A 56,257-nucleotide genomic window follows, 5' to 3' on the forward strand; every position below is an offset into this window, starting at 1 on the left:
GCGCCGTACAGCTCGCGGAGCAGTCCGGCGTCCGTCTTCTCCGCGGCGGAGGTGCCGAGCACGCGGTACGGCTCGGGGTCGGGCAGCAGGGGGGCCGCTTCCGTACGCGGCTTCCAGGCCGGCGGGGGCGCCGGGTGGTAGGCGCGGCCGGGCTGCTCGATGACCGTCATGACGTCCACCTCCTTGTGGGCGTGGCTGAGCCTCATGCACTCCCTACCGATTGTTCGGTTGACGGCACATTTTGGCTACAGGGAACCCCAGCCTGTGGACAAACGGTTCTGCACAGCTTCCAATACCAGCAGGTCGTCCAGACAGGGGAGGCGGTACGGCATGGTGGAAGAACAGTTGGCAGACGACACCCCCGACCTGCCCGCGCCCGTCCCCGCGGTGCCCGCGCCGCGCCCGCCGGCCCGCCGCCTGGACTCCGTCGACCGCGAGATCGTCCGCATCCTGCGCGCCGACGGCCGCGCCTCCGTACGCTCCGTGGCCGAGCAGGTCCACGTCTCCCGAGCCAACGCCTACGCCCGGATCAACCGCCTCATCGACGACGGCGTGATCCGCGGCTTCGCCGCCCGTATCGACCAGGAGCGGGCGGGGCAGGGGACGTCCGCGTACATCACGCTGAAGATCGTCCAGAACACCTGGCGCACCGCCCGCCGCCAGCTCGAACAACTGCCGGGCGCGGCGCACATCGCGCTCGTCGGCGGGGACTTCGACGTGCTGCTGCTGGTGCACACGGAGGACAACCGCGCGCTGCGCGACCTGGTGCTGACCCGGATCCAGTCGATCCCCGAGGTGCTGTCGACGCGCACGCTGCTGGTCTTCGAGGAGACGGACGTGCAGAACGACCTGCTGAGCTGAGCGCGCGCCCGGGGCCGCGCCGGGCGCCCTGCCGCCGTGGGCCGTCGGGCGTCCGCCGTCAGGTGCGCAGGCCCGCGAAGGCCAGCGTCACCACGGCCGCCGAGACCTCGGCGTCGTCGTGGGCGTTCCCCGCGCGCGGGCGGTACCACTCCGCGATCGAGTTGATCATGCCGAAGAGCAGCCGCGTCGCCAGCCGGACGTCCACGTCCGCGCGCAGGTCGCCGTCCGCCACCGCCTCCTTGAGCAGCGCCGCCACCCGGGCATCGAACTCGCGCCGGCGCGCCATCGCCCAGCGCTCCGTCTCGGTGTTGCCGCGCACGCGCAGCAGCAGCGTCACGTACGGCAGCTCCGACATCAGCACCGCGGTCGTGCCCCGGGCGACGGCCTCCAGCCGGTCCACGGCCCGGCCGGTGCGCGCGGCGGGCTCGTCGAGGACGCCGAAGAGGCCGTCGAGGGCCCGGCTGACCGCGCGGTGCAGCAGCTCTTCCTTGCCGCGCACGTGGTGGTATATCGAGGACTTGGAGATGCCCGCGGCGCGCGAGAGGTGTTCCATCGAGGTGCCGTCGTAGCCCCGCTCCAGGAAGACCTCGACGGCCACGGCGAGCAGCGTCTCGGGGGTGTACGTGTCCCGTTTCGCGCCGCTCCGCGCGCCTGTCCGCCTGCTCTCGGCCACTTATCCACAGCCTCTCTTGCCCCGACCGATCATTCGGTTACTCTAGCCGCGAAGCCCGATTTCCGCCCAGCTCGACGAGGAGTTGGTTCCGCATGCCCGCCCCCCTCACTCCCGACTCGCTCGCCGAGAAGCACCGCCCGATCCTGGACCAGGCGCTGGACGCGATCCGCACCCGCGCCTTCTGGTCGCCGCACCCCGAGCACCCGAAGGCGTACGGCGAGAGCGCCCCCGCGGACGGCCAGGCGGCCTTCGAGGCGCTCCGCGGCACCCGCGTCGACCTCGGCCAGCCCGGCACGGACGGCTGGGCGGGGGACGAGGTCTCGCCGTTCGGGCTGGAGCTGGGGATCACGTATCCGCACGCGGACCCGGACGTGCTGCTGCCCGCGATGCGGGCGGCGACGGGGGCGTGGCGGGAGGCGGGTCCCGAGCTGCGCGCGCTGGTGTGCCTGGAGATCCTCGCCCGGATCAGCGCCCGCACCCACGAGTTCGCGCACGCGGTGATGCACACGTCGGGCCAGGCGTTCATGATGGCGTTCCAGGCCGGCGGGCCGCATGCGCAGGACCGCGGCCTGGAGGCCGTCGCGTACGCGTATGGGGAGCAGAGCCGCACGCCGCTGGTCGCCGAGTGGTCCAAGCCGCAGGGCAAGCGGGACCCGCTGCACCTGCGCAAGACGTTCACGGCCGTGCCGCGCGGCGTCGCGCTGCTCGTCGGGTGCAACACGTTCCCGACGTGGAACGGCTATCCCGGCCTCTTCGCCTCCCTGGCGACGGGGAACGCGGTGCTGGTCAAGCCGCACCCGCGGGCCGTGCTGCCGCTGGCGCTGACGGTGCAGGTCACCCGCGAGGTGCTGACGGAGGCCGGCTTCGACCCGAACCTGGTGTGCCTGACCGCCGAGCGGGACGGCGAGGGCGTGGCCAAGTCGCTGGCGCTGCGCCCCGAGATCCGGATCGTGGACTACACCGGCTCGTCCGCCTTCGGCGAGTGGCTGGAGGAGAACGCCCGCCAGGCGCAGGTCTACACGGAGAAGGCCGGGGTCAACACGGTCGTGGTCGACTCCACCGACGACTACCGCGGCATGCTCGCCAACCTCGCCTTCTCCCTCTCGCTCTACAGCGGCCAGATGTGCACCACCCCGCAGAACCTGCTGATCCCCCGCGACGGCATCGACACCGACCAGGGCCGCAAGTCGTACGACGAGGTGGTCGCAGGACTCGCCGCCGCGGTCGACAAGCTCCTCGGGGACGACGAGCGGGCGGCGGCGCTGCTCGGCGCGATCGTCAACCCGGGGGTCCAGGAGCGGCTGGCGGCGGCCCCGGGGCTCGGCGAAGTCGCCCTGGCCACCCGGGCGGTGGTCCACCCGGAGTTCCCCGGCGCGACGGTGCGTACACCGGTGATCGTCAAGCTCGACGGCGCCAAGCCCGAGGCCGAGGCGGCGTACCTGGAGGAGTGCTTCGGCCCGGTGTCGTTCGCCGTCGCGGTCGACTCGACGGGGGACGCGGTGGAGCTGCTGCGGCGCACCATCCGCGAGAAGGGCGCCATGACGGTCGGGGCGTACACGACGTCGACCGAGGTGGAGCGGCAGATCGAGGACGCGTGCCTGGAGGAGCCGGCGCAGTTGTCCTTCAACCTCACCGGCGGGGTCTTCGTGAACCAGACCGCGGCCTTCTCCGACTTCCACGGCTCCGGCGGCAACCCGGCGGCGAACGCGGCACTGACGGACGGCGCCTTCGTGGCGAACCGCTTCCGGATGGTGGAGGTCCGCCGCCCCGGGTAGCACTCCGGGCTAGCGCGCGCCCGGGGCCCCGGGGCCGGCGTCCAGGGACCAGTGGTAGAGGGTCATGGCGACGCTGGTGGCCAGGTTGTAGCTGGAGACCTGGGGGTGCATCGGGAGCGAGACGAGCCGGTCCGCGCGGTTGCGCAGGGCCGGGGAGATGCCGTGCCGTTCGGAGCCGAAGGCGAGGAGCACGCCGGCCGGCAGCCGCAGGGTGCGCAGGTCGTCGCCCTCGGGGTCGAGGGCGTAGAGCGGGCCGGGGGCGGCGTCGGGGAGGTCGCCGAGCGGGAGGCGGGCGACGGCGGTGGCGTAGTGCAGCCCGGCGGCGCCGCGGACGGCGTTGGGGTGCCAGGGGTCGGCGTCGCCGGTGGTGACGACGCCGGTGGCGCCCATGCCGGCGGCGAGGCGGACGACGGCGCCGACGTTGCCGAGGTTGCGCGGGTTGTCGAGGACGACGACCGGCGCGGAGCGGGGCGCGTACAGCGCGGCGCGGACGGCGGCCGGTTCCGGCCGGTCGGCCAGGGCGGCGACGCCGGTGGGGTGCCGCCGGGGCACCAGCTCGCGCAGTTCCCGGTCGGGCACCTCGGCGAGCAGGGCGTTGAGGCGGCCGGCGAGGTCGGGGGCCAGTTCGGCGGCGAGCGCGCGGGCGTCGGCGCGGGAGGCGGTGACGGCGAGCCGGACCCGGGCGCCGAAGCGCAGGGCGTGCTTGAGGGCGTGGAAGCCGTCGAGCAGTACGGCACGGTCGTCCGCGGCGGCCTCACGCCACTCCCGTACGACGTCCGCGCTCATGCGCCGAGCCTACGCGTCGCGGGCGGCGCCCCGTCCGCGTACCCCTGCGCCTCTCAGGCCCCGCGGACGTCCGCGGGTGCCTCCGGGGAGGCCGCCGGGGCCGGGACCGCGGGGGCCGGGCCCTCGGCCGCCGGCTGCCGCGGCGGGTGCCCGTCCGGCGGGGCGGTGCCCGGCAGCCTGCCGAGGAGCAGGTTCTTCAGCCCCGTGACCTTGGCGCCCGCCCACACCAGGAAGATCGTCGGGAGGAACACCAGGTCCGCCGAGATCATCGCCGCGGAGAAGAACGGCAGCCCCATGATCACGGCGATCGACGCGTGGTCGATGATCATGACGGTCAGCAGTACGTTCTTCAGCCGCCTGTTGAAGAGGGTGAACGGGAAGGCGACCTGCACGATGACCGTGCCGTAGCCGATCAGCATGATCACGGCCCCGTGGCTCGCCATCATGTCCGCGAGCCCCGGCCAGGGCGTGAAGTAGTCCAGCTTGAGCGGGTAGTAGACGGCGGTGCCGTCCTGCCAGCGGGTGCCCTGGACCTTGTACCAGCCGGCGGTCGCGTAGATGAAGCAGACCTGGGCCATGATCACGAGCAGCCCGGCGTTGTGGGCGAGGTTCGCCAGCACGTCGCAGACCGTCCGCGGCTCGGCGGACCCGGCGCGCTGCGCCGCCCACCGCACCGCGTGCGCGACCCACAGACCCCAGAAGATCAGCGCCCAGCCCCAGCTCAGTTGCCCCAGCAGGGTGGCGGCGGCCAGCGCGGTGCCGGTCACCGCCCACAGCACCGTCCCGACCCGGTCCCGCGCCGGAGTGCCCGTACCGGGGGCCGCCTGCCGCCGGGCCCGCCGCGCGTCGAGCGACCAGACCTGGCCGCAGCGCGTGACCACCAGGTACGTGGCCATGAGGTGGATGACGTTGTCGCCGCCGTCGCCCATGAAGATGCTGCGGTTCTGCAGCGACAGCACGCCGATCATGAACAGCACGGACGCCGTCCGCGTCCGCCACCCCAGCAGCATCATCACGCTGCCGGCGATGGCCAGCAGGTAGACGATCTCGAACCAGAACTCGCTGCGCGACCACATCAGCAGCGTGAACGCGTCGGTCTGGCTGATCAGCCGCTTGCCGAGGTCGTAGCTCCACGGCCCGTCGGGGCCGTACAGCTCGTGCCGGTGCGGCAGTTCGCGCAGCAGGAAGCAGAGCCAGGTGAACGCGAAGCCGATGCGCACGACGGCCGTCTGGTACGGGCCGAGCGCCCGTGTCGTGACGTGGCCGAGGCCGCGGGTGAGGGCGTCCTCGAAGCGCCGGCGCAGTTCGTGCGCAGAGGGGACCTTCGGGGGCGCGGGCGGTTCGCCGGGCGCGGGGGGCGCAGTCGACACGGGAGGCGCAGCAGACGAGGGAGGCGCAGGAGACGCGGGAGATGAGGGAGACATGGTGGGCGGGGGAGGCTCCGGTGGCGTGGGGGGTGTGTGCGGTGCCGAGGTCACTGGGCGCTCTCCTCCCACACCTCACGGTCGCTCTCCATCAGGTCCTCCGCCGTGACGATCCACCAGGGCAGTTCCCGGTGGACCGGCGCGGTGTCCCACTCCTCACTGCTCCACGGCGGCGGCGCGATCCGCCGGCTGGTCTGCCGGAGCTGGATCTTCTCGACCCGGCCCTCGTTCAGCACGGGGCCCAGGCGCCGCATCACGATGCGCTTGACGTAGTCCTCGGCGAGGTCGGCCCGGTCGGAGATGGCGCGGTTGTCCTCGTCGTGGGTGTCGATCCAGTAGTCCCAGCCGCGGCGCAGTTCGTTCTGCACGGTGTGGCTGGGGGCCGGGTTGCCCTCGATGTTCTCGTGGTCCATGGCGGTGAGGTCGACCCAGCCGGTCTCCTCGGAGCCGCCGTCGGGCATCAGCAACTGGGCGCGTACCTCGACGTGGATGTTGGTCTGCAGCGGGTTGGGCGCGAAGAGCCGCCAGTTCTGCTCGAACTCGGGGAAGACGATGCGGTCTATCGTCTCGTCGTGCTTCTTGCTGAGCGTGTTGGCCGGGGCGACGTGCAGGAAGCCCGCGCCGAGATGCACGGTGACGACGCCGACCAGCACGGCGATGGCCAGCGCGACGATGATCCGCGAGAGCGGCGACAGCCCGGCGATGACGGGCACCGGCCGCGGCGCCGCCGCCGGTCCGTCCTCCGCCGGCGCCGCCGGCGCCGCTGCTTCCGCCCCCGTGACGCCCCCGCCGCCGGGTATGCCGGCGCGGCTTTCGTCCGGCTGGCGCGATTCCATAACCCCCGGGCTCCCGTCTCCTCCGGTCCTTAGGACCGGCACGCTACCCACCCCGACCGCCTCCGCGCAGCGTGCGGGGGCAGAAACCGACCTTGACAGGGTAAGGCCGGGCAAGGAGCATGGAACCGAACGATCGGTCGGTAGGGAGGGCACGGGAGCCGAGATGCCGGAGACGATCACCGAAAGAGGCCGCGGGTCAGGAGCCGAGCCGGGTTCCCGACCCCGTAAGGACACGGGGCCGGCGGACGCCGCGCCGCAGGCCACCGCCGCGTTCGAGGCGAAGATCGCCGCGGACGAGCGCATCGAGCCGCGCGACTGGATGCCCGATGCCTACCGCGCGACGCTCGTCCGCCAGATCGCCCAGCACGCGCACTCCGAGATCATCGGCATGCAGCCCGAGGCGAACTGGCTGACACGCGCCCCCTCCCTGCGCCGCAAGGCGATCCTGCTCGCCAAGGTGCAGGACGAGGCGGGCCACGGCCTGTATCTCTACAGCGCCGCCGAGACCCTGGGCACCGGCCGGGACGAGCTGCTGGACAAGCTGCACGCCGGCCGCCAGAAGTACTCCTCGATCTTCAACTACCCCACGCTCACCTGGGCCGACGTCGGCGCCATCGGCTGGCTCGTGGACGGCGCCGCGATCATCAACCAGGTGCCGCTGTGCCGCTGCTCCTACGGCCCGTACGCGCGCGCGATGGTCCGCATCTGCAAGGAGGAGTCCTTCCACCAGCGCCAGGGGTACGAGCTGCTGCACACCCTCGCGCACGGCACCCCCGAGCAGCACGCGATGGCGCAGGACGCCGTCGACCGCTGGTGGTGGCCGTCGCTGATGATGTTCGGCCCGCCCGACGACGAGTCGGCGCACTCGGCGCAGTCCATGGCCTGGAAGATCAAGCGCCACTCGAACGACGAGCTGCGCCAGCGCTTCGTCGACATCTGCGTGCCGCAGGCCGAGATCCTGGGCCTGACGCTCCCGGACCCGGACCTGCGGTGGAACGAGGAGCGGGGACAGCACGACTTCGGCGCCATCGACTGGACGGAGTTCAAGGAAGTCCTCCGGGGGAACGGGCCGTGCAACGAGCAGCGGATAGGCAGCAGGCGGCAGGCGCACGAGGACGGCGCGTGGGTGCGTGACGCCGCCGCGGCGTACGCCGCGAAGCGGGCGCGCGCCGCGGAGTCCGCGGAGGCGGCGGCATGACCGCGCCGGCCGCCGGCGGCGGTGCGGAGCCGGGCGCGGGCCCGGGTCGTACGGGCGCGGAGGCGGGCCCCGGGTCCGGCGGTGCGGAGGCGCCGGCAGGGGACTGGCCGCTGTGGGAGGTGTTCGTACGCAGCAGGCGCGGCCTGTCACACGTGCACGCCGGCTCGCTGCACGCCCCGGACGCCGCCATGGCCCTGCGCAACGCGCGCGATCTCTACACCCGCCGCCAGGAGGGCGTCTCGGTGTGGGTCGTGCCGTCCGCTGCGGTCACGGCCTCCTCGCCCGACGAGAAGGACCCGTTCTTCGCCCCCGCCGCGGACAAGCCGTACCGGCACCCCACGTTCTACGAGCTGCCGGAGGGGGTGCGGAACCTGTGAGCACCGCCCAGGACCCGGCCACCGCCGACCCGGCGGCCCCCGACCCGGCTCCCCTCGACCCCGCTGCCGCCGCGGGTGCGCTGGCGCTGGGGGACGACGCGCTCGTGCTGTCCCACCGGCTCGCGGAGTGGACCGGCCACGCGCCGGTCCTGGAGGAGGAGGTCGCCCTCGCGAACATCGCGCTCGACCTGCTCGGCCAGGCGCGCACGCTGCTCTCCCTCGTCGGCGACGAAGACGAGCTGGCCTTCCTCCGCGAGGAACGCGCCTTCCGCAACGTGCAGTTGGTCGAGCTGCCGAACGGCGACTTCGCGCACACGATCGCCCGCCAGTTGTACTTCTCCGTCTACCAGGAGCTGCTCTACGGGCAGGTGGCCGCCGCCGGTGAGCCGTCGCCCCTGGCGCCGCTCGCGGCGAAGGCGGTCAAGGAGGTCGCGTACCACCGCGACCACGCCGAGCAGTGGACCCTGCGCCTCGGCGACGGCACGGCGACCTCGCACGCCCGGATGCGCGCGGGCCTCGACGCGCTCTGGCGGTACACGGGCGAGCTGTTCCGGCCCGTCGAGGGCCTGGCGGTGGACTGGGCCGGGCTGGAGTCGGCGTGGCTGGCCACCGTCGGCGGCGTGCTGGAGCGCGCCACGCTCGCGCTGCCCGAGGGCCCGCGCGGCACCGGCTGGTCGGCCGGGGCCGGGCGCGAGGGCGTGCACACGGAACCGTTCGGCCGGATGCTCGCGGAGATGCAGCACCTGCACCGCAGCCACCCGGGGGCGTCATGGTGACGGACACCCCGCTGGAGGAGCGGCTGCGCGAGCTGGCCGGCAGCGTGCCGGACCCGGAGCTGCCGATGCTGACGCTCGCGGAGCTGGGCGTGGTCCGCGGGGTGCGCAGGACGGGGACGGCGGCGGTGGAGGTCGAGCTGACGCCGACGTACACGGGCTGCCCGGCCGTGGAGTCCATGGCCGAGGACATCGAGCGGGTGCTGCGCGAGCGCGGCGGGATGGCGGAGGTACGGGTACGGCGGGTGCTGGCGCCGCCGTGGACGACGGACGACATCACGCCGGAAGGCCGCCGCAAGCTCGCCGAGTCGGGCATCGCCCCACCCCGTACGACGCGCCCCACCGGCCCGGTCCCGGTCACCCTGACCACCCGCGGCGGCCCCGCGCCACCCGAGACCACGGCCGCGGCCGCCGACCGCTCCGGCAGTGCGTCCCCCTCGGCACCCGGCCACGCCGGCACCGCACAGGCAGAGACCCCCACCCCGGCCCGCCTCGCCGCGCCCGCCGCAGGCGACCTCGCGCCCGCAGCAGGCGAGCCCGTGCGGTGTCCTCGCTGCGGCTCCGCCGAGACCGAGTTGCTGTCGCCGTTCTCCTCCACCGCCTGCAAGGCGCTCCGCCGCTGCACCGCCTGCCTGGAGCCCTTCGACCACTTCAAGGAGCTGACGTGACCTCCGCCGCCGCACCCCGGGGGCACGCCGTCTTCCACGACCTCAAGGTCGCCGACATCCGCCGTCTCACGGACGACGCCGTCGCCGTGACCTTCGCCGTGCCGCCCGAGCTGCGCGCCGCGTACGGCTTCCGGGCCGGGCAGCACGTCGCCCTGCGGATCCCCACCGGCACCGAGGGCGGGACCAGCGACCGGCGGACGTACTCGATCTGCTCCCCCGAGGACTCCGGGCCCGCCGAGCTGACCGTCGGCGTCCGCGAGGTGGCGGACGGCGCCTGCTCGCCGTACGTCAACCGGCGGCTCGCGCCGGGGGAGACCATGCCCGTGCTCACCCCCGCGGGCCGCTTCGGGCTGCGCGGCGCCCCGGTCCCCGGCGGGCGCTACGGGGCGGTGGTCGGCGGCAGCGGCATCACGCCCGTGCTCTCGATCGCCGCGACCCTCCTGGGCCGCGACCCGCGGGCCCGCTTCTGCCTCGTCCGCAGCGACCGCTCGGCCGACTCGGCGATGTTCCTGGAGGAGGTCGCCGACCTCAAGGACCGCTATCCCGACCGGCTCCAGGTCGTGCAGTCGCTCAGCCGCGAGGAGCAGCAGGCCGGGCTGCCCGCCGGGCGGCTCGACGCGGCGCGGCTGGCGGAGCTGCTGCCCGCGCTGCTGCCGGTGGCGGACGTCGCGGGCTGGTTCCTGTGCGGGCCCTTCGGGCTGATCCAGCAGGCGGAGCGCGGGCTGCGCGGCCTCGGCGTGCCCCGCCGCCGGATCCACGAGGAGATCTTCCACGTCGACGACGCCCCGGCCCCCGAGCCCGCCGGCGCCGCCCCCGAGCACAGCACGCTGACCGCCACTCTCGCGGGCCGCTCCGGCAGTTGGCCGCTGCGGCCGGGCGAGAAGCTGCTCGACGCGGTGCTACGGGCCCGCCCGGACGCCCCGTACGCCTGCAAGGGCGGCGTCTGCGGTACGTGCCGGGCGTTCCTGGTCCGCGGCGAGGTCAGGATGGACCGCAGCTACGCGCTGGAGCCCGACGAGCTGGCCGCCGGCTACGTGCTGGCCTGCCAGTCGCACCCGGTGACCGAGCAGGTGGAGCTGGACTTCGACCGCTGACCGGGGACGGGCCGCGGCCGTAGCCGCGACCGCGGCCGCGGGCCGTGTCAGAGCACGTGCCCCGCGGCGCCCTTGTCGTCCACGACCGGCCGCCCGGCGGCGGCCCACGCCTCCATGCCCCCGGCGACGTTGACGGCGTCCATCCCCTGCTGCACGAGGTACATCGCCACCTGCGCCGAGCGCCCGCCGGAGCGGCAGATCACGTTGATCCGGCCGTCCTGCGGCGCCGCCTCGGTCACCTCGCCGTAGCGCGCGGCGAACTGGCTCATCGGGACATGCAGGGCGCCCTCGGCGTGACCGGCCTGCCACTCGTCGTCCTCGCGGACGTCCAGGAGGAAGGCGGCCTCCGTCAGCTCGTCGATGCCGACCGTGGGTACGTGACCAAAGCTCATGCCCCGACGCTACCGGACCGCCGCCCGGTGCCCCCGCGCTCCCCGCGTCGCCGCCCGTCCCGGCCCCGGCTCCGTCCCGCCCCGGCTCAGCCGTGCGCCAGCTCCGCGAGCGCCGCTTCCTTCTCCGACACCCGCGCCAGCAGCTCCTCGGCGATCTCCTCCAGCAGCCGGTCAGGGTCGTCGGGGGCCAGCTTCAGCATCTGCCCGATCGCGCCCTCCTCCAACTGCTTCGCGACCGACACCAGCAGCTCCTTGCGCTGCGACAGCCACTCCAGCCGCGCGTACAGCTCCTCCGCCCGGCTGCGGCGGGGCTCCTCGGGCGCGGGCCCGGCCTGCCACTCCGCCTTGAGCGCGGTCAGCGCCTCGACGTCCCCGGAGGCGTACGCGATGTTCACCCGGGCGATGAAAGCGCTGCGCCGGTCCGACTCGTGCTCGTCCTGGGCGAGGTCGGGGTGCGCCATGCGGGCCAGCTCGCGGTAGAGCCGGCGGGCCTCCTCGCTGGGCCGCACCCGCGGCGGCGGCGACACCGGCCGGCCGGTGAGCATGTCGGCGGCCTCCGGCGAGAGACCGTCGGAGTCGAGCCAGCCGCCGAACAGTTCCTCGACGCCGGGCATCGGCATCACCAGCGCCCGCGCCTCGTCGGCCCGGCGCTTGTCCTCCGGGTCGCCGGTCCGCTCGGCCCTGGCCTCGGCGATGAGGGCGTCCAGCTCGTCGAGGCGGCTGTACATGGGGCCGAGCCGCTGGTGGTGCAGCCGGGAGAAGTTGTCGACCTCGATACGGAACGTCTCGACGGCCACCTCGAACTCGATGAGGGCCTGCTCCGCGGCCCGTACGGCGCGCTCCAGCCGCTCGGCGCCGGTCTCCGCGCCGCCGTCCGCGTCCTTGGCGTGCTCGCCGCCGCTTCCTGTGCCGTCGGCGCGCGCGTGCTCGTCGTCGGGGGGCGTCTGCTCGTCGGGCTCCGCGGGTTCCGTCACGCCGCCAGCGTACGGGGTGGGCCTCCGGGCGGGACGGCCGGTTCCGCCAGGTGTGGCCCGCCGCATACGGCCCCGCACCGCCTCCGCCGCGGTCGGGCCCGGAAACGGCGAGACCGGCGACGGCTGTGCCGTCGCCGGTCCGCTGATCGGGCAGGGCGGGAGGGCCGCGGGCCCGGGGGTCCGCGGAACCACCGCCTCAAGAGCCGTCACCGGCTCGGACGTTGACTCAGACGTTGACGCCGAAGTCCTGCGCGATGCCGCGCAGCCCCGAGGCGTAGCCCTGGCCCACGGCGCGGAACTTCCACTCGGCCCCGTTGCGGTACAGCTCGCCGAAGACCATGGCGGTCTCGGTCGAGGCGTCCTCGCTGAGGTCGTAGCGGGCGATCTCGTTGTTGTCGGCCTGGTTGACGACGCGGATGAACGCGTTGCGCACCTGGCCGAAGCTCTGCTGGCGGCTCTCGGCCTCGTAGATCGACACCGGGAAGCTGATCTTCTCGATCTCGGCGGGCACGCCCGCGAGGTTCACCTTCACCTGCTCGTCGTCACCCTCGCCCTCACCGGTGAGGTTGTCACCGGTGTGCTCGACGGAGCCGTCGGGGCTCTTGAGGTTGTTGAAGAAGATGAAGTGCTGGTCCGAGAGGACCTTCCCGTCGGCGCCGAGCAGCAGCGCGCTGGCGTCGAGGTCGAAGTCCGAGCCGGTGGTGGTACGCACGTCCCAGCCGAGACCGACGATGACGGCGGTGAGACCCGGCGCCTCCTTCGTCAGCGAGACGTTTCCACCCTTAGCGAGGCTGACACCCATGACTTACCCTGCCCCAATCCGGCGCGGGCCGCGCCGCTTGACGAACATTGCTGGGCCCGGCTGACCGTGGCACCCATCGGTGCAACGAGCACCCCGGGACCCCGGTTCCCGCCAGCGTACGGCGACGAATCGGACCTCGTGCCCTCGGGTCTACCACCTTCGCCGATCGCCCCGGAACCCCCCGGGCGGCGCGTTACGCCGTCCGGGCGTTTCACGTGAAACCAGACCCGGGCCGCCCCGCGGCGGCCCGACGCTCCCCTCAACCGTTTCACACATCGCCGACCGGCGCCGTCCTGCCGGAAAAGAGTGCATACGCGTCCGGGCTCCCCGGCCGGCCGCACCCGCGATAAGCGCGGGGTGCCGGGCGCACAACGAAACGACGGAAGGCTCCCCGCACCGGTGACTTGCGTCACCCGGGCCAGGCACCTTCCGTCGATGCTTCTGTGTGCGCGAGGGGGGAGTTGAACCCCCACGTCCTTTCGGACACTGGAACCTGAATCCAGCGCGTCTGCCTATTCCGCCACCCGCGCAAAGGGTGTGCCGTACGCGACTGAAGGCCGCCCCGGCGTCGTGCTGACGTCAGGAAGACTAGCACGCGGTCCGGGCCCGAATCACATCCGATTTGCCCGCACCGAGGCCGCTCGAGGCCGCTGGTGCGGGACACTGGGAGGAGCCGCCCGTACCATCCCAGGGGACGCCTGGGCGGACGGTGGTGGAGCAGGGCGGGACGACCGGCCGGGCCGGTCGTCCCGACAGGTGCGAGACAGATGTGAGAGAGGACACCGCGTACCGGCGGCGGGGACCGGGAACCAGTCCATTCCCCCGCGCGTGGATACGATCAGCGTGCAGTTTCGAGCAGCATGTTCGAGGGCCCGGCGGGAAGGCCCGTAGGAGAGGAGGTGCCCCGTGGGAGTACTCAAGCGCTTCGAGCAGCGTCTCGAGGGTCTCGTCAACGGCACCTTCGCCAAGGTGTTCAAGTCCGAGGTGCAGCCGGTGGAGATCGCCGGCGCCCTGCAGCGCGAGTGCGACAACAACGCCACGATCTGGAACCGTGAGCGCACCGTCGTGCCCAACGACTTCATCGTGGAGCTGAGCGCCCCCGACTACGACCGGCTCGCTCCCTACTCCGGCCAGCTCGGCGAGGAGCTGGCCGCGATGGTCCGCGACTACGCCCAGCAGCAGCGCTACACCTTCATGGGCCCGATAAAGGTGCACCTGGAGAAGGCGGAGGACCTCGACACCGGCCTCTACCGGATCCGCAGCCGCACCCTGGCCGGCAGCCACTCCCAGGCGCCCGCACGGGGCCGCCCCGGCGGTGCGCCCACCGCGCCGCCCGGACCCGCCGGCCCCGGCACCTACGGCTCCCAGCCGAGCGACTACGCCGCCTACGGCCGCCCGCCGCAGCACCAGCCGCCGCCCATGCCCGCGGGCCCGCCGCCGGGACCGCCCGGCGGAGCCCCCGCCGGAGCACCGCCCGGCGGCGCGCGCCGGCTGCGCCACTGGCTGGAGATCAACGGCGTACGCCACCAGATGACCAGGCAGTCGCTGGTCCTGGGGCGCAGCACGGAAGCCGACGTGCGGATCGACGACCCCGGCGTCTCCCGCCGGCACGCCGAGATCCGTACCTTCGACGGCGGCGCGATGGTGCAGGATCTCGGGTCCACGAACGGCATCGTGGTGGACGACCAGCACACCCAGCGCGCTACGCTCCGCGACGGCTCACGCATCCGCGTGGGCAACACCACCGTCCTCTACCGGCAAGAAGGGTGAAGCGGGGCCGATGTCAGAGCTGACCCTGACGGTCATGCGGCTGGGTTTCCTCGCCGTACTGTGGCTGTTCGTCATCGTCGCCGTACAGGTCATCCGCAGCGACCTGTTCGGCACCCGGGTCACCCGGCGGGCGGCGGCCGCCCAGGACCGGCCGCCACCGCGGCCGCAGGCGCCGCCGCAGGACGCCAGGGGCGGACGCGGCGGGCGCCGGGGGCAGCGCGGGGCCCCGACCAAACTCGTGGTCACCGAGGGGTCGCTCACCGGCACCACCGTCACCCTGCAGGGGCAGACCATCACCCTGGGACGGGCCCACGATTCGACAATCGTGCTGGACGACGACTACGCCTCCTCGCGGCATGCCAGGATCTATCCGGACCGTGACGGGCGCTGGATCGTGGAGGACCTCGGGTCCACCAACGGCACCTACCTCGACCGGTCCCGGCTCACCTCGCCGGTGCCGATCCCGCCCGGCGCACCGATCCGGATCGGCAAGACCGTCATCGAGCTGCGGAAGTAGAAGACCATGACCGGAGGGCGGGCACCATGCGGATGTACCCGGAGCCGACCGGCGAGGTGCGCATGAGCCTCTCTCTGCGCTTCGCCGCCGGGTCGCACGAGGGCATGATCCGTGATCACAACGAGGACTCCGGCTACGCCGGTCCCCGGCTGCTCGCCATCGCCGACGGCATGGGCGGCCAGGCCGCCGGCGAGGTGGCCAGCTCCGAGGTCATCTCCGTCATGGTCGCCCTGGACGAGGACGTCCCGGGCTCCGACCTGCTCACCGCCCTCGGTACGACCGTGGAGCACGCCAACGACCGGCTGCGCCGCATGGTCGAGGAGGACCCGCGCCTGGAGGGCATGGGCACCACGCTCACGGCCCTGCTCTGGACGGGCCAGCGGCTGGGCCTCGTGCACGTCGGCGACTCCCGCGCGTACCTGCTGCGCGACGGTGCGCTGACACAGATCACCAAGGACCACACCTGGGTGCAGCGGCTCGTCGACGAGAACCGCATCACCGAGGAGGAGGCGACCACCCACCCGCAGCGCTCGCTGCTCATGCGCGCGCTCGGCAGCGGCGACCAGGTCGAGCCCGACCTGTCCATCCGCGAGGTGCGCGCCGGCGACCGCTACCTGGTCTGCTCCGACGGCCTGTCGTCCGTGGTCAGCCACGAGACGATGGAGAACACCCTCGCCGGCTACGCCGGGCCGCAGGAGACGGTGCAGGAGCTGATCGAGCTGGCGCTGCGCGGCGGCGGCCCGGACAACATCACCGTCATCATCGCCGACGTCCTGGACGCCGCCGACGACGACACCATGGCCGGCCGGCTCAACGACGCCCCCCTGGTCGTCGGCGCCGTCGCCGAGAACCAGCACCAGATCGACACCGCCGGCATGCAGACCCCGGCCGCCCGCGCCGCGGGCCTCGGCCGGCCCACGCCGCCGCAGGCCGGCGGCTTCGGCCCGGCGGGCGACGCCGGCGACCCGTACGGGCTGTCGTACAACGACGAGGACTTCGTCAAGGCCCCGCCCCGCTTCAAGTGGCTCAAGCGCGGGCTGCTGCTCGCCGTGGTCCTCGGCGGGCTGGGGTTCGGCGGCTACAAGGCGTACGACTGGACCCAGTCCCAGTACTACGTGGGCACGAAGGACGACCACGTCGCCGTGTACCAGGGCATCGACCAGAAGCTCGCCTGGATGAGCCTGTCCTCCGTCCACCAGGACCACCCGGACATCGAGCTCAAGTACCTCCCCACGTACCAGCAGAAGCGCGTCGAGGACAACATCGCCGAGGAGAGCCTCGGCGACGCCCAGGCGAAGGTGGCCGACCTCCAGGAGCAGGCCGCCGTCTGCCGTACGGTCGCGGAGGCCAAGGCCGCCGACTCCCGCGCGCAGGAGGACGAGCGGCGGCAGCAGGAGCAGGAGAAGCAGAACCCCGACAAGCAGGGCGACGCAGCGGACAAGGCCGGCGACAAGGCGGGGGACGAGAAGGCCGAGTCGCCGGCACCCGGAGCCTCGTTGACCGAGGAAGAGCAGAAACTGGCGAGGCAGTGCCCGAACCAATAACCCGTTGGGGGGCGGACCGCACATGAGCAGCAGCCACACCAGCACCATCAGTTCGGTGGCTGCGCCCAGTCGGCGCAACACAGAGCTGGCGATGCTCGTCTTCGCCGTACTGATCCCGGTCTTCGCGTACATCAACGTGGGCCTGGCGAAGGAGGACACCGTCCCCGCCGGCGTCCTCGGCTACGCGGCGGGCCTCGGCTGCCTGGCCGCCGTCGCGCACCTGGTGGTACGGAAGTTCGCCCCGTACTCCGATCCGCTGCTGCTGCCGATCGCCACCCTTCTCAACGGCCTCGGCCTGGTGCTGATCTGGCGCCTCGACCAGGAGCCTTCGCTCACCACGCCCGCCCTCGGCGGCCCGATGGCCCCCGGCCAGCTCATGTGGTCCGCGGTCGGCGTCGGGCTCTTCGTCGTCGTGCTGCTCTTCCTCAAGGACCACCGGGTCCTGCAGCGTTACACGTACATCTCCATGGCCGCGGCGCTGGTCCTGCTCATCATGCCGATGGTGCCCGGCCTGGGCGCGAACGTGAACGGCGCCCGCATCTGGATCCGCATCCCGGGCCTCGGCTCGCTGCAGCCCGGTGAGTTCGCGAAGATCGTCATCGCGGTCTTCTTCGCCGGCTACCTGATGGTCAAGCGGGACGCGCTGGCGCTGGCCAGCCGCCGCTTCATGGGGCTGTACCTGCCGCGCGGCCGCGACCTCGGCCCGATCCTGGTGATCTGGGGCCTCAGCCTCATGATCCTGGTCTTCGAGACCGACCTCGGCACCTCGCTGCTCTTCTTCGGTCTGTTCGTGATCATGCTCTACGTGGCCACGGAGCGCACGAGCTGGATCGTCTTCGGCCTGCTGCTGTCCGCACTCGGCGCGGTCAGCGTGGCCTCCTTCAACAGCCACATCGGCGACCGCGTCGACAACTGGCTGAACCCGCTGGCGCGCAGCCCCGTCAACGACGGGGTGACCGAGACCGCGCAGGCGATGTACTCCTTCGGCTCCGGCGGCCTCTTCGGCTCCGGCCTCGGCCAGGGCTTCTCGCGCCTCATCGGCGGCATCGCCACCAAGAGCGACTACATCCTCGCCACCGTCGGCGAGGAGCTGGGCCTGACCGGCCTGATGGCGATCGTCGTCCTCTACGGGCTCCTCATCGAGCGCGGCATGCGCACGGCCCTCGCGGCCCGCGACCCGTTCGGCAAGCTGCTCGCGGTCGGCCTCTCCGGCGCGTTCGCGCTGCAGTGCTTCGTGGTCGCCGGCGGCGTCACCGCGCTCATCCCGCTGACCGGCATGACGATGCCGTTTCTCGCCCAGGGTGGCTCCTCGGTCATCGCCAACTGGGCACTGGTCGCGATCCTGCTGCGCATCAGCGACACCGCGCGCAGGCCGGCACCGGCGCCCGCACCTTCGCCCGACGCCGAGATGACCCAGGTGGTACGCACATGAACAAGCCGCTCCGCCGCGTCGCCGTCTTCTGCGGCCTGCTGGTGATAGCCCTGCTCGTCCGGGTCAACTGGATCCAGTTCGTCGAGGCCGACGAGCTGCGCAACCACGAGGACAACCGGCGCGTGGCCATCGAGCGCTACGCCCACCCCCGGGGCAACATCATCGTCGGCGACAAGGCGATCACCGGCTCGGCCGAGACCTCGGGCAGCGACTTCAAGTACAAGCGCACCTACAAGGACGGCCCCCTGTGGGCCCCCGTCACCGGCTACGCGTCCCAGGCGTTCGGCGCCAACCAGTTGGAGGCGCTGAACGACGGCATCCTCACCGGCAACGACGACCGGCTGTTCTTCAACCGCACGATCGACATGATCACCGGCAAGGACAAGAAGGGCGGCAACGTCGTCACCACCCTCGACGCGAACGTGCAGAAGGCCGCGTTCGAGGGTCTGGGCGACCGCAAGGGCGCCGTCGCCGCCATCGACCCGGAGACCGGCGCGATCCTCGGCCTGGCCAGCAGTCCCAGCTACGACCCCTCCTCCTTCGCGGGCAACTCCAACAAGGACTCGGACAACTGGGTCGCGCTGAACAAGGACAAGGACAAGCCGATGCTCAACCGGGCGCTGCGCGAGACGTACCCGCCCGGTTCGACGTACAAGGTCGTCACCGCCGCGGCGGCGCTGGAGAGCGGCGAGTACGACATGGACGAGCCGACCGGCGCCCCCGAGACGTACAAGCTGCCGCTGTCGACCAACACCCTGGGCAACGAGGTCAAGGGCGTGTGCAAGGACGCCACCCTGCGCGAGGCGCTGCAGTGGTCCTGCAACTCGGTCTACGCGATGATCAGCGACAAGGTCGGCAACGAGGGCATGATCGAGATGTCCGAGAAGTTCGGTTTCGGCAACTCCGAGCTGGACACCCCGGTCCGCGCCGCCGAGAGCATCTACCCGGAGATGGACCGCCCGCAGAACGCCATGGGCGGCATCGGCCAGGCGTCCAACCGCGCGACGCCGCTGCAGATGGCGATGGTCGCCTCGGCCGTCGCCAACGACGGCGAGCTGATGAAGCCGTACATGGTCGAGAAGCTGGTCGCGCCGAACCTCAACGACATCGAGGTGACGCAGCCGCAGACGCTGAGCGAGCCGCTGTCCGGCGAGAACGCGCAGAAGATGCAGCAGATGATGGAGACCGTCGTCAACGAGGGCACGGGCTCCAACGCCAAGATCGACGGGGCCACCGTCGGCGGCAAGACGGGTACCGCGCAGCACGGCATCGACAACCGCGACCTGCCGTACGCCTGGTTCATCTCGTACGCCAAGGACCCCGACAGCGACAAGCAGATCGCCGTCGCCGTCGTCGTCGAGGACGCGAGCGCGAACCGCGACGACATCTCCGGTGGCGGCGTCGCGGCGCCGATCGCCAAGAGCGTCATGGAAGCCGGTCTCGGGCGGTAGCGGACCGCGCGCAAGCGGGACGCAGGCGGGGAACGAAAGGGTGAGAGGTGGAGCGGCGGGGGATGTCACCCGGGGGGAGTGCCGGGAAAAGTGACCGCATGAGGGGAACCGCGGAGCAGGTGCGCGGCGTCACCCGATAGCGGTCGGATACCGGTCGGATATCGGCTGACGGTCTGGCCCGAACGGTGTCATCCGCGCCCGGTACGGTATGCCGAGCAGCACGAGCCGGACACCCCGTGCCGAGGCTCCACTTCGGTACGGGAGCAGGAACGGAAGAGGGCTGGGAGAAGCTATGGAAGAGCCGCGTCGCCTCGGCGGGCGGTACGAGCTGGGCCAGGTGCTCGGCCGCGGCGGGATGGCCGAGGTGTACCTCGCCCACGACACCCGCCTCGGCCGTACGGTCGCGGTCAAGACGCTGCGTGCCGACATGGCCCGCGACCCCTCGTTCCAGGCCCGCTTCCGCCGCGAGGCCCAGTCCGCCGCCTCCCTGAACCACCCCGCCATCGTCGCCGTGTACGACACCGGCGAGGACTACATCGACAGCGTCTCCATCCCGTACATCGTGATGGAGTACGTCGACGGCTCCACGCTGCGCGAGCTGCTGCACTCCGGGCGCAAGCTGCTGCCCGAGCGCACGCTGGAGATGTGCACCGGCATCCTCCAGGCCCTGGAGTACTCGCACCGCAGCGGCATCGTCCACCGCGACATCAAGCCGGCGAACGTCATGCTGACGCGCACCGGCCAGGTCAAGGTCATGGACTTCGGCATCGCCCGGGCGATGGGCGACTCCGGCATGACGATGACGCAGACCGCGGCGGTCATCGGCACCGCGCAGTACCTCTCCCCCGAGCAGGCCAAGGGCGAGCAGGTCGACGCCCGCTCCGACCTGTACTCGACGGGCTGCCTGCTGTACGAGCTGCTGACCGGCCGGCCGCCGTTCGTCGGCGACTCCCCGGTGGCGGTGGCGTACCAGCACGTACGCGAGGAGGCGCCGCCGCCGAGCACGTTCGACCCCGAGGTCACGCCCGAGATGGACGCCATCGTGATGAAGGCGCTCGTCAAGGACCCGGACTACCGGTACCAGAGCGCCGACGAGATGCGCGCCGACATCGACGCCGCGCTGGAGGGCCTGCCCGTCGCGGCGGCCGCCGCGATGGGCGCCGTCGGCTACGGCGGCGACAACCCGACCACCGCCATGACCCCGCAGAACGGCTACGGCACCTCGATGCTGCCGCCCGCCCGGGACGACGACGGCGGCATGGGCTACGACGACCGCGGCCAGGGCCGCCGCCGGCAGCAGAAGCGCAGCGGCGCGACGTCGACGGTGCTGCTGATCCTCGCCGGCATCCTGGTGCTCGTGGGCGCCATCTTCATCGGCAAGTCCATCTTCGGCGACCAGGGGGCGGACCCGGTCAAGGTGCCGGACGTCGTCGGCGAGAAGTTCGCGGACGCCCAGAACTCCATGAGCAACGTCAAGCTCACCCTGACCAAGTCCGGCGAGGAGCGCTGCGACCAGCCCAAGGGCACGGTGTGCAGCACCGACCCGGCGGCCGGCGAGGACGTCGACCGCGGCTCGACGGTCACGGCGGTCGTCTCCAAGGGCTCGAGCGCCCAGCAGGTCACCGTCCCGGACGTGACGGGCATCGACGCCGACGAGGCCGAGGACACCCTGCGAGAGGCGGGCTTCGACGTCGAGCAGGAGGAGCAGGAGTCCAGCGAGCCGGAGGGGCAGGTCCTGAACCAGGACCCCGAGGGCGAGACCAAGGCCAAGAAGGGCTCCCTCGTCACGCTCACCGTCGCGATCGAGCCGGAGGAGACGGAGCCGGCGACGATCAACATCCCGCGGGTCATCGACCTGTCGTACGAGGACGCGAAGTCGACCCTGGAGGGCCAGGGCTTCGTCGTCGCGCGCACCGACCAGCAGACGGCCGACGCCGCCCCGGAGACGGTCGTCGCGCAGAGCCCGGAGGGCGGCACGGCGGCCACGGAGGGCGACACGGTCACGGTGACGGTCGCCATCGAGCCGGACGAGCCGGAGACGCTGACGGTGCCGACGGACCTGGTCAACAAGACCGTCGGGGAGGCGAAGGCCCAGTTGGAGGGCATGGGCCTGGTCGTCGGCTTCATCCCCGGCGTCCCCTCGGACGACGCCGCGGTCATCGTGACCCACGACCCGCCGCCGGGGACCGAGGTGGAGCCCGGCAGCACTGTGAACCTGGTCACGCGGCCGGGCGAGCAGGACTAGGGGGCTCGGAGCCGGCTCCCGGCCGGCCCCCGGCCGCTAGATCAGCGCGATGCGAGCGCCCCCGCCGAGCGGGTAGGCTGGGGGCCGCTTCGGGGCCTTAGCTCAGTTGGTAGAGCGCTGTCTTTGCATGGCAGATGTCAGGAGTTCGACTCTCCTAGGCTCCACGGACCTGCACAGCAGACCGGACGCATGCGGACGCCCCCCGGAAGGGATCTTCCGGGGGGCGTTCGTCCTTCGCCGTCAGAGGTCGTCCTCGCGTTCGTAGTACGCGCGGCCGGTGTCCGTGGGCTCACCCGCCTCCGAGCGGGCCGTGCCGCCGCCCTCGGCATCCATGTCCGCCGCCGCCTGGCGGGCCTGGGCGTCCAAGTCCCGGCCGGCGTCGGCGCGGTCGATGCGGGTCTCGCGGTCCATGTACTCGGTGTCGTCGACGATCCGGGTGGTGGAGGCGTCGCCGCCGGGTTCCGTGGCCTCCGGGGGTTCGACCATCCAGTCCGGGTTGACCTGGCGGTCCCACCAGCGCCAGGCGACGACCGCCGCGGCGCCGAGGGCGCCGACGACGGCGGTGCGCTTGACCGTACGGCCGACGACCGCGCGGCGGTGCCGCCTGCGCGCCAGCCGGTCGATCTCCGCCGGGCTCACCTCGCCGCGCAGCGCCGACAGCGCCGCGGTGCCGCGGGCGGCTGCCTGCCTGGTCGCCGGGCCCGCGGCGGCCTTCGTCGCGACCGCCGCGGCCTTCGTCGCCGCCGCGGCGCCCAGGACGCGCGGGGCGGCGTACGCCGCCGCCTCGCGTGCCCGGCGGGCCACGTCGGAGGCGGTCCTGTCCAGCTCGCCGGGCACCGCCTCGCGCACCTTCCGTACCTGGGGCTCCAGGTGGGCGCCGTAGGCCACCTGGGCGTTCGCGGCCATGTCGGAGACCATCGGGCGGAAGCGCTCCAGCGCCTCGTGCGCCATGTGGGCGCACTGGTCCCTGGCGGTGGCGGCGTACGGCGCCACCGCCTCGGCCGCCTGCTGCACGCTCTGCTTCGCCGTGTCAGTGGCCGTGCGCGCACCGTTCTTGCGGGTCACGGATCTCTCCTTCGTACGGGACGGGTGGCACTGTGCGCCTGTTCACCTGCGTACAGATCATGCCCGGATTCAACCGTTTAAGCATGTTATGTCACGCCGGTCACTTGGCAGGAGGCTGGGGATCGCCCGGGCGGGCGTGCGAGGATCGGGGGACGCAAATGAATCCGTAAGGAAGGCACATCGTGGCCGAGCAGCTCTACGCCACCCTGAAGACGAACCACGGCGACATCGAGGTGAAGCTCCTGCCGAACCACGCGCCGAAGACGGTGCAGAACTTCGTCGGGCTCGCCACCGGCGAGCGCGAGTGGACCCACCCGGCGACGGGCAAGGTCTCCACCGAGCGTCTGTACGACGGCACCGTGTTCCACCGCGTCATCAGCGGCTTCATGATCCAGGGCGGTGACCCGCTGGGCAACGGCACCGGCGGCCCCGGCTACGAGTTCGGTGACGAGTTCCACCCGGACCTGGCCTTCGACCGCCCGTACCTGCTGGCGATGGCGAACGCCGGGCCCGGCACCAACGGCTCGCAGTTCTTCATCACCGTGGCGCCCACCGCCTGGCTGACCGGCAAGCACACCATCTTCGGTGAGGTCGCCGACGAGGCCGGCAAGAAGGTCGTCGACGAGATCGCGGCCGTCCGGACGAAGCGGGCCGACCGCCCCGAGAAGGACGTGGTCATCGAGTCCGTGGAGATCACACGCCGCTGACCCCGGGAACCTGAGCGCCCCGCCCGTCGTACCACCAGCAGGTAGTCGACGGGCGGGAGTGCGGGGCGGGGCGTGCGGAGAACCAGAGGGGACGCGGGGCAATGACGGACCAGGCGCCGGGAGGGGCGGAGAGACCGGCCGAGGACAGCGGGCTGCCGGGCTGCTACCGGCACCCGGACCGGGAGACCGGCGTGCGCTGCGTCCGCTGCGACCGGCCCATCTGCCCGGAGTGCATGATAAGCGCGTCGGTCGGCTTCCAGTGCCCCGACTGCGTCCGCGGCGGCTCGGGTACGGGCACCGCGCCGCGCGCCGCCGCTCCCCGTACGCTCGCGGGCGGCGTCATGTCGGAGGACCCGCGGCTCATCACCAAGATCATCCTTGGTCTCAACCTCGCGGTCTTCCTCGCCGTGCTCACCGGCGGCGACCGGGTCAGCGACCCGATGCTCCTCGTCGGGAAGGCGATCTTCTCCTTCGGCGGGCCGCTCGAAGGCGTCGCGGAGGGGCAGTACTACCGGCTGCTCAGCTCCGTCTTCCTGCACGAGGAAGTCGCCCACATCGTGCTGAACATGCTGGCGCTGTGGTTCCTCGGGCCGCCGCTGGAGGCGGCGCTCGGCCGGCTGCGGTTCGTCACGCTCTACCTGCTCTCCGGCCTCGGCGGCAGCGCGCTGTTCTATCTGGTCGCCGCGCCCAACGACGCCGCCCTCGGCGCCTCCGGCGCCATCTTCGGCCTCTTCGGCGCCACCGCGGTGCTGATGCGCCGGATGAACTACGACATGCGGCCCGTGCTCGTGCTGCTGGCGATCAACCTGGTCTTCACCTTCACCTGGTCGGGCATCGCCTGGCAGGGCCACATCGGCGGGCTGGTGATCGGCACGGCCGTCGCGTACGGGTTCGTGCACGCGCCCCGCGACAAGCGGGTCCTGGTGCAGCGGGCGGTGGCGGCGGCGGCGCTGCTGGCGATCGTCGCGGTGGTCGTGATCCGCACCCTGCAACTGACCTAGGACCCGCCGCGGCGGGCCACGTAACCTCCGGGCCGCAGCCGCGTTGAGAGGGGTGGGGCAAGCAGCCACGCCCGGAGTTGTCCACAGGTAGTCAGCGATCCTGTGCGTACCGTGGGGACAGCCGTTCGATATCGAACACCCCTGCGTTTTCCTTGGCAGGCTGCGGAATCACCGCTGGTCCGGACGGTGTACCGCGGTCGGACCGGCGTCAATGCCACTGAGGTTATCCACAGATCTTCTGCTTTCTGCACAGCATGTGGATGACCTGTGGATAACTCTGCCCGCGGCGGGCCGCGAGGGCGTGGCGGCGGCTACTTCCACTGCGTGGAGACGACGAACCCCGCGAGGATGAAGCCGAAGCCGACCACGATGTTCCAGTTGCCGATCGCTTCGAGCGGCAGGTCCCCGGTGGTCACGTAGAACACGACGATCCAGGCGAGTCCGATCACGAACAGCGCCAGCATCAGCGGCGCCACCCAGCTCCTGCCGGTGCCGGAGAGCTTGAACTCGCCCGACTTCGCCGGCGGCGGGGTGTAATCGGCCTTCTTGCGGATCCGTGACTTCGGCACGAGAGACTCTCCTGTCGACGCTGCGGTTGCGGGCCTGACGGGGAGGCCCCGAGCCGCGGGGGCGGCTCCTTCCCCGGGCGTGTCCGTTAGCGTAGTCCTTCCACCGGGGGTAAGGAGACAAGGGTACGGTGACCAATTCCGCACAGCGGCTCCGTATCAGGCCCGCACGGCTGTTCACCTTCGCCGCCTTCGCCCTCGCCGGGCTGATCTTCTGGACCAGCTTCAACACCGCGCAGGGCACCAACCTGCGCACCGACGACTCCATGCTCCGGCTCACCGACCTCATCTACGAGCGCGACCGCGCCAACCAGCGCCTCGACGGCGGCAACGCCTCGCTCCGCGAGGACGTCGACTCCCTCGCCGAGCGCGACCACGGCGCCGGCACCGCCCCCGGCAAGGAGCTCCGGGAGGCGGAGCGGGCGGCCGGGGCCACCGAGGTCGACGGCGCCGGGCTCACGGTGACACTCACCGACGCCCCGCCGGACGCCACCGCGCTCATCCCCGGCGTGCCCGACCCCACGCCGGACACCCTCGTCGTGCACCAGCAGGATCTGCAGGCCGTCGTCAACGCCCTGTGGGCGGGCGGCGCGGAGGGCATCCGGGTCATGGACCAGCGGCTGATCTCCACCAGCGCGGTGCGCTGCGTCGGCAACACCCTGATCCTCCAGGGCCGGGTGTACTCACCCCCGTACAAGATCACCGCGGTCGGCGACCGGCAGGATCTCCAGGCGGCCCTGGACGCGGAGCCCGCGGTGCAGAACTATCTGCGCTACGTCGAGGCGTACGGCCTCGGCTACGAGGTCGACCGGCACGACTCGGTGACGCTGCCCGGCTACTCCGGCACCGTCGGCCTGCACCACGCCCGCCCGGTGGAGTGACCACTCCCACGTCCCCCCGGCCGGTGACGCGGGCGAAGCCCGCCGCTTCGCGGGGCACGTGTCGTTAGTCTGGTGACTCGTACGGACGAATTCGGCAGCGGCGCAAGGCCACACGCGGGCCGCACACGGGCCGCGGACAGGCCACGCGAAGGCAGCGGCAGGGCAACGCAAGGACAACGGCGAAGATCGGCGAAGAGGGACGCATGTACGGCTGGATCTGGCGGCATCTGCCGGGCAACGCGCTGGTACGGGCGCTGATCTCGCTCATCCTCGTCCTCGGCATCGTCTTCCTCCTCTTCCAGTACGTGTTCCCCTGGGCCGAGCCGCTGCTGCCGTTCAACGACGTCACCGTCGACGAGGGAGCCGCCCGGCGATGAGCGCGCGCATTCTGGTCGTGGACAACTACGACAGCTTCGTCTTCAACCTGGTCCAGTACCTCTGCCAGCTCGACGCCTCGTGCGAGGTGCTGCGCAACGACGAGGTGATGCCGCAGCACGCCGACGACGGCTTCGACGGCGTGCTGCTGTCCCCCGGGCCCGGCACCCCGGAGCAGGCGGGGGTGTGCGTCGACATGGTGCGGCACTGCGCGGAGCGCGGGCTGCCGGTGTTCGGGGTCTGCCTCGGGCTGCAGTCGATGGCGGTCGCGTACGGCGGTGTGGTCGACCGGGCGCCGGAGTTGCTGCACGGCAAGACCTCGCCGGTGACGCACGGCGGCGCGGGCGTGTTCGCCGGGCTGCCGTCGCCGTTCACGGCGACGCGCTACCACTCGCTGGCCGTCGAGCGGGAGTCGCTGCCCGACGAGCTGGCGGTCACGGCCGAGACGGACAGCGGCCTGGTGATGGGGCTGCGCCACCGCGATCTGCCGGTGGAGGGCGTGCAGTTCCACCCGGAGTCGGTGCTGACGGAGTGGGGGCACCGGATGCTGGCGAACTGGCTGGCCGAGTGCGGCGACGGCGGGGCCGTCGCGCGGTCGGCGGGGCTGGCGCCGGTGACGGGTGGTTTCGCGACGGGCCCGGCACCGGGCCCGGCACCTGACGTGGCACCCGCGGGCGGGGTGGCGCCTGCGGGCGGCGGGGCGGCCGGGACCGCGGGGTGACCGGCACCCGGCCGGACGGCAGCGCACCGGGGCGCGCGGAGGAGCGCGAGCCGGGGCGCGAAGCGCGTTATCGCGGCTTCCACGACCCAAGCGCCCCCGGCCGGCCGGCGGGCGACGCCGGGGACCCGCTCACCGACCCGGAGTCCGGCGGCCGGCCGCCGCTGCCGCGCCGGGACACATCGGGAGCGGGCGGGCGCGCGGGGCCGGGGAGCGCCGGTGCCGGGGGCCGCGGGCAGGGCGCCGGATCGTCCGGTACGCGGCCGGGGTTCGGCTCCGGTACGGGGCCGGGGCCCGCCGGTTACGGCGCGGGCGGCGGCGCAGGCTCCGGGGCGTACGAGCAGGGGCAGGGCGGCCGGGCTGCGCGGCCCGCGAGCTACGGCGCCGCGGGCGGCGGTCAGGATCCGCTGGAACAGGGCCACCTGCCGGAGTACGCCCACCGCAACCCGCTCCGCGGCGACCCCCTGCCGCCGCCGCGCAGCGCCGAGGCGGGGTCGCCGCAGGAGCACGGCGCACAGCCGCCGCAGGGGCAGGGCCCGTTCACGCAGCAGGACCCGCAGGGCGAGCCCGCGCAGCCCCGGCATCCGCAGACCGCCTACCCGCAGCCGCACGTGCCGCGGCAGGAGCCCGCGGGCGCGGACGGCCCGCGGCCGCGGCCGCTGGAGCGGCCCGAGTCGCCGACCTCGGCGGTCTCCCGCTGGTTCCGCCCGCACACCGCGCCGGACGGCCGCGACCCGAACGCCGGCCCCGCGGACTACGCGCGCGCCGCGGACCCTTCGCAGGGCACCCCGCGAAACGATCCGCCGCCCCCCGGCGCCCACCACCCCGGCGGCTACGCGCCCACCCCGGACCCCGCCCCGGTACCGGCCCCGCACGCCTACCAGCCGGACGACCGCGCCGCCCCCGGCGCCCACGCGTCCCCGGCGTACCCCGCGCGCACCGATGCGCCTGCCGACCAGACTGCGATCGTGCCGCGGGACGGGACCGCGGCGCAGTACCCGGTGTCGTCCTACGACGCGGGCCACCCGTCCCCGTACGCGGAGGCGCCGGAGGCGGCCGCGTACGGGCAGAGCACCTCCGCCTACGACCCGCACGGGCCGGCGGCGTACGACCCGCAGCTCCTCGGCTACGACCAGGCCCCCGCCGACCCGCTCGGCGCCTCCTACCCGGCGGTGACCGGGGACCCGCTGACCGACCCCCTCGATCCGGCACCCCCCACCGGCCGCAGGGCCAGGACCCGCGACCCCCTCACCGATCCCCTCGACCCGCTCGACCCGCCCGCCGCGCAGGCCGCCGCCCCCCATCCCGCCCCGCGCCGCCACGCCGGGCGGCCGGCCGTCGAGGAGCAGCAGCAGCCGTACGGCGCGCCCGCCCACGGCCGGCATGCCGGAGGCGCCGCCCCGGGGAGCGCCGCCGCCGCGGGCACGGCGGCCGGCGCCGCCCCCTCGGGCCACCGCGACCCCTCCCCCTGGGGCGACCTCTCCGCCGCCGCCCACGCCGGCGCCCCCGCGCCCGCCGACCCGGCCCAGGCCCAGCCCCAGGCCCAGGCCCATACAGCGCAGCCCCACGCCGGGCCACAGGCCCCGCCACAGACCGGGGTGCCGGCAGCGACTCCGGCACCCGCCCTCGCAGGCACCCAGGTGCCGGGACCGCCCCCCGGCGCCCGTACCACCGACCAGCCCGCGAGCGGCGACCAGCGCCTCACCTGGGGCACCGCCCCCGCCTCCCGCCGCCGCGGCATAGCGGACGAGGGCCGCGAAGGACGCGGCGACCGCGAGGACCGCACCGTTCAGACGATGTCGCTGAACGTCGCCCGTGCGCTGGGCACCCGCATGTCCGCCCGCAAGGCCGCCCGCGCCGCCAAGCAGCAGCGCACCGTGCTGATCAGCCGCATCACCGGCGAGGCGTTCATCACCCTGGGCGTGCTGATGCTCCTCTTCGTCGTGTACCAGCTCTGGTGGACCAACGTCCTCGCCGACCGCGAGTCCCGGCAGGAGGCCCAGCAACTGGAGGAGCAGTGGAAGCGCGGCGACGGCGCGGGCAAGGAGGACGCCCGCGATCCGGGGGCGTTCGAGGCCGGCGAGGGCTTCGCGATCATGCACATCCCGTCGCTGGACGTGAACCGGCCGGTGGCCCAGGGCATCAACAAACAGAAGGTCCTGGACCGCGGCCTCCTCGGCCACTACTCGGAGGGCGACCTCAAGACGGCGATGCCGTGGGACGAGAAGGGGAACTTCGCGGTCGCCGGGCACCGCAACACCCACGGCGAGCCCTTCCGGTACATCAACCGGCTGGAGAAGGGCGAGGAGATCATCGTCGAGACCAAGGACACGTACTACATCTACGAGGTGTCCAGCACGCTCCCGTCGACTTCGCCCTCGAACACCGATGTCATCGACCCGGTGCCCGAGGGGTCGGGATTCACCGAGCCGGGCCGCTACGTCACACTAACGACCTGTACACCTGAGTACACGTCCAAATATCGGCTTATTGTCTGGGGCAAGATGATCGAGGAGCGTCCGCGCAGCGAGGGCAAGCCCGACGCGCTCATGGACTGAGCGGTACGGGCGGCCGGAGGCCGGCGGGACGGAACGGACGGGGAAGCGGTGGCAGCGACGGACGATGAGCGGGAGAGCAGACCCGCAGCGGAGGCCGCGGGAGAGGCTGCGCCGAAAGCCCAGGACCCGGAGGAGCCCGGAGAAGAAGGGGCGAAGGCCGGAGCGGAAGAAGCGGCCGGGCCCGTACGGGACGAAGGTCGGGCCGCGGAAGGAGAGGAAGAAGAGGCGGCCCCGCCCCGCCCCCGCCGCCGCGGCCTCCTCGCCGGGGCCGTCAGCCTCTTCGGCGAGGTGCTCATCACCGTCGGCGTCCTCATGGCCCTCTTCGTCGTCTACTCCCTGTACTGGACCAACGTCCAGGCCAACCGCGAAGCCGGCCGCATGACCGACGACCTCCGCGACTCCTGGGAGAACACCCCGGACGACGGCAAGCCCCGCCCCGTGGACATCGGCGACCTCAAGGGCGGCATCGGCTTCCTGCACGTGCCCGCGATGGAGGAGAACATCCTCGTCCGCAAGGGCACGGCGACCGACGACCTCAACAGGGGCGTCGCCGGCTACTACACCGAGCCGAGGAAGTCGGCCATGCCCTGGGACCGCCGCGGCAACTTCACGCTCGCCGCGCACCGCGACGGGCACGGCGCGAAGTTCCACGACATCCACCGCATCGACGAGGGCGACCCGATCGTCTTCGAGACGAAGGACCGCTGGTACGTCTACAAGACGTACGCCGTGCTCTCCGAGACCTCGAAGTACAACACCGCCGTGCTGGACAAGATCCCGGAGGAGTCCGGGAAGACGAAGCCGGGACGGTACATCACGCTCACCACGTGCACCCCGATGTACACCTCCCGGCACCGCTACGTGGTCTGGGGCGAGCTGGAGCGCGTGGACCGCGTCGACGAGGAGCGCACCCCGCCGCCCGAGCTGTCCTGAGCCCCCCGGCGGGTGCCCCGAGTGGCACGCGTAGACCGTCGCGGACGTGGAAGAACGCGTCCCGGTTATCTCACCTCCCCGAGGTCTGTCTGGGGGCGGTCCCGCTCCGTAGGATGCAGTTCGCAAGCGCGAATCTGGACTCGGGGACATCTGGGGAGGCCGCACGGCATGGGAGCTCCACGGCAGGACACCAGCGAACGCGCACGAGAACTACAGCGAAGCTGGTATGGCGAACCGCTGGGCGTGCTGTTCCGGCGGCTGATCGACGATCTCGGCCTGAACCAGGCACGGCTGGCCGCCGTGCTCGGTATCTCGGCGCCGATGCTGTCGCAGCTCATGAGCGGGCAGCGGGCGAAGATCGGCAATCCGTCGGTGGTACAACGCGTACAGGCGTTGCAGGAGTTGGCCGCCGAAGTGTCGAGCGGCAGCGTTTCCGCGGCGGAGGCGGCGGAACGGATGGAGGGAATCCGCAAGAGCGCGGGAGGCGCGGTGCTCGGGACGACGCAGACGCAGTCGTCGACCGGATCGACGACGGTGCGCCGCGTCGTACGGGAGATCCAGTCCCTGCTGCGCTCGGTGGCGGCCGCGGGCGACATCATCGACGCGGCGGACCGGCTCGCGCCGACACAGCCGGAGCTGGCAGAGTTCCTCCGGGTGTACGGCGCGGGGCGCACCGCCGATGCCGTAGCACATTACGAAGCACATCAGTCATAACCGGATGAATTACTGACGAGCCGTACAAGGGGCGGGCACAGCAGCATGGGTGAGGTCTTCGCTGGGCGGTACGAGCTGATCGATCCGATCGGCCGGGGCGGGGTGGGCGCGGTCTGGCGCGCCTGGGATCACCGGCGACGGCGCTATGTGGCGGCCAAGGTGCTGCAGCAGAGCGACGCGCACACGCTGCTGCGCTTCGTCCGCGAGCAGGCGGTACGCATCGACCACCCGCACGTGCTGGCACCCGCCAGTTGGGCGGCCGACGACGACAAGGTGCTGTTCACGATGGACCTGGTGGGCGGCGGCTCACTGGCCCATCTGATCGGCGACTACGGACCGCTCCCGCCGCGGTTCGTCTGCCTGCTGCTCGACCAACTGCTCGCCGGCCTGGCCGCGGTGCACGGCGAGAACGTCGTGCACCGCGACATCAAACCGGCGAACGTGCTGCTGGAGGCGACCGGCACCGGCCGGCCGCACCTCCGGCTCTCCGACTTCGGCATCTCCATGCGCAAGGGCGAGCCGCGGCTGACCGACACCAACTTCGTCGTCGGGACGCCCGGTTACTTCGCGCCCGAGCAGATGCTGGGCGCGGAGCCCGACTTCCCCGCGGACCTGTTCGCGGTGGGTCTGGTGGCGCTGTACCTGCTGACCGGGGAGCGTCCGGACAGCCAGGCACTGGTGGAGATGTATCTGAAGAACGGCGTGCCGCCGGCTCCCAAGGAGGTGCCGGAGCCGCTGTGGCAGGTGCTCGCGAGCCTGCTGCAGCCGGATCCGGAGCTGCGGTTCCGCACCGCGACGGGTACGCGGAAGGCGCTGGCGGAGGCGGCGGAGCTGCTGCCGGAGCTGGATCCGGCGGAGGAGCCGGTGGAGGTCTTCGACCAGCTCGGGCCGCTGCCGGTGGGGTTCGGGCCGCGAGGTCCGGAGCGAGCGGAGGAACGGGCGGCGGAGGCCGCGCCCGGGCCGGGTGCCGGTACGGGACTCGGTGCAGGACTCGGTGCTGGTGCTGGTACGGGACTCGGTCCCGGTACGGGTACGGGGCCGGCCGGTGACGCAGCGGGCCCGGCGGGGCCCGCTCACGCGCCGGGCGGCACCGGATTCGTACCCCCGCCCCCGCCCCCGCCCGCGGCCGCCGCGCCCGAGCCCGGCCCTGCGGGGCCCGGCACGGCGCACCCGCCCGCGGCAGGGCGGCCCGGCGCGGGCGGCCAGGCCGAGGCGACCAGCTACGGCATCGCGCCGCCGGCCGCGTCGCAGCCGCCGACGCCCACCGCCCCGTACACGACGGCCGCGCCGCAGCCCCATGCCCGGCCGCCGCAGCCCCGGCCCGGCGCCGCGGCGCCGCAACGGCGACCGGGACCGCCCGTGAAGGTGGCGATCCCGGTCGTGGTGCTCGCGGTGCTGCTGATGGCGGTCGGCGTCTGGGCGCTGGCCTCGGGCTGACGCCCGTACGCCCGGCTCCTCTCCTACTGCCGCCAGTTCTGCTGCGGCGGCGGCGGTGGGTACCCGTCACCGTACGGCCGCTCGCCGTACGCGGGACCGGCCGGCCCGCTCCCGTACGCGCCGGGCGCCGTCTGCGTGTCCTCGCCCGCCACCTGCGGACCGCCACCCGCGACCGGCACCGCCCGGCGCCGCGCCAGCAGCGTCCACAGCCCCAGGCCCGCCAGCAGCAGCACGCCCGCGCCGATCCCGGCGATCGCCAGGATCTTCTTCCCGGCACCGTCGCCGTCGCCGTCCGCTCCGGCCGGCGCGCCCTCCGCCGCGCTGTCGCGGTCGTCGTCCGTCACCGCGAACCCGGCCGCCGCCGCGTCCCCGTCGTACGCCGGGCCCGCCTCGGGCTCGCCCTTGATCGTCGTCCGCAGCTCCACCGGCACCGGCCCGTCCGCGAACTCCCCGACCTCCCCGGACACGCTGACGGCGATGTAGTACCAGCCCGCGAAGCCGACGTTGCCCAGCTCGCCGCTGTAGACCGCGTAGCGGTTCTCGTACGCCACCGGCGGGGCCACGGCGGGGATCGCCGCGGGGTCGTCGCCGAAGTACGTCTCGTTCTCGTTGGCGATGAACCCGCGCGCGGGGTTGTAGAAGTCGACGCGCACACCGTTGGAGGCGAACGCCGTCTCGTCGCTCACGGGCGTCGTGCCGAACTCGGTCTGCAGGAAGAGCTGCTGGCCCCAGTCGAGCGGCACCCGGTAGAAGTGCGTGGCGCCCGGCCGGATCTTGTCCGTCCACACGCCGTGGTCGATGGCGATCGCGTCGTTGAACCCGGTGCCGCCCTTGCGCGGCTCGGCCTTGCCGGTCGGCGGGGGCGGGGCCTCGGTGGGGATCGACTGCGGGTCGGGCGGGGTCGTCGGCTCGGCCTTCGCCAGCGGCGGCTCCGCCATGAAGCGCAGCTCGAGCGGCCACTGGGCCGGGCTGGAGGTGGCGTCGCTGACACGGGTGACGATGAGGTTGTAGACGCCGGCCTCCTGGCAGGTGCCGTCGGGCTGGGCCACCCGCCAGACGTAATGCGAGATCGGCCGGGCCGCGCCGTCGGCGGCGAAGTCGACGTCGGAACTGCTGCACCGGTCGCCGCCCTTGCTCTCCAGCTCCAGCTCGATGCCGTCGCCGTACGCGACCTTGGTACCCGGCTTCGGCGCGGCCACGGCGGATATCCAGGCGTTGGACTTCGCGTCGAGCGTGACGCTGTAGTACAGCTTGTCGCCCGGGGCGAGGGAGTCGGTGTAGGTCTTGCCGGCCTCCACCTTCTCGCCGCCGGTGCTGCTCGCGGCGCCCTCGATGGGCTCGGCGTCCTTCGCCGTCCGGTACTCGCCCGCGTCGGCGGGCGAGTTCAGCGGCACGGCTCCCTGCCTGCCGGCCGCCGAAGCCGCCGAAGCGGCCGGAGCCGCCGCCGGGAGCGCGGCCTGCGCCGCCAGCGCGGCCACCGCCAGCGCCGCGGCCGGCCCCGCCATCGTTCGCGTCCTCACCATCCACCCCTTACGCCGTTGCCTGCCGCCGCTTCCGCGGGCGCTTCGCCCGCCGGCCGGCGCTTCCGGTTCCGTACGATCACGAACGCGGCCCCCGCGCCGGCGAGCAGCACGCCACCGGCGATCCCGCCGGCGAGCGGCAGGACGGAGTCCGATGATTCCTCGTCCGCCCCGGCCCGCGCATCCTGCCCGCCGTCCTCGCCGTTCGCGCCGTTCGCTCCGCCGCTCCCGTCGCCGGCGGCGGCCGGTGCCCCGTGCCGTGGCCCCGACTTCTCCTCGCCCAGCACGTCGACGCGCAGCACCACGCCGATGGCCGTGTTCCGCGCGAACCGCGCGGCGTCAGGACCCAGCGAGACCGACAGGTAGTACTCGCCGCCGCGGCGCACGGGCACGACCTCGGTGGCGGTCTCGTAGCGGTTCGTCCAACTGACCGGCACCGTACCGAGGTCGGCGGCGACGGGCTCACCGTAGTAGCTCCGGCTGCTGCTGAACGGTCCTTCGCCGACGAGGGCGCGGCCGGGCGAGTAGAGGTCGGTGGCGGCGAAGCTGGAGACCCCGGCGGCGCCGTCGAGCGTGGGCTCGTTGGCGAACTCGACGCGGTAGCGGAGCTGCTGGCCCCAGCCGACGCCGGTCTTGTAGAACCGTGTCTGCGCGGGCAGCAGTTCGTCGCGCCAGACGCCGGGGCCGATCGCCTTCGCGTCGTTGAAGCCCGTACCGCCGGTGATGTCCTCCGGTTCCGCGGTGGGCAGTTCCGCGCCCTCGTCGCCGGCCGGGCCGTAGTCCGTCTCGGACTGCGCGGGCGTGACGCCGGCGCGCAGCGGCTCCTCCTCGCCGACGGCCAGCTCCAGCGGCCAGCGGGCCCGGTCCGAGCCGGCGGCGCTGGTGCGGTGGACGCTGAGCAGGTAGCGGCCGGCGGCGTCGCAGGGCTCGCCGCCCTCGGCGCTGGGGATGCGGCTGACCGCGCCGGTCAGCGGCTGCGCGCCCTCGTCCTGCCCGAAGTGGGCGTCCCGGGCGTCGCACCGGGTGCCGTGGTCGTCGGTGGCGTGCAGCTCCAGCTCGATGCCGTCGCCGTACGCGACGGGCACACCCGGCTGCGGCACGGCGGTGACGCCGAAGTCGGCGGCGGAGGCGGCGTCCAGCTCGGCGGCGTACCACTTGGTCTCGCCCGCGCCGATGCTGTCGAGGTACTGGCCGGGCGCGACGTCCGCGGCGCCGCCGCGGCGCAGGCCGCCCTCGACCGGGTCGCCGCGGAAGCGGTAGCCGTCGGCGGAGAGGCGGGCGGCGCGCTGGAGCTGGCGGGCGAGCGCGTCGGCGTCGGGGGCGTCGTAGTACGCGCCGTGCCCCTTCTCCGCGATGCACTTCAGCTCGTCGCGGGCCTTGCCGCCGACCTGGAAGCCGACCGTGTCGATGCGCAGGGCGCCGAAGGCGCCGCCGGTCTCGCCGAGTTGCGCCGCGACCTCGCAGGGGTCGGGGGTGCCGCAGGTGTCCTCGCCGTCCGAGACCAGGAGGATCGAGCGGTGGCCGAGGGCCCCTGGCGGGCGCTCGGGGAGGTCCCGGGCGGCCTGCTGGAGCGCGTAGCCGATGGGGGTGTCGCCCTTCGGCTTCACCTCTGCTACGGCGTCCTTGATGCGGCCCCGGTCAAGATCCTCGACGGGCACGGCGAGGCGGGTGTCGGTGCAGCCGCCGGCGCGGTCGGCGCCGTAGACGCGCAGGCCGGTCGGGTAGCCGTCGGGCAGGGCGTCGGCGACGGTGCCGACGGCTTCGCGGGCGGACTCGATCCGGGTGGCGCCGGAGCCGTCGTCGTCGGCCATGGAACCGGAGGAGTCCAGCACCATCACCAGGCCGCCGCCGGTCGGCGCGGGCCCAGCGGGTGCGGCCGGTGCGGCCGGTGCGCCGGGGGCTCCCGGCGCGGCGGTCGCCGCGGAGAGCGGTCCCGCGGTCAGCGCGGCGGTGAGCGCCGCGGCCAGGCCGGCGTACGCGCGCCGTCTCCGGCAGCCGTGGAGTGTGCGTTCCATGACAAGTTCCCCCTCGTTCTCCACCATTTGCTCAAGCACCGTAGAACGTGTGCAGTAGCAAATAACAGGGGGCGGGTGTCACGGTCGTGCAACAGGGCTCCGGTCATGCCGAGGCCCCAGCCGCACCGCCGCGCAAGCGGCGGGGCCGGGGCCCAGAGCCGGCCCGGAACCGGGCGGCCCTGCTCGGAGCTCTCGCGTTCTCAGACGCCCGAAGAGGAGGGCACCGAGTCGGTGGCCTCCGTCCACAGGTCCTGCTCGGCGCGATCCGCCTGGATCTGGCGGTACACGAGAAGCCCGCCCAGAGCGGCCAATGCGATCAGGAACAGCTTCTTCACCGCGACCTCGTCCTTCCAGAGACATTGGACTACGAAGCCCGATGATACACAGCGCGTACGACACCGGAGCCGGGCTCGGGACCGTGGCACTAGGACCGCACTAGGACCTAAGTCCCCGCCCCGTTTCCATCCGTCGCCCGATCCGCACAGCCCTGTCCACCGCGCACGATGGCGGTCATGACCACGCCCGACGCCACCGACACCACCGACGCCGCGGACCCGGCGACCCTCACGAAGACGACCCGTCCGAGCGCGGGCCACCGGTCCCGCGACCCCGCCGCCGCACCGGCCGGTGCCGCGTCCCCGTCCCGGCTCTGGCCGGTGCTGCTCGCCTCGTACATCGGCCAGTTCCTCGTCGTCCTCGACGTCTCCGTCGTGAACGTCGCCCTGCCCAGCATGCGCGACGACCTCGCCCTCAGCGGCAGCGCGCTGCAGTGGGTCGTCAACGGCTACGCCCTCACCTTCGCCGGCTTCCTGCTGCTCGGCGGCCGGCTCTCCGACCTCTTCGGCCCCAAGCGCGTCTACCTCGCCGGACTCGGCCTCTTCGCCGCCGCCAGCCTCGCCGGCGGGCTGGCGCAGAGCGACACCGTGCTCATCACCGCCCGCGCCGCCCAGGGCGTCGGCGCCGCGTTCCTCGCGCCCGTCACCCTCTCCCTGCTGACCCGGGCGCTGCCCGAGGGCGCCGCCCGTACCCGGGCCATCGCCGCCTGGACGGCGGTCGGCGCCGCCGGCGGCGCGACCGGCGGGCTCATCGGCGGCGCGCTCACGGACCTGGCGTCGTGGCGCTGGGTGCTGCTGATCAACGTGCCGATCGGCCTCGCCGTGGGCGCCGTGGTCCTCGTCTGGCTGCGCGAGCAGCGCCGCGACGCCGACCGCCCCGCCCTGGACCTCCCCGGCGCCGTGCTCGTCACCGGCGGCGTCGGCGCCGTGGCGTACGGCATCACCGAGACCGAGTCCGCGGGCTGGACCTCGGGCTCCGCGCTGCTGCCGCTGCTGGCCGGGCTCGCCGCGCTGGCGGGCTTCGTCGCCGTGGAGGCACGCTCCGCGCAGCCGCTGATGCCGCTGCGTCTCTTCCGCATCCGCGCGGTGGCCGTCGGCAACGTCGTCACGCTCGTCAGCATGGTCGGCGCCTTCGCCCTCTGGTACTTCCTCACCCTCTACATGCAGACCGTCCTCGGCTACAGCGCCATCCGCACCGGCCTGGCCTTCCTCCCGCACACCGCCGCGCTCATCGTCGCCTCCCAGTTCGCCCCCCGGCTCTCGGCCCGCTTCGGCATCCGCACGATGACGGTCGTCGGCGGGCTGCTCACGGCCGCCGGGTTCCTGTGGCAGGCGGCGGCGATGGACGCGGACGGCACCTTCGTCTCCGCGATCCTCGGCCCGGCCCTCCCGATGGCCGCGGGCCAGGCCGTCCTGCTGGCGCTGCTCACCGACGTCTCCACCTCCGGCGTCGGCGAGCGGGACGCCGGCGGCGTCTCGGGCCTCGTCAACACCTCGCGCCAGATCGGCGCGGTGCTGGGCCTGGCGATCCTCGGCGCGGTCGCCTCCGCGGGCCACGGCGCCCCCGAGGACGGCTACGCCCGCGCCTTCCTGGCCGCCGGTGTCATCACCGCCGCCTCGATGCTCCTGGTCCCCTTCCTCCCCCGCCCGGGCAAGCGGACCCGGCCCGTCTCCGGGTCCGTAGCCGCATGAGGGCGGCGGCATGACAAAGGCGAAGGGCGCCTCCTCGTCACGAGGAGGCGCCCTTCGCCATTTCCGGTGCGGCTACCAGGACTTGAACCTGGGGCCTCATCCTTATCAGGGATGCGCTCTAACCGACTGAGCTATAGCCGCGCGCTGCACAGAGATTACCCCACCGCCGAGCCGCGGCCCAAATCGATAGCGGGTGTACCCGGCGGGCGCTACTCGTCCTCCGCCAGCGTGACCTCGATGCCGCCGACGAAGCCCGCGGAGAGGTTGTAGATGAACGCGCCCAGCGTCGCCAGCGCCGTGGCGAGGACCACGTCGATCAGCGCCACCACCGCGGTGAACCCGGCCACCCGGGGCAGCGACAGGAACGACTCCAGGTCGAAGCCCGCCGAGTCGTCCGAGCCGGTGGCCTCGCTGATCGTGCCGCCGACCGTGCTGAAGACGCCCATCGCGTCCAGCACCATCCACAGCACCGTCACCGCCACGATCGTGCAGATGCCGAGCGCGATGGAGAGCAGGAAGCTGACCTTCATCACCGACCACGGGTCGGCCTTCGCGATCCGCAGCCGCGCCTTGCGGGTGCGCGGGACGGTGCTGGCGCCGGTACGCGACCTGCGTACCCCGGCGGCCGTCTGCTGGGCCTGCTCGTACGCCTGACCGCCGCGGCCCGCCGGACGCCCCCCGGCCTGCCCGCCGCCGGCCACGCCGGCCGGCGGGGTGTACGCCTGCGGCGGGTGGTGCGGCGCCGGCGGGGCCCCGGGGGCGGCCGTCGGCGGCGGCATCGGGCCCTCGGGGGCGCCGTCGTACGGATACGCATGCGCCTGCGGGTCCTCCGCGCCGCCGACCCCGGCGGCAGCGGAGGCGCCGCGTCTGCGCCCGCGCCGGCCGCCGTGCCCGCCGCCGGCGTCATCCGGACCTGGCGGGGGGTTCGGCTGCGCGTACCCCTCCGCCCTCGCCGGCCCGGCGCCGGCACCCGTGGCTCCACTCACGACCTACTCCTCGCCTTCACCGTCCGCGGCGGGGCCCTGGGCCCCGGCGTCCGTGCTCCCGGCCTCGTCGGCGGCGACGGCGGCGTCGACGGCCTCCTCGACCTCCTCCGCCTCCCGGCCGGCTTCTGCGTTCCGCGCGATGCCGACCACGGCGTCCCGCTTCCCCAGGTTGATCAGTTGGACGCCCATGGTGTCACGGCCCGTTTCCCTGACCTCGTCGACCCGTGTACGGATCACGCCGCCGCCGAGCGTGATGGCGAGGATCTCATCCGACTCCTCCACCACCAGCGCGCCCACCAGCGAACCCCGGTCCTCCACCAGCTTCGCCGCCTTGATGCCGAGGCCACCTCGTCCCTGAACGCGATAGTCGTCCACGTTCGTACGCTTCGCGTAACCGCCGTCGGTGGCGGTGAACACGAACGTACCGGGCCGCACGACATTCATCGAGAGGAGTTCGTCACCCTCGCGGAAGCTCATCCCCTTCACGCCGGAGGTCGCACGGCCCATCGGGCGCAGCGCCTCGTCCGTTGCGGTGAACCGGATCGATTGGGCCTTCCTGCTGACGAGCAGCAGGTCGTCCTCGGGCGAGACCAGCTCGGCGCCGATCACCTCGTCCGGCGAGCCGTCGGGCATCTCCCGCAGGTTGACGGCGATCACGCCGCCCTGGCGGGGCGAGTCGTAGTCCTTGAGCACCGTCTTCTTCACCAGCCCGGCCTTGGTGGCGAGCACCAGGTACGGGGCGGCCGCGTAGTCCCGGATCGCCAGGATCTCCGCGATGTGCTCGTCCGGCTGGAACGCCAGCAGATTCGCGACGTGCTGGCCCTTGGCGTCCCGTCCGGCGTCCGGCAGCTCGTACGCCTTGGCGCGGTACACCCGGCCCTTGTTCGTGAAGAACAGCAGCCAGTGGTGGGTGGTGGAGACGAAGAAGTGGTCGACGATGTCGTCCTCGCGCAGCCTGGCCCCGCGTACGCCCTTGCCGCCGCGCTTCTGCGCGCGGTAGTCGTTCGTCTTCGTCCGCTTCACATAGCCGCCGCGGGTGATCGTGACGACGATGTCCTCCTCGGCGATCAGGTCCTCGATGGACACGTCGCCGTCGAAGGGCACGAGCTGCGTGCGCCGGTCGTTGCCGAACTTCGCGACGATCGCCGCCAGCTCCTCGCTGATGATCTGCCGCTGCCGCTCGGGGGAGGCGAGGATCGCGTTGTACTCGTCGATCTTCGCCTGCAGCTCGTCGTGCTCCGCGGTGATCTTCTGCCGCTCCAGGGCGGCCAGCCGGCGGAGCTGCATCTCCAGGATCGCGTTCGCCTGGATCTCGTCGATCTCCAGCAGGTCCATCAGGCCCCTGCGGGCCACGTCGACCGTCTGGGAGGCCCGGATCAGCGCGATGACCTCGTCGATGGCGTCCAGCGCCTTCAGCAGGCCGCGCAGGATGTGCGCCCGCTCCTCGGCCTTGCGCAGCCGGAAGGTGGTGCGGCGGACGATGACGTCGATCTGGTGCTCCACCCAGTGGCGGATGAAGGCGTCCAGCGACAGCGTGCGCGGCACGCCGTCGACGAGGGCGAGCATGTTCGCGCCGAAGTTCGTCTGCAGGTCGGTGTGCTTGTAGAGGTTGTTCAGCACGACCTTCGCGACGGCGTCCCGGCGCAGCACGATGACCAGCCGCTGGCCCGTACGCGACGAGGTCTCGTCCCGTACGTCGGCGATGCCCGTCAGCCGGCCGTCCTTCACCCCGTCGGCGATCTTCTGCGCGAGGTTGTCGGGGTTGACCTGGTACGGCAGCTCGGTGACCACCAGGCACTGCCGGTCCTGGATCTCCTCGACCTCGACCACCGCGCGCATCGGGATCGAGCCGCGGCCGGTGCGGTACGCCTCCTCGATGCCCTTGCGGCCGACGACCAGCGCGCCGCTGGGGAAGTCGGGGCCCTTGATGCGCTCCAGGAGGGCTTCGAGCAGCTCGTCGTTGGACGCGTGGGGGTGCTCCAGGTACCACTGCACCCCCTCGGCGACCTCGCGCAGGTTGTGCGGCGGGATGTTCGTCGCCATGCCGACCGCGATCCCCGCCGAGCCGTTGATCAGCAGGTTCGGGAAGCGGGCGGGCAGGACGGAGGGCTCCTGGGAGCGGCCGTCGTAGTTGTCCCCGAAGTCGACGGTCTCCTCGTCGATGTCGCGGAGCATCTCCATGGCGAGCTGCGCCATGCGGCACTCGGTGTAGCGCATGGCGGCGGCCGGGTCGTTGCCCGGGGAGCCGAAGTTGCCGTTGCCGTCGACGAGCGGCATCCGCATCGACCAGGGCTGGGCCAGCCGCACCAGGGCGTCGTAGATCGCCGAGTCGCCGTGCGGGTGGTAGTTGCCCATGACGTCGCCGACGACGCGCGCGCACTTGAAGTACCCGCGCTCCGGGCGGTAGCCGCCCTCGTACATCGAGTACAGGACGCGGCGGTGCACGGGCTTCAGGCCGTCGCGGATGTCCGGCAGCGCACGCGAGACGATGACGCTCATCGCGTAGTCGAGATAACTGCGCTGCATCTCCGTCTCGAGCGAGACGGCGTCCACGCGCAGCACGATGCCGCCGTCTTCGCCCTCGCCGTCCGGCTGCGGGTCGGGGTTCTGGGGAGTGAGCTCGTCGGCCATTGCGGGTCTTTTCTACCTTTTCGAAGAGGTCTCGAAGGCGGTCGGTCGCACCCGGGCGGGGACCCCGGGAAACCCGGGCGGTGGGGGCCGCCCGGGCGGGGCCGACTCAGATGTCGAGGAAGCGGACGTCCTTGGCGTTGCGCTGGATGAACGAGCGGCGCGCCTCGACGTCCTCGCCCATGAGCACGGAGAACAGATCGTCGGCCGCGGCGGCGTCGTCGAGCGTCACCTGGCGCAGGACGCGGTGCGCCTGGTCCATGGTGGTGATCCGCAGCTCCTCCGCGTTCATCTCGCCCAGGCCCTTGAAGCGCTGGATCGAGTCGTCCCTGATCCGCTTGCCCTGCGAGCGGCCCAGCGCGATGAGCTGGTCCCGCTCGCGGTCGGAGTAGGCGTACTCGAACTCGTCCCTGGTCCACTTGATCTTGTACAGCGGCGGCTGGGCCAGGAAGACGTGCCCGCCCTCGATCAGCGGGCGCATGAAGCGGAACAGCAGCGTCAGCAGCAGGGTCTGGATGTGCTGGCCGTCGACGTCCGCGTCGGCCATCAGCACGATCTTGTGATAGCGCAGCTTGGAGAGGTCGAAGTCCTCGTGGATGCCGGTGCCGAACGCCGAGATCAGCGCCTGCACCTCGGTGTTCTGCAGCACCCGGTCGATCCGGGCCTTCTCCACGTTCAGGATCTTGCCGCGGATCGGGAGGATCGCCTGGTACCGCGGGTTGCGGCCGGACTTCGCCGAGCCGCCCGCGGAGTCGCCCTCCACGATGAAGATCTCGCACTTGGACGGGTCGTTGGACTGGCAGTCGCTCAGCTTGCCCGGCAGCGACGCGGTCTCCAGCAGCCCCTTGCGCCGCGTCAGGTCGCGCGCCTTGCGGGCGGCCACGCGGGCCGTCGCCGCCTGGATGGACTTGCGGACGATGTCCGCGGCCTCGTTCGGGTTCCGGTCGAGCCAGTCCGTCAGGTGCTCGTGCGTGACCTTCTGCACGAAGGTCTTCGCCTCCGTGTTACCCAGCTTGGTCTTCGTCTGGCCCTCGAACTGGGGCTCGCCCAGCCGGACCGAGATGATCGCCGTCAGGCCCTCGCGGATGTCCTCGCCGGTGAGGTTGTCGTCCTTCTCGCGGAGCAGCTTCTTGTCGCGCGCGTACCGGTTGATCAGCCCGGTCAGCGCGGCCCGGAAGCCCTCCTCGTGCGTGCCGCCCTCGTGGGTGTGGATGACGTTCGCGAAGCTGTACACGCCCTCGCTGTACTGCGTGTTCCACTGCATCGCGATCTCGACCGACATCAGCCGCTCGGTGTCCGCGGCCTCGAAGTCGATCACCGAGGGGTGCACCGGCTCGCCCTTGCGCGAGTTCAGGTGGCGTACGAAGTCGGAGATGCCGCCCTCGTAGTGGTACGTGACGCTGCGGGCCTTGTCCTCGTCCTCGTCGCCCGCGGTGTCCGCGCCCGAGGTCTGCTTGGCCGCCGCCCGCTCGTCGGTGAGCGAGATGGTCAGCCCCTTGTTCAGGAACGCCATCTCCTGGAAGCGGCGCGACAGCGTCTCGAACGAGTAGTCCGTCGTCTCGAAGACGTCGCCGTCCGCCCAGAACGTGACCGTGGTGCCGGTCTCGTCCGTCTCCTCGTTCCGCGCCAGCGGCTCGGTCGGGATGCCCAGCTTGTAGTCCTGCGTCCAGCGGTGGCCGTCGGTCTTGACCTCCACCGACAGCCGGGTCGAGAGCGCGTTCACGACCGAGACGCCGACGCCGTGCAGACCGCCGGAGACCGCGTAGCCGCCGCCGCCGAACTTGCCGCCGGCGTGCAGGACGGTCAGCACGACCTCCACCGCCGGCTTGTTCTCCGACGGCACGATGCCCACGGGGATGCCGCGGCCGTTGTCGACGACGCGCACGCCGCCGTCGGCGAGCAGCGTCACCTCGATCGTGTCCGCGTGGCCGGCCATCGCCTCGTCCACCGAGTTGTCCACGACCTCCTGCACCAGGTGGTGCAGACCGCGCTCACCGGTCGAGCCGATGTACATGCCCGGGCGCTTGCGTACGGCGTCGAGGCCCTCGAGAACGGTGATCGCGTTCGCGTCGTACGCCGCGTCCTCGACGGCCTCCGCCTCCGCACGGACGTGGGCCCGTGCGGCCTCAGCGGCCGCCTCCGCGGCGCCGTCGGCGCCTGGAGACACGTTCTCGCTGGCAGGGATGTTCTCGTTGGAGTTGCCGGAATCGGCCACGAAGCGCCCTTTCTGGCACAGCACGGGCCACTCTCCTGGCTGAGCGGGAGCGGCCGCGTCGTTGTTGGTCAGCGTGTTCCGCAAGTGGGCGGGTTGCTCCCAGTCTACCGGTAGCCCAGGACAGAATGGCGGTTTGCAGGTGCCTGAACCCGCATGTGGCGCCCTGAACATCTGCCCGCCGAGGGGGGCTGCACACACCGGGGCCTGCAGAGCCTCTGAGCGCCACTCAGCGCTTCGGGGCGTCAACCATCAGCTACTGTGACCGACCTCACTCCATCACAGGTTTACCGCCGGGGTTCAGCAGAAGGTACGGGCCTACCCGTACGTGTCCCCGGGGCCCTGGCTCCCCGGCGCCCGCAGCGGACCGAAGCGCCGCCCGCCGCCCCCGGGACCCACCACTTTGATCAGCTTCACGGTGCCGTGGCCGAGCTCCTCGTTGAGCCGCGCCACCAACTGCGGTGCCAGCAGCCGCAACTGCGTCGCCCACGCCGTGGAGTCGCACGTCACCACGAGCACCCGCTCCTGCTCGTCGTACCGCTCGGGCGCGCAGTGCTGCGCCACCTCGGGACCGACGAGCTGCGGCCAGCGGCCCATCACGCCGCCCACCGCCGCCGGCGCCTCCCAGCCGCGCTCGGTGATCAGCCTGCTCACCGCGGCACCCAGCGGCAGCGGATCGCGGCCGTCGGCGCGGGCGCCCGAGCGCAGCCCGCCGCCGCGGCGGGCCTGCCGGCGCTGCTGCGCCGCCGCACCCCGCGCCCGGGCCTCCGCCCGCGCCGCCCGCAGGGCCACGCGCGCCAGGTCGACCCCGGAGGGCTCGGGAGCGGCGGGGGACTCCGCGGTCCCGGAGTCCGCGGCGGCGCTCTCGGGGCGTACGGGCTCCTCGCTCATCCGCGCTCCACCCGCCCGTCGGCCACCGTGAACCGCGCCCCCGCCAGCGCTCCCGGCACGTCCTCCGCCACCGCCGCCGTCACGAGCACCTGCTCGCCGGGCGCCACCAGCTCCGCCAGCCGCTCCCGCCGCCGCGCGTCCAGCTCCGCGAACACGTCGTCCAGCACCAGCACCGGCTCCCCGCCGCCCTCGCCGCGCAGCAGCTCGTACGACGCGAGCCGCAGCGCCAGCGCGTACGACCACGACTCCCCGTGCGACGCATAGCCCTTCGCCGGCAACTCGCCCAGCTTCAGCACCAGATCGTCGCGGTGCGGACCGACCAGCGTCACGCCCCGCTCGATCTCCTGCTTGCGCGCCTCCGCCATCGCCTCCAGCAGCAGCTCCGCGAACTCCTCGCGCGTACGCGCCTCCGCGAACCGCCCGCCCGCCGGCGACCTGTACTCGAACGCCGTCGGCCCGGCGCCCGGCGCCACCTGCTCGTACGCCTTGTCCACCAGCGGCTGCAGCACCGCGATCAGCTCCAGCCGCTGCGCCAGCAGCTCCGCCCCGGCCCGCGCCAGATGCTGATCCCACACGTCCAGCGTCGACAGGTCGAGCTGCCGCCCGCCGTGCCGCCGCGCCATCGCGGCCGTCTTCAGCAGCGTGTTGCGCTGCTTGAGCACCCGGTCGTAGTCGCTGCGCACCCCGGCCAGCCGCGGCGCCCGCGCCGTGATCAGCTCGTCGAGGAAGCGGCGCCGCTGGTCCGGGTCGCCCTTGACCAGCGCCAGGTCCTCCGGCGCGAACAGCACGGAACGCAGCACGCCCAGCACGTCGCGCGGCCGCACCTGCGACGAGCGGTTCAGCCGCGCCCGGTTCGCCTTGCCCGGGTTCAGCTCCAGCTCCACGAGCTGCTGCCGGCCGTCCTGCGTCACCGCGGCCCGTACCACCGCACGCGCCGCGCCCATGCGCACCAGCGGCGCGTCCGCGGACACCCGGTGGCTGCACAGCGTCGCGAGATAGCCGACGGCCTCGACCAGGTTCGTCTTGCCCTGGCCGTTCGGCCCGACGAAGGCCGTCACCCCCGGGTCGAGGGGCACCTCCGCCCGCTCGTACGAGCGGAAGTCGGCCAGCGAGAGATGAGTCACGTGCATGGCCCGACGCCGACCTCCCCAGGCACTCGGCCGATTCAGCTTCGATTCAGCTTGGGCGAAGAGCGGGCCGGCGCTCCCGGCGGCCGCCCGGCAGAGCTACTTCTCCTCCTTGACCGCGTGGCCGCCGAACTGGTTCCGCAGTGCGGCGATCATCTTCATCTGCGGCGAGTCGTCCTGGCGCGAGGCGAACCGGGCGAAGAGCGAGGCCGTGATGGCCGGCAGCGGCACCGCGTGGTCGATCGCCGCCTCCACGGTCCACCGGCCCTCGCCGGAGTCCTCCGCGTACCCGCGGAGCTTGCCCAGGTGCTCGTCGTCGTCCAGCGCCCGGACCGCCAGGTCCAGCAGCCAGGAGCGGATGACCGTGCCCTCCTGCCAGGAGCGGAAGACCTCGCGCACGTCGGTGACCGAGTCCGCGGCCTCCAGCAGCTCCCAGCCCTCGGCGAAGGCCTGCATCATCGCGTACTCGATGCCGTTGTGGACCATCTTCGCGAAGTGCCCCGCGCCGACCTTGCCGGCGTGGACGGCGCCGAACTCGCCCTCCGGCTTCAGCGCGTCGAAGACCGGCTGCACCCGCGCCACGTGCTCGGCGTCGCCGCCGTACATCAGCGCGTAGCCGTTCTCCAGGCCCCACACGCCCCCGGAGACGCCGCAGTCCACGAAGCCGATGCCCTTCGCACCCAGCTCCTCGGCGTGCTTCTCGTCGTCCGTCCAGCGCGAGTTGCCACCGTCCACGAGCACGTCGCCGGGCTGCAGCAGCTCGGCCAGCCCGTCGACGGTCGACTGGGTGGCCGCGCCCGCGGGCACCATCACCCACACCACACGCGGGGCGGGCAGCGCGTCCACAAGCTCCCGCAGGCTGTGGACATCGGCTCTGTCCGGGTGGTGGTCGTACCCCACGACGGTGTGGCCCGCGCGCCGGATGCGCTCACGCATGTTCCCGCCCATCCGGCCGAGACCCACAAGACCGAGCTCCATCACTGCCCCTTCGTCCGTCTGTGCGTCCTCTATCGGGTCCGAGCCTACGCCGGACCTCAGCCGCTCAGCCGCACGGGCATGATCAGGTACTTGTACGCCTCGTCCGCCTCGGCGTCGAGCGCAGGCTTGCCGCTGAGCAGCGCCGGCTTCGTCGACGTCGTGAACGAGAGCTGCGCCGCGGGCGAGTCGATCGCGCTCAGCCCGTCGAGGAGGAACAGCGGGTTGAAGGCGATCGAGATGTCGTCGCCCTCCAACTGCGCGTCCACCCTTTCCACAGCCTGTGCGTCGTCGCTCGACCCGGCCTCCAGGGTCAGCACGCCCTGCTCGAAGCTCAGCCGCACCGGCGTGTTCCGCTCGGCCACCAGCGCCACGCGCTTGACGGCCTCGACGAACGGCGGGGTCTCGATGACCGCCACCGAGTTGAACTCCGTGGGGAACAGCGTGCGGTACTTCGGCAGGTCGCCCTCGATCAGCCGCGTCGTCGTCCGCCGGCCGGCGCCCTCGAAGCCGATCAGGCCCTCGCCCGCACCGGCGCCCGACAGCGCGAGCGTCACGATGTCGCCGCTGGTCAGCGATTTGGCCGTGTCCAGGAGCGTCTTGGCGGGGACGAGCGCCACCGAGGAGGCGTCGGCGGTCTCCGGCTTCCACAGGAACTCGCGGACCGCGAAGCGGTACCGGTCGGTGGAGGCCAGCGTGACCGTGTCGCCCTCGATCTCGATGCGCACGCCCGTGAGCACCGGCAGGGTGTCGTCCCGGCCGGCGGCGATGGCGACCTGCGCGACGGCGGCGGCGAAGACCTCGCCGGAGACCGTGCCGGTCGCGGTCGGCATCTCGGGCAGCGTCGGATACTCCTCCACAGGCAGGGTGTGGAGTGTGAATCGCGAGGAGCCGCAGACCACGGTGACCCGGACGCCCTCGGTGGAGATCTCCACAGGCCGGTTGGGAAGTGCCCGCGAGATGTCGGCGAGCAGCCGCCCGGAGACGAGGACCGTGCCGTCCTCCTCCACGTCCGCCTCGACGGAGACGCGGGCGGACACCTCGTAGTCGAAGCCGGAGAGGCTGAGCGTCCCGCCGTCCGCGCCGTCGGCCTTCAGCAGCAGTCCGGCGAGCACCGGCGCGGGCGGCCGGGCCGGGAGGCTGCGCGCTGCCCACGCCACTGCCTCCGCGAGTACGTCGCGCTCCACCCGGATCTTCACGGAGACCGCCTCCTGGTGCTCTCGGCCCTTGCCGGCTCGGTTGGTGTGGGGGACCAGTCTGACGCACGGCACCGACACAGGGGGCAGGTCGGGGTCAACTCGTCGCTGCCGCCCCTGGAGGCCGTCGACCGCACTTGTGCACAGGCCCCGCTTCGAAGCGGATTCCGAGCTAGCTACGTGTAGAGGTAGTAGTAGGGGCTGTGGAAACCGTGGAAAACCCTGTCTGCGCAGGTCAGACCGCGAATTTTGCCCACAGGCGGGTTGGGGACGAAGAGTGGATAACCCGCTGTTCCTGTGGACGATGCCCGGCTGTACACAGGCCGTTCACAGGCGGGGGCCACTTAGCCACAGCTCCATCCCCAAAGTTACCCGGGTTTCTGCACAGCCAATCCCGCCTCTCGGTGTGACGGCTTTCACTCGACCCGGTGAAGGGGCGCGTTGCGTTGCCGAACAGTGGACAAACTTGTGGACAGGCTGTGTACAGAGCGGGGTTTTCTGTGGGTGAGTGGTCTTCCGCGGTGGACAGCGCTCGGCGCCGATCGGGCCGGCGGTGGGTGTCCACAGGTTGTGGGCAACGCTCGCCCACAAATCCACACCCCGATGAGCTGCGCGGACGCGAGTTGTCCAGACCGCGTCCACACCCGCCCGTGGGTAACTCGCCGATCCCCAGGGTGTGGACGGCGGAAAAGCCGGCGAGGTGTGGAGAAGTGCCTGGTCAGGCCCGGGAATCGAACAGCGGGCGGGGGCTCGGCTGTTCGGGTACGCGCCGGGGGCGGCCGGACGCGTACGGAAGACCTGTGCAGAACCGGCCGCCGGAGGACGCGTGGGGCCCCGGGAGGCGCTGTGGAGCGGCGCGGGGCGGGATGTGGGACGTACGGAACGGCGGCGGGGCCGCTAGCTGTTCTTGATGCGGTTGGTCAGCTCGGTGACCTGGTTGTAGATCGAGCGCCGCTCGGCCATCAGCGCCCGGATCTTGCGGTCCGCGTGCATGACCGTGGTGTGGTCCCGGTTGCCGAACTGGGCGCCGATCTTCGGCAGGGAGAGGTCCGTCAGCTCCCGGCACAGGTACATGGCGATCTGGCGCGCGGTGACCAGCACGCGGCTGCGGGAGGAGCCGCACAGGTCCTCCACCGTCAGCCCGAAGTAGTCGGCGGTGGCGGCCATGATGGCGGCCGCGGTGATCTCCGGGGCCGCGTCCTCGCCGCCGGGGATGAGGTCCTTCAGCACGATCTCGGTGAGCCCGAGGTCCACCGGCTGCCGGTTGAGCGAGGCGAAGGCCGTGACCCGGATCAGGGCGCCCTCCAGCTCGCGGATGTTGCGGGAGATCCGGGAGGCGATGAACTCCAGCACCTCCGGCGGGGCGTTCAACTGCTCCTGGACCGCCTTCTTCCGCAGGATCGCGATCCGGGTCTCCAGCTCCGGCGGCTGCACGTCGGTGATCAGGCCCCACTCGAAGCGGTTGCGGAGCCGGTCCTCCAGGGTGATCAGTTGCTTGGGCGGCCGGTCGCTGGAGAGCACGATCTGCTTGTTGGCGTTGTGCAGCGTGTTGAAGGTGTGGAAGAACTCCTCCTGCGTCGACTCCTTGCTCGCCAGGAACTGGATGTCGTCGACCAAAAGGATGTCCATGTCGCGGTAGCGCTTGCGGAACGTGTCCGCCTTGCCGTCGCGGATGGAGTTGATGAACTCGTTGGTGAACTCCTCGGAGCTCACGTACCGCACCCGGGTGCCGGGGTAGAGGCTGCGGGCGTAGTGGCCGATGGCGTGCAGCAGGTGAGTCTTGCCCAGGCCGGACTCGCCGTAGATGAAGAGCGGGTTGTACGCCTTGGCCGGGGCCTCGGCGACGGCCACCGCGGCGGCGTGCGCGAAGCGGTTGGAGGCGCCGATGACGAACGTGTCGAAGAGGTACTTCGGGTTCAGCCGCGCGGTCGGCTCGCCGGGTCCCGTGGCCGGGGCGGGCTGGGCGGCGAGCGGGCCGGGCGCGCCGCTGGGCACGGGCAGCTCGACGTTCCCCATGGCCTGCACCATCGGCGGGATCGGGGCGCCGGAGGGGCTGTGACCGCCGGGGTGGCCCGCTGTGTGGCCTCCCGCGTGCCCGCCGGGGTGGGCCCCAGGGTGCGCGTACCGGTCGTGGGCGGGGCGCTGCGCGAGGTGGTCGTGGGCCGAGTAGAAGTCGGTGCCGTCGGTCCCGGCCGCGGTGTCCGGCTGGGCGCCGGGCGGGCCCGGGTGGTGGTCGGCGCGGGGCCAGGCGGCCGGCGCCGGGCGCGGCTGGGCGTACTCGGGGTACGTCGGGGCGGCGGTGGGGAGGCGGTCGTCCCCGGGCGCCGGGCGGCTGTACGCGTCGTACGGCGGCTCGGGCAGCGGCCCGCCGTGGCCCTGGTGCGGCGGCTGATGGCTCTGGTGGGTCTGGTGCGTGGGCTGCGCGGCGGTGTGCGGCAGCGGCAGGTGCGGGGCGCCGGGGTGCGCGGCCTGCTCGTGCGCCGGCGGCTGCGGACCCTGCTGGGGACGGGGTACGTGCGGGCCGTGCCCGCCCGGCTCGGGGGCCGGCTGCGGCGGCGGGGCCTGCTGCGGCTGCCTCGACTCCGGCTCGCCGGGGCTGACGGTGACGGCCAGGCCGATGGGCTGGTGGCAGGCGTGGCTCAGCGCATCGGTGATCTTGGAGGCGAGGCGGCCCTCGAAGACGCCCTTCGCGTACTCGTTGGGCACGGCCAGCACCGCGGTCCCGGCGACCAGGACGAGCGGCTGGCAGTCGTGCAGCCAGCGGTGGTCCTTGGCCTCGATGCCCTGGTCGTCCGCGAGCAGCCGCTCGAGCACGCGTGGCCACACTGCAGCGAGATCGGCAGGCAGGTCGGCCACGGGTCACGCTCTTTCAGGTCACGGCAGGTCACGAAGGTGTGATCTCGGGACGGGTGGGATGGATCCGCGCAAGGGTCGGAAGTCCAGCCACGGTAGTCACGCCGAGCTGCCCCATTCAAGTCGCTGTCCACAGGCTGTGCACAGTGTCCTGTGGCGTGTCGGCCGTACAGGGCGGGTTTGACCGGACGGCGGCTGCCCGCGTACCGTATCGAGGTCGAGATGTCGACGGCTGCTGCCGCCTGCCTCCGATCAGTCTCAGGCCGCGACAGTGATCATGTCACGTGTCGGGCGATGACGAGCCGGCTCGAGGGCGCACGGTGGCAGCCGTTCGGCGCCTAACCACCCGTGACGAATCTTCTGGAGCCCCCGAGTGAGCAAGCGCACTTTCCAGCCGAACAACCGCAAGCGTGCCAAGACGCACGGCTTCCGGCTGCGTATGCGTACCCGCGCCGGCCGTGCCATCGTCACGGCCCGTCGCAACAAGGGCCGCGCACGCCTGTCCGCCTGACCCCTTGGTGTGCTCGTGCTGCCCGCTGAGCACCGGCTGCGGCGGCGCGAGGACTTCGCCCGAGCGGTACGCCGCGGACGACGGGCCGGCCGCCCGCTGCTCGTCGTCCATCTGAACAGCGGCGGTGACCCGCATGCCGCCGGGGAGGACGCCTCCCCGACGCGTGCGGGTTTCGTCGTCAGCAGGGCCGTCGGACCGGCGGTCGCGCGCAACCTCGTCAAGCGTCGCCTGCGTCATCTCCTACGGGATCGGTTGGATCTGCTGCCCGCAGGTAGCCTGGTGGTCGTACGGGCGCTGCCTGGCGCCGCGGAGGCCGGCTACGACCGGCTGCGCGATGACCTGGACGCAGCGCTGGGGCGGTTGCTGGGAAGGGCGCCGCGATGAAGTATCCGCTGCTTTGGTTGATCAAGCTGTACCAGTGGACCATCAGCCCGCTGCTGGGGCCGGTCTGCAAGTACTACCCGTCGTGCTCGCACTACGGCTATGAGGCGATCAGGCTGCACGGTGCGGTCAAAGGCACGGGCCTGACCGCCTGGCGCATCCTGCGCTGCAACCCGTGGTCGCTCGGCGGGGTCGATCACGTTCCGCCCCGCAAGCATCCGGTCTGGCACCAGCGGCTGCGCAGCCGCCTGGGCAAGACGCAGCCCAAGGCCCAAGGAGCCTGATTCGTGGACACGGTCCTCAAACCTCTCTATATCGCCGTTTCCTGGATCATCGTCCAGTTCCACTCGCTGTTCAGCCTGGTCTTCGACCCGGCCAGCGGCTGGGCGTGGGGGCTGTCCATCGTGGCGCTGGTGGTCGTCATCCGGATCGCGTTGATCCCGCTGTTCGTGAAGCAGATCAAGGCGACGCGGAACATGCAGGTGCTCCAGCCGAAGATGAAGGCGATCCAGGAGCGCTACAAGAGCGACAAGCAGCGCCAGTCCGAGGAGATGATGAAGCTGTACCGGGAGACGGGTACCAACCCGCTCTCGAGCTGTCTTCCGATCCTCGCCCAGTCACCGTTCTTCCTGGCGCTCTTCCAGGTGCTGAACAAGATCGCCGGCAACAACGAGGTCGGCGTCCTCAACGCCTCGCAGGTCGCGGAGGCCCGGCAGGCCCACGTCTTCGGTGCCCCGATCGCGGCGAAGTTCATGGACAGCGCCGGCAAGGTGGAGAGCCTCGGCGCCACGCTCGCCGATGTGCGGGTCGTCACCGTCATCATGATCGTGCTGATGTCGGGTTCGCAGTTCTACACGCAGCGTCAGCTCATGACGAAGAACGTCGACCTCACGGTCAAGACGCCGTTCATGCAGCAGCAGAAGATGCTGATGTACATCTTCCCGATCATGTTCGCCGTCTTCGGCATCAACTTCCCGGTCGGCGTCCTGATCTACTGGCTGACCACCAACGTCTGGTCCATGGGCCAGCAGATGTACGTGATCAAGCGGAACCCCACGCCGGGCAGCAAGTCCTACGCGCACCTGCTGGAGCGCATGCAGAAGCACGTCATCGACCGCGGCGGCGTGCGCGGCCGCCGCGACCGCTACGTCGTCAAGCAGATGGTCGCCAAGGGCAAGGACCGCAACGAGGACGAGCGGAAGTTCGTCTCCGCGCTCGCCAAGCACGACCTGCTGCCCCAGGCGGACGGCACCATCGTCAAGAGCGAGACGCCGCTGGCGGACGCCAAGCCCGGCAGCGGCGACCCCAGCCGGCGGCAGCAGCCGAAGCGGCAGTCGAAGTCCCAGCGCCGCAGCCATGCCCAGTCCGGCGGCTCCGGCCAGGACCAGGAGGGCGCGGACGACGCCGCGGGGTCCGAGGACAAGAAGCCCGCGTCGAGCGCCGCGAAGAAGAAGGCGGGCGGCTCATCCGGCCGCGGCGGTGCGGGTGGCAACGCCCGTAACGGGAAGTCCGGTCAGCGCAAGGGGCCGCAGCGGCCCAAGCACCCGTCGAAGAAGTAAGAAGGAGTCCCCACGTGACGGACACCGCGTCCGCGACCGGCGAAACCGGTTCGGAGATCGAGGCCCAGCCCGAGCAGCCCGAGGCCACGGCCGAGGACGTCCTGACGCGCCTGGAGCAGGAAGGCGAGATCGCCGCCGACTATCTGGAGGAGCTGCTCGACATCGCAGACCTCGACGGCGACATCGACATGGACGTCGAGGGCGGCCGGGCCTCGGTGTCGATCATCGGCGAAGGGTCGTCGGACCGCCACCTGCAGAAGCTGGTGGGGCGCGAAGGCGAGGTGCTGGAGGCGCTGCAGGAGCTGACCCGGCTGGCCGTGCACCGGGAGACGGGTGACCGCAGCCGGCTGATGCTGGACATCGCGGGGTTCCGGGCGCGCAAGCGCGAGGAGCTGACCGAGCTCGGCACCGAGGCCGTCGAGCGGGTCAAAGAGAGCGGTGAGCCGGAGAAGCTGCGGCCGATGTCGCCGTTCGAGCGCAAGGTGGTGCACGACGCGGTGAAGGCCGCGGGGCTGCGCAGCGAGTCGGAGGGCGAGGAGCCCGAGCGGCGCGTGGTCGTACTCCCGGCCTGACCGGAACGTAGCTGCTGCTCCACCCCTGGGCCGGTTGATCCGACCGGCCCAGACCGCTCCCCTGCCCCTGCCGTCGCCCGCCTGCCCGCCCGTGCTCCAGCGAGAGGACGTTCCCGTGTCCGAAGTTGCGGATCTGCCGCCGGCGCCGGAAGCCGCCGACAAGGTCTTCGGCGGTGCCCTTCCGGACGCGGTGCGCTACGCCGAGCTGCTGGCCGACACGGCGGTGACCCGCGGGCTGATCGGCCCGCGGGAGGTCCCCCGGCTGTGGGAGCGGCACCTGCTGAACTGCGCGGTGCTCGCCGAAGTGGTGCCCGACGGCGTCGCGGTCTGCGACGTGGGCTCGGGCGCCGGCCTGCCGGGCATCCCCCTGGCTCTCGTCCGTCCCGACCTGCGGATCACGCTGCTGGAGCCGCTGCTGCGGCGTACCCGGTTTCTGCAGGAGGTCACCGAGCTGCTTGGGCTGGAGCAGCAGGTGACCGTCGTCCGCGGCCGGGCCGAGGAGGTCCTCGGCACGCTGGAGCCCGTGCATGTGGTCACCGCGCGGGCGGTGGCCCCGCTGGACCGGCTGGCCGGCTGGGGCGTTCCCCTGCTGCGCCCGTACGGCGAGATGCTGGCGCTCAAGGGCGAGAGCGCCGAGGAAGAACTGCGCGCCTCGAAGGCCGCGCTGCACAAGCTCGGCGTGACGGAGACCGAGATCGTGCAGGTCGGAGCCGATGTAGTGGACCCGCCGGCGACCGTCGTGCGGGCCGTGGTGGGCGAGAGTCCCGGGGGCGTGCGCTTCGCCGCCAAGCGGGCCCGCGCCGCTCGTAAGGGCGGTCGCGGCGGGCACGGCCGACGCCGTTAGTCTGCTCGTATCCGAAAGAGGGCCGATCGGTCCATTAAAGCCGCCTACCGTACATACACCGGAGTGTCGCTGCGGTGGTGCCCGCGGGGCTGTGCATCGTGTTTCACGTGAAACATCGTTCGTTGCTCCCCGGGATCCTCAGCCGAGGACGCGGTGCCCTAGAGGCCCGCGAGTCGGCTGTGGATAAGGAATCATCCACAGGAGAACGGGCCTCGCTGGTTCGCGACCCCGAAAGCATGGCAGGCTCTGTGCAGTGCGAGTCTGAAGTCGAGGAGAGTGAATCCTTGCGGTCCGACGCCAATGTCGCGGGGCCGATGGCCGATCCGGTCCCCGGTCCCCGCTCCGAATCGGCGGATGTTTCACGTGAAACACCGCCTCCCATGGACGACACTCCGATCGGCCGTGCCGCTCAACTCGCCGTAGAGGCGCTCGGGCGGGCCGGCCAGGGTCTGCCGCGCCCCGAGCAGACCCGGGTGATGGTCGTCGCCAACCAGAAGGGCGGGGTCGGTAAGACCACCACCACGGTCAATCTGGCGGCCTCACTGGCCCTCCACGGGGCCCGGGTGCTGGTCGTCGACCTCGATCCGCAGGGCAATGCCTCGACCGCACTGGGCGTCGACCACCACGCGGAGGTGCCGTCGGTCTACGACGTGCTGGTGGAGGCCAGGCCGCTGGCCGAGGTGGTGCAGCCGGTCCCCGATGTCGAGGGGCTGTTCTGTGCGCCGGCGACCATCGATCTCGCGGGCGCGGAGATCGAGTTGGTCTCGCTGGTAGCACGCGAGAGCCGGCTGAAGCGCGCGATCGACGCCTACGAGCAGCCGTTGGACTACATCTTCATCGACTGCCCGCCCTCGCTCGGCCTGTTGACCGTCAACGCCATGGTGGCGGGCAACGAGGTGCTCATCCCCATCCAGTGCGAGTACTACGCGCTGGAGGGGCTGGGCCAACTGCTCCACAACGTCGACCTGGTGCGCGGGCATCTCAACCCCCGGCTCCACGTGTCGACGATCCTCCTCACGATGTACGACGGGAGGACGCGGCTGGCCTCCCAGGTGGCGGACGAGGTCCGCGGCCACTTCGGCAACGAGGTGCTGAGGACCAGCATCCCGCGCTCGGTGCGTATCTCCGAGGCACCGAGCTACGGACAGACGGTCCTCACCTACGATCCCGGGTCGAGCGGCTCGCTCTCCTATCTGGAGGCGGCCCGTGAGATGGCCCTGCGCGGTATGCCCAGACAGGGCGAAGCTCATCACGAGCGGCACGACGGAGGGGCTCAGTGACGGAACGACGCAGAGGGCTGGGTCGCGGGCTGGGGGCTCTGATCCCCGCCGCTCCCACTCCCGCCGATGACTCGGGACCGCTGGTCGGCGGCGCCACCATGTCGCCGGGAGCGGTGCCGGTCATAGTGTCGGA

Annotated in this window: 52 protein-coding genes and 3 tRNA genes (2 of these 55 running past the window's edge); 32 read left to right on the forward strand and 23 right to left on the reverse strand. The window is 72.3% G+C overall.

The features are described from left to right. On the reverse strand, window positions 1–170 hold the start of the coding sequence (pdhA, locus tag ACFYVJ_RS09250) for a pyruvate dehydrogenase (acetyl-transferring) E1 component subunit alpha (RefSeq protein ID WP_388888569.1). 979 nt of this gene lie to the left of the window's left edge; 170 of the gene's 1,149 nt are visible here — the first part of the coding sequence; its start codon is at window positions 168–170; its stop codon lies beyond the left edge, outside the window. Between the two features lie 160 nt (window positions 171–330). Here pdhA and ACFYVJ_RS09255 point away from each other — a divergent pair, with 160 nt between their 5' ends. Beyond that, window positions 331–861, forward strand: a complete 531-nt coding sequence (locus ACFYVJ_RS09255) for an Lrp/AsnC family transcriptional regulator (RefSeq protein WP_388888096.1) — start codon at window positions 331–333, stop codon at window positions 859–861. Between the two features lie 58 nt (window positions 862–919). Here the strand turns inward: ACFYVJ_RS09255 and ACFYVJ_RS09260 are convergent, their stop codons facing one another. After that, entirely contained in the window at window positions 920–1,534 is a 615-nt protein-coding gene (locus ACFYVJ_RS09260; RefSeq protein WP_388888098.1) for a TetR/AcrR family transcriptional regulator, read from the reverse strand. Window positions 1,535–1,626: 92 nt separating this feature from the next. Here ACFYVJ_RS09260 and paaN point away from each other — a divergent pair, with 92 nt between their 5' ends. Beyond that, entirely contained in the window at window positions 1,627–3,309 is a 1,683-nt protein-coding gene (gene paaN, locus ACFYVJ_RS09265) for a phenylacetic acid degradation protein PaaN (protein ID WP_388888100.1), read from the forward strand. Between the two features lie 9 nt (window positions 3,310–3,318). Here the strand turns inward: paaN and ACFYVJ_RS09270 are convergent, their stop codons facing one another. Genes ACFYVJ_RS09270 through ACFYVJ_RS09280 form a run of 3 tightly spaced genes read right to left on the reverse strand, consistent with a single transcriptional unit; the run spans window position 3,319 to window position 6,355 of the window. Then, window positions 3,319–4,095 (reverse strand): TrmH family RNA methyltransferase, encoded by a 777-nt coding sequence (locus ACFYVJ_RS09270; RefSeq protein WP_388888104.1) that lies wholly within the window; start codon window positions 4,093–4,095, stop codon window positions 3,319–3,321. Window positions 4,096–4,148: 53 nt separating this feature from the next. Next, complete coding sequence (locus ACFYVJ_RS09275) at window positions 4,149–5,519, reverse strand: HTTM domain-containing protein (RefSeq protein WP_388888107.1); 1,371 nt, start codon at window positions 5,517–5,519, stop codon at window positions 4,149–4,151. 50 nt (window positions 5,520–5,569) lie between these two features. Further along, window positions 5,570–6,355 carry a DUF5819 family protein gene (locus ACFYVJ_RS09280; RefSeq protein ID WP_388888110.1) on the reverse strand — a complete coding sequence of 262 codons (786 nt, stop codon included), beginning with the start codon at window positions 6,353–6,355 and terminating at the stop codon, window positions 5,570–5,572. 163 nt (window positions 6,356–6,518) lie between these two features. Here ACFYVJ_RS09280 and paaA point away from each other — a divergent pair, with 163 nt between their 5' ends. The 5 genes from paaA (at window position 6,519) to ACFYVJ_RS09305 (ending at window position 10,465) form a co-directional block, all read left to right on the forward strand. After that, window positions 6,519–7,553 (forward strand): 1,2-phenylacetyl-CoA epoxidase subunit PaaA, encoded by a 1,035-nt coding sequence (paaA, locus tag ACFYVJ_RS09285; protein WP_388888113.1) that lies wholly within the window; start codon window positions 6,519–6,521, stop codon window positions 7,551–7,553. 110 nt (window positions 7,554–7,663) lie between these two features. Then, the gene (paaB, locus tag ACFYVJ_RS09290) at window positions 7,664–7,930 is read left to right on the forward strand and encodes a 1,2-phenylacetyl-CoA epoxidase subunit PaaB (protein WP_047020129.1); all 267 of its coding nucleotides are present in this window, start codon (window positions 7,664–7,666) and stop codon (window positions 7,928–7,930) included. Beyond that, entirely contained in the window at window positions 7,927–8,706 is a 780-nt protein-coding gene (gene paaC / locus ACFYVJ_RS09295) for a 1,2-phenylacetyl-CoA epoxidase subunit PaaC (protein ID WP_388888116.1), read from the forward strand. Before paaB ends, paaC begins: the two co-directional genes overlap by 4 nt. Beyond that, entirely contained in the window at window positions 8,700–9,371 is a 672-nt protein-coding gene (locus tag ACFYVJ_RS09300) for an iron-sulfur cluster assembly protein (RefSeq protein WP_388888119.1), read from the forward strand. Before paaC ends, ACFYVJ_RS09300 begins: the two co-directional genes overlap by 7 nt. Next, a complete protein-coding gene (locus tag ACFYVJ_RS09305) occupies window positions 9,368–10,465 on the forward strand; it encodes a 2Fe-2S iron-sulfur cluster-binding protein (RefSeq protein ID WP_388888121.1) in 1,098 nt (365 codons plus the stop codon). Before ACFYVJ_RS09300 ends, ACFYVJ_RS09305 begins: the two co-directional genes overlap by 4 nt. Window positions 10,466–10,512: 47 nt before the next feature. On the opposite strand, the gene ACFYVJ_RS09310 is transcribed toward ACFYVJ_RS09305, so the two are convergent. From ACFYVJ_RS09310 to ACFYVJ_RS09325, 4 genes are all read right to left on the reverse strand, one after another. Then, entirely contained in the window at window positions 10,513–10,857 is a 345-nt protein-coding gene (locus tag ACFYVJ_RS09310; protein WP_388888123.1) for a rhodanese-like domain-containing protein, read from the reverse strand. A gap of 86 nt (window positions 10,858–10,943) precedes the next feature. Next, window positions 10,944–11,831, reverse strand: coding sequence for a hypothetical protein (locus ACFYVJ_RS09315; RefSeq protein WP_388888126.1), 888 nt, complete (start codon window positions 11,829–11,831; stop codon window positions 10,944–10,946). 226 nt (window positions 11,832–12,057) lie between these two features. Then, a complete protein-coding gene (locus ACFYVJ_RS09320) occupies window positions 12,058–12,633 on the reverse strand; it encodes a TerD family protein (RefSeq protein WP_018840686.1) in 576 nt (191 codons plus the stop codon). Window positions 12,634–13,079: 446 nt separating this feature from the next. Further along, window positions 13,080–13,163: transfer RNA gene (locus ACFYVJ_RS09325), tRNA-Leu, on the reverse strand. A 376-nt stretch (window positions 13,164–13,539) separates the two neighbouring features. Here ACFYVJ_RS09325 and ACFYVJ_RS09330 point away from each other — a divergent pair. From ACFYVJ_RS09330 to ACFYVJ_RS09360, 7 genes are all read left to right on the forward strand, one after another. Further along, window positions 13,540–14,403 carry an FhaA domain-containing protein gene (locus ACFYVJ_RS09330; RefSeq protein WP_388888128.1) on the forward strand — a complete coding sequence of 288 codons (864 nt, stop codon included), beginning with the start codon at window positions 13,540–13,542 and terminating at the stop codon, window positions 14,401–14,403. Window positions 14,404–14,413: 10 nt separating this feature from the next. Then, window positions 14,414–14,920 carry an FHA domain-containing protein gene (locus tag ACFYVJ_RS09335; RefSeq protein ID WP_388888131.1) on the forward strand — a complete coding sequence of 169 codons (507 nt, stop codon included), beginning with the start codon at window positions 14,414–14,416 and terminating at the stop codon, window positions 14,918–14,920. A gap of 26 nt (window positions 14,921–14,946) precedes the next feature. Further along, a complete protein-coding gene (locus ACFYVJ_RS09340; protein ID WP_388888133.1) occupies window positions 14,947–16,464 on the forward strand; it encodes a PP2C family protein-serine/threonine phosphatase in 1,518 nt (505 codons plus the stop codon). Window positions 16,465–16,486: 22 nt separating this feature from the next. Continuing rightward, window positions 16,487–17,896: an FtsW/RodA/SpoVE family cell cycle protein gene (locus ACFYVJ_RS09345; protein ID WP_388888136.1), complete on the forward strand. Its 1,410-nt coding sequence runs from the start codon at window positions 16,487–16,489 to the stop codon at window positions 17,894–17,896. Beyond that, window positions 17,893–19,347: a peptidoglycan D,D-transpeptidase FtsI family protein gene (locus ACFYVJ_RS09350; RefSeq protein ID WP_388888139.1), complete on the forward strand. Its 1,455-nt coding sequence runs from the start codon at window positions 17,893–17,895 to the stop codon at window positions 19,345–19,347. Before ACFYVJ_RS09345 ends, ACFYVJ_RS09350 begins: the two co-directional genes overlap by 4 nt. A gap of 292 nt (window positions 19,348–19,639) precedes the next feature. Further along, window positions 19,640–21,592: a Stk1 family PASTA domain-containing Ser/Thr kinase gene (gene pknB, locus ACFYVJ_RS09355; protein ID WP_388888142.1), complete on the forward strand. Its 1,953-nt coding sequence runs from the start codon at window positions 19,640–19,642 to the stop codon at window positions 21,590–21,592. Window positions 21,593–21,683: 91 nt separating this feature from the next. Continuing rightward, window positions 21,684–21,756: transfer RNA gene (locus tag ACFYVJ_RS09360), tRNA-Ala, on the forward strand. Window positions 21,757–21,832: 76 nt separating this feature from the next. Here the strand turns inward: ACFYVJ_RS09360 and ACFYVJ_RS09365 are convergent. Then, entirely contained in the window at window positions 21,833–22,657 is an 825-nt protein-coding gene (locus ACFYVJ_RS09365) for a DUF5324 family protein (protein WP_388888145.1), read from the reverse strand. A gap of 182 nt (window positions 22,658–22,839) precedes the next feature. Here ACFYVJ_RS09365 and ACFYVJ_RS09370 point away from each other — a divergent pair, with 182 nt between their 5' ends. Further along, the gene (locus ACFYVJ_RS09370; RefSeq protein ID WP_101423410.1) at window positions 22,840–23,364 is read left to right on the forward strand and encodes a peptidylprolyl isomerase; all 525 of its coding nucleotides are present in this window, start codon (window positions 22,840–22,842) and stop codon (window positions 23,362–23,364) included. Between the two features lie 101 nt (window positions 23,365–23,465). After that, entirely contained in the window at window positions 23,466–24,365 is a 900-nt protein-coding gene (locus tag ACFYVJ_RS09375; RefSeq protein WP_388888148.1) for a rhomboid family intramembrane serine protease, read from the forward strand. A gap of 311 nt (window positions 24,366–24,676) precedes the next feature. Here the strand turns inward: ACFYVJ_RS09375 and crgA are convergent, their stop codons facing one another. Continuing rightward, a complete protein-coding gene (crgA, locus tag ACFYVJ_RS09380) occupies window positions 24,677–24,934 on the reverse strand; it encodes a cell division protein CrgA (protein ID WP_347581394.1) in 258 nt (85 codons plus the stop codon). Between the two features lie 128 nt (window positions 24,935–25,062). Here crgA and ACFYVJ_RS09385 point away from each other — a divergent pair, with 128 nt between their 5' ends. From ACFYVJ_RS09385 to ACFYVJ_RS09415, 7 genes are all read left to right on the forward strand, one after another. Beyond that, a complete protein-coding gene (locus ACFYVJ_RS09385; RefSeq protein ID WP_388888151.1) occupies window positions 25,063–25,812 on the forward strand; it encodes a DUF881 domain-containing protein in 750 nt (249 codons plus the stop codon). Window positions 25,813–26,015: 203 nt separating this feature from the next. Further along, complete coding sequence (locus ACFYVJ_RS09390) at window positions 26,016–26,189, forward strand: hypothetical protein (RefSeq protein ID WP_027774183.1); 174 nt, start codon at window positions 26,016–26,018, stop codon at window positions 26,187–26,189. Beyond that, window positions 26,186–26,908 (forward strand): aminodeoxychorismate/anthranilate synthase component II, encoded by a 723-nt coding sequence (locus tag ACFYVJ_RS09395; protein WP_388888155.1) that lies wholly within the window; start codon window positions 26,186–26,188, stop codon window positions 26,906–26,908. Before ACFYVJ_RS09390 ends, ACFYVJ_RS09395 begins: the two co-directional genes overlap by 4 nt. Then, window positions 26,905–29,463, forward strand: a complete 2,559-nt coding sequence (locus tag ACFYVJ_RS09400) for a class E sortase (protein ID WP_388888157.1) — start codon at window positions 26,905–26,907, stop codon at window positions 29,461–29,463. Before ACFYVJ_RS09395 ends, ACFYVJ_RS09400 begins: the two co-directional genes overlap by 4 nt. A gap of 288 nt (window positions 29,464–29,751) precedes the next feature. After that, window positions 29,752–30,396, forward strand: coding sequence for a class E sortase (locus tag ACFYVJ_RS09405; protein ID WP_388888573.1), 645 nt, complete (start codon window positions 29,752–29,754; stop codon window positions 30,394–30,396). Window positions 30,397–30,564: 168 nt separating this feature from the next. Next, a complete protein-coding gene (locus ACFYVJ_RS09410) occupies window positions 30,565–31,110 on the forward strand; it encodes a DNA-binding protein (protein ID WP_101423417.1) in 546 nt (181 codons plus the stop codon). A gap of 45 nt (window positions 31,111–31,155) precedes the next feature. Beyond that, window positions 31,156–32,547: a serine/threonine-protein kinase gene (locus tag ACFYVJ_RS09415; protein ID WP_388888160.1), complete on the forward strand. Its 1,392-nt coding sequence runs from the start codon at window positions 31,156–31,158 to the stop codon at window positions 32,545–32,547. 23 nt (window positions 32,548–32,570) lie between these two features. On the opposite strand, the gene ACFYVJ_RS09420 is transcribed toward ACFYVJ_RS09415, so the two are convergent. From ACFYVJ_RS09420 to ACFYVJ_RS09430, 3 genes are all read right to left on the reverse strand, one after another. Next, window positions 32,571–34,070, reverse strand: a complete 1,500-nt coding sequence (locus ACFYVJ_RS09420; protein ID WP_388888163.1) for a hypothetical protein — start codon at window positions 34,068–34,070, stop codon at window positions 32,571–32,573. Continuing rightward, window positions 34,064–36,082: a VWA domain-containing protein gene (locus ACFYVJ_RS09425; protein ID WP_388888166.1), complete on the reverse strand. Its 2,019-nt coding sequence runs from the start codon at window positions 36,080–36,082 to the stop codon at window positions 34,064–34,066. The genes ACFYVJ_RS09420 and ACFYVJ_RS09425 overlap by 7 nt, the downstream gene beginning before the upstream one ends. Before the next feature lie 200 nt (window positions 36,083–36,282). Further along, window positions 36,283–36,417 carry a DLW-39 family protein gene (locus ACFYVJ_RS09430; protein WP_018838829.1) on the reverse strand — a complete coding sequence of 45 codons (135 nt, stop codon included), beginning with the start codon at window positions 36,415–36,417 and terminating at the stop codon, window positions 36,283–36,285. A 177-nt stretch (window positions 36,418–36,594) separates the two neighbouring features. Here ACFYVJ_RS09430 and ACFYVJ_RS09435 point away from each other — a divergent pair, with 177 nt between their 5' ends. After that, window positions 36,595–38,109, forward strand: a complete 1,515-nt coding sequence (locus ACFYVJ_RS09435) for an MFS transporter (protein ID WP_388888168.1) — start codon at window positions 36,595–36,597, stop codon at window positions 38,107–38,109. A gap of 67 nt (window positions 38,110–38,176) precedes the next feature. Here the strand turns inward: ACFYVJ_RS09435 and ACFYVJ_RS09440 are convergent. The 9 genes from ACFYVJ_RS09440 to dnaA all read right to left on the reverse strand — a co-directional run bounded on the left by ACFYVJ_RS09440 (window position 38,177) and on the right by dnaA (window position 50,980). Beyond that, window positions 38,177–38,250 (reverse strand) — tRNA-Ile (locus ACFYVJ_RS09440). A 68-nt stretch (window positions 38,251–38,318) separates the two neighbouring features. Beyond that, window positions 38,319–39,095, reverse strand: a complete 777-nt coding sequence (locus ACFYVJ_RS09445) for a DUF3566 domain-containing protein (RefSeq protein WP_388888172.1) — start codon at window positions 39,093–39,095, stop codon at window positions 38,319–38,321. Window positions 39,096–39,098: 3 nt separating this feature from the next. Continuing rightward, window positions 39,099–41,726 (reverse strand): DNA gyrase subunit A, encoded by a 2,628-nt coding sequence (gene gyrA / locus ACFYVJ_RS09450; protein ID WP_388888174.1) that lies wholly within the window; start codon window positions 41,724–41,726, stop codon window positions 39,099–39,101. 106 nt (window positions 41,727–41,832) lie between these two features. After that, window positions 41,833–43,962: a DNA topoisomerase (ATP-hydrolyzing) subunit B gene (gene gyrB / locus ACFYVJ_RS09455; protein ID WP_388888176.1), complete on the reverse strand. Its 2,130-nt coding sequence runs from the start codon at window positions 43,960–43,962 to the stop codon at window positions 41,833–41,835. A 291-nt stretch (window positions 43,963–44,253) separates the two neighbouring features. Continuing rightward, window positions 44,254–44,826 (reverse strand): DUF721 domain-containing protein, encoded by a 573-nt coding sequence (locus ACFYVJ_RS09460; protein ID WP_388888178.1) that lies wholly within the window; start codon window positions 44,824–44,826, stop codon window positions 44,254–44,256. Continuing rightward, window positions 44,823–45,956 carry a DNA replication/repair protein RecF gene (gene recF, locus ACFYVJ_RS09465; protein ID WP_388888180.1) on the reverse strand — a complete coding sequence of 378 codons (1,134 nt, stop codon included), beginning with the start codon at window positions 45,954–45,956 and terminating at the stop codon, window positions 44,823–44,825. The genes ACFYVJ_RS09460 and recF overlap by 4 nt, the downstream gene beginning before the upstream one ends. Window positions 45,957–46,052: 96 nt before the next feature. Next, complete coding sequence (gnd, locus tag ACFYVJ_RS09470) at window positions 46,053–46,964, reverse strand: phosphogluconate dehydrogenase (NAD(+)-dependent, decarboxylating) (protein ID WP_388888576.1); 912 nt, start codon at window positions 46,962–46,964, stop codon at window positions 46,053–46,055. Window positions 46,965–46,987: 23 nt separating this feature from the next. Beyond that, on the reverse strand, window positions 46,988–48,127 hold the full coding sequence (dnaN, locus tag ACFYVJ_RS09475; RefSeq protein ID WP_388888181.1) for a DNA polymerase III subunit beta: 1,140 nt from the start codon (window positions 48,125–48,127) through the stop codon (window positions 46,988–46,990). Window positions 48,128–49,021: 894 nt separating this feature from the next. Further along, window positions 49,022–50,980, reverse strand: a complete 1,959-nt coding sequence (gene dnaA / locus ACFYVJ_RS09480; protein ID WP_388888183.1) for a chromosomal replication initiator protein DnaA — start codon at window positions 50,978–50,980, stop codon at window positions 49,022–49,024. Between the two features lie 370 nt (window positions 50,981–51,350). On the opposite strand from dnaA, the gene rpmH reads away from it, so the two are divergent. The 8 genes from rpmH to ACFYVJ_RS09520 all read left to right on the forward strand — a co-directional run. Further along, complete coding sequence (rpmH, locus tag ACFYVJ_RS09485; RefSeq protein WP_027741629.1) at window positions 51,351–51,488, forward strand: 50S ribosomal protein L34; 138 nt, start codon at window positions 51,351–51,353, stop codon at window positions 51,486–51,488. Window positions 51,489–51,503: 15 nt separating this feature from the next. Beyond that, complete coding sequence (gene rnpA, locus ACFYVJ_RS09490) at window positions 51,504–51,872, forward strand: ribonuclease P protein component (RefSeq protein WP_047020124.1); 369 nt, start codon at window positions 51,504–51,506, stop codon at window positions 51,870–51,872. Beyond that, on the forward strand, window positions 51,869–52,153 hold the full coding sequence (yidD, locus tag ACFYVJ_RS09495; RefSeq protein ID WP_018838819.1) for a membrane protein insertion efficiency factor YidD: 285 nt from the start codon (window positions 51,869–51,871) through the stop codon (window positions 52,151–52,153). The genes rnpA and yidD overlap by 4 nt, the downstream gene beginning before the upstream one ends. Before the next feature lie 3 nt (window positions 52,154–52,156). Continuing rightward, entirely contained in the window at window positions 52,157–53,428 is a 1,272-nt protein-coding gene (gene yidC / locus ACFYVJ_RS09500) for a membrane protein insertase YidC (RefSeq protein ID WP_388888188.1), read from the forward strand. A gap of 56 nt (window positions 53,429–53,484) precedes the next feature. Further along, window positions 53,485–54,000: a R3H domain-containing nucleic acid-binding protein gene (locus tag ACFYVJ_RS09505; protein WP_101426451.1), complete on the forward strand. Its 516-nt coding sequence runs from the start codon at window positions 53,485–53,487 to the stop codon at window positions 53,998–54,000. A gap of 115 nt (window positions 54,001–54,115) precedes the next feature. Continuing rightward, complete coding sequence (gene rsmG, locus ACFYVJ_RS09510) at window positions 54,116–54,844, forward strand: 16S rRNA (guanine(527)-N(7))-methyltransferase RsmG (RefSeq protein WP_047016799.1); 729 nt, start codon at window positions 54,116–54,118, stop codon at window positions 54,842–54,844. A 236-nt stretch (window positions 54,845–55,080) separates the two neighbouring features. Next, window positions 55,081–56,124, forward strand: coding sequence for a ParA family protein (locus ACFYVJ_RS09515; protein ID WP_388888191.1), 1,044 nt, complete (start codon window positions 55,081–55,083; stop codon window positions 56,122–56,124). After that, a protein-coding gene (locus ACFYVJ_RS09520) for a ParB/RepB/Spo0J family partition protein (RefSeq protein WP_388888194.1) crosses the window boundary here: on the forward strand, window positions 56,121–56,257 show its 5' portion. Its footprint extends 964 nt past the window's final position; 137 of the gene's 1,101 nt are visible here — the first part of the coding sequence; it begins with the start codon at window positions 56,121–56,123; its stop codon lies off the right edge, out of view. The genes ACFYVJ_RS09515 and ACFYVJ_RS09520 overlap by 4 nt, the downstream gene beginning before the upstream one ends.

It is taken from the genome of Streptomyces sp. NPDC004134 (assembly GCF_042874195.1).
Taxonomy (GTDB): Bacteria; Actinomycetota; Actinomycetes; order Streptomycetales; family Streptomycetaceae; genus Streptomyces.

What these genes read in the sequence shown, in the direction of transcription:
- ACFYVJ_RS09340 (WP_388888133.1), top strand. Translation starts at nt 14,947, where the DNA reads ATGCGGATGTACCCGGAGCCGACCGGCGAGGTGCGCATGAGCCTCTCT.
- ACFYVJ_RS09275 (WP_388888107.1), bottom strand. Translation starts at nt 5,519, where the DNA reads ATGTCTCCCTCATCTCCCGCGTCTCCTGCGCCTCCCTCGTCTGCTGCG.
- ACFYVJ_RS09350 (WP_388888139.1), top strand. Translation starts at nt 17,893, where the DNA reads ATGAACAAGCCGCTCCGCCGCGTCGCCGTCTTCTGCGGCCTGCTGGTG.
- ACFYVJ_RS09515 (WP_388888191.1), top strand. Translation starts at nt 55,081, where the DNA reads ATGGCAGGCTCTGTGCAGTGCGAGTCTGAAGTCGAGGAGAGTGAATCC.
- ACFYVJ_RS09425 (WP_388888166.1), bottom strand. Translation starts at nt 36,082, where the DNA reads ATGGAACGCACACTCCACGGCTGCCGGAGACGGCGCGCGTACGCCGGC.
- ACFYVJ_RS09280 (WP_388888110.1), bottom strand. Translation starts at nt 6,355, where the DNA reads ATGGAATCGCGCCAGCCGGACGAAAGCCGCGCCGGCATACCCGGCGGC.
- ACFYVJ_RS09415 (WP_388888160.1), top strand. Translation starts at nt 31,156, where the DNA reads ATGGGTGAGGTCTTCGCTGGGCGGTACGAGCTGATCGATCCGATCGGC.
- gyrA (WP_388888174.1), bottom strand. Translation starts at nt 41,726, where the DNA reads ATGGCCGACGAGCTCACTCCCCAGAACCCCGACCCGCAGCCGGACGGC.
- ACFYVJ_RS09335 (WP_388888131.1), top strand. Translation starts at nt 14,414, where the DNA reads ATGTCAGAGCTGACCCTGACGGTCATGCGGCTGGGTTTCCTCGCCGTA.
- ACFYVJ_RS09320 (WP_018840686.1), bottom strand. Translation starts at nt 12,633, where the DNA reads ATGGGTGTCAGCCTCGCTAAGGGTGGAAACGTCTCGCTGACGAAGGAG.
- paaN (WP_388888100.1), top strand. Translation starts at nt 1,627, where the DNA reads ATGCCCGCCCCCCTCACTCCCGACTCGCTCGCCGAGAAGCACCGCCCG.
- yidD (WP_018838819.1), top strand. Translation starts at nt 51,869, where the DNA reads ATGAAGTATCCGCTGCTTTGGTTGATCAAGCTGTACCAGTGGACCATC.
- ACFYVJ_RS09310 (WP_388888123.1), bottom strand. Translation starts at nt 10,857, where the DNA reads ATGAGCTTTGGTCACGTACCCACGGTCGGCATCGACGAGCTGACGGAG.
- ACFYVJ_RS09420 (WP_388888163.1), bottom strand. Translation starts at nt 34,070, where the DNA reads ATGGTGAGGACGCGAACGATGGCGGGGCCGGCCGCGGCGCTGGCGGTG.
- ACFYVJ_RS09345 (WP_388888136.1), top strand. Translation starts at nt 16,487, where the DNA reads ATGAGCAGCAGCCACACCAGCACCATCAGTTCGGTGGCTGCGCCCAGT.
- pknB (WP_388888142.1), top strand. Translation starts at nt 19,640, where the DNA reads ATGGAAGAGCCGCGTCGCCTCGGCGGGCGGTACGAGCTGGGCCAGGTG.
- ACFYVJ_RS09375 (WP_388888148.1), top strand. Translation starts at nt 23,466, where the DNA reads ATGACGGACCAGGCGCCGGGAGGGGCGGAGAGACCGGCCGAGGACAGC.
- ACFYVJ_RS09460 (WP_388888178.1), bottom strand. Translation starts at nt 44,826, where the DNA reads ATGAGCGAGGAGCCCGTACGCCCCGAGAGCGCCGCCGCGGACTCCGGG.
- recF (WP_388888180.1), bottom strand. Translation starts at nt 45,956, where the DNA reads ATGCACGTGACTCATCTCTCGCTGGCCGACTTCCGCTCGTACGAGCGG.
- ACFYVJ_RS09410 (WP_101423417.1), top strand. Translation starts at nt 30,565, where the DNA reads ATGGGAGCTCCACGGCAGGACACCAGCGAACGCGCACGAGAACTACAG.
- ACFYVJ_RS09435 (WP_388888168.1), top strand. Translation starts at nt 36,595, where the DNA reads ATGACCACGCCCGACGCCACCGACACCACCGACGCCGCGGACCCGGCG.
- ACFYVJ_RS09255 (WP_388888096.1), top strand. Translation starts at nt 331, where the DNA reads ATGGTGGAAGAACAGTTGGCAGACGACACCCCCGACCTGCCCGCGCCC.
- ACFYVJ_RS09300 (WP_388888119.1), top strand. Translation starts at nt 8,700, where the DNA reads ATGGTGACGGACACCCCGCTGGAGGAGCGGCTGCGCGAGCTGGCCGGC.
- ACFYVJ_RS09390 (WP_027774183.1), top strand. Translation starts at nt 26,016, where the DNA reads ATGTACGGCTGGATCTGGCGGCATCTGCCGGGCAACGCGCTGGTACGG.
- ACFYVJ_RS09270 (WP_388888104.1), bottom strand. Translation starts at nt 4,095, where the DNA reads ATGAGCGCGGACGTCGTACGGGAGTGGCGTGAGGCCGCCGCGGACGAC.
- paaA (WP_388888113.1), top strand. Translation starts at nt 6,519, where the DNA reads ATGCCGGAGACGATCACCGAAAGAGGCCGCGGGTCAGGAGCCGAGCCG.
- ACFYVJ_RS09395 (WP_388888155.1), top strand. Translation starts at nt 26,186, where the DNA reads ATGAGCGCGCGCATTCTGGTCGTGGACAACTACGACAGCTTCGTCTTC.